Below are 55,654 nucleotides of genomic sequence, written 5' to 3'. Positions count from 1 at the left end.
CCGAGCCGCCGGCCCCGGTCCCGGTGCTGCCGCGCGGCGTCGTCGTCCTGCTCGGGACGGGCGCCGCGGTCCTCACGGCCGCCGGCCTGCGCACCTTCTCGGGGATCGTCGGGCCCGCGTTCCTCGCCCTGGTCCTGACCATCGCGGTCAGTCCGCTGCGCCGCCTGCTGATCCGGCGCGGCGCCCGCAAGTGGGTGGCTGGGCTGGTCGCGCTCATCGTGGTGAACGTCGTGCTGCTCGGGCTCGCGGCGGCGATGTTCCTGGCGGTCGCGAAGCTGGCGACCCTGTTGCCGACGTACAAGGACGACTTCGCCGGGATCGTCGACGACGTCCGCGGCTGGCTGGCCGATCGGGGGATCGGGACCGACGAGATCCAGTCGGCGCTGCAGAAGATCGACTTCGGGCAGTTGCTCGGCGTCCTGCAGGGCTGGCTGACCGGGCTGCTCGGGGTGATCTCCAATCTCGCTTTCGTGGTGGTGCTGCTGTTCTTCATGAGTCTGGACGCGACCCACTTCGCCGACCGGCTGGTCGAGGCCGCACGGATCCGGCCCGACGTCTCCGGCGCCCTGCTCGGCTTCGCCCGCGGTACGACGCGCTACCTCGTCGTCTCGAGCGTCTTCGGGCTGATCGTCGCCGTGATCGACGTCGGCGTGCTCTACATCCTCGACATCCCCCTGCCGTGGCTGTGGGGGCTGCTCGCCTTCATCACCAACTACATCCCGAACGTCGGGTTCTTCATCGGGGTCATCCCGCCGGCGCTGCTGGGCCTGCTCGAAGGCGGCTGGGAGACCCTGCTCTGGGTGATCGTGTCGTACAGCGTGATCAACTTCATCATCCAGTCGATCATCCAGCCGAAGGTCGTCGGCGACTCGGTCGGGATGTCCACCACGCTGACGTTCCTGTCGCTCGTCTTCTGGGCCTGGATCCTCGGGCCGCTCGGCGCCGTCCTCGCCATCCCGCTGTCGTTGCTGGTCAAGGCGTTGCTGCTGGACGCCGACCCATCGACGCGCTGGATGAGCGGCCTGATCTCCGGTGCCGAAGTCAAGGAACTGCCCACCGTACCCGCTCCGGAGCCGGAGCCGGAGCCGGTCCAACCGGAGGAGGCCGGCGCGCCGGCTAGTTGACCAGCTCCCCGAAGGCCTCGATCGAGCGGAGTACGTCGTGCTGCGGCATGCCCGGCGGCTGGATGCGCAGAATGATGCCGTCGGCACCCATCTCCTCGTAGTGCGTCAGCCGCTCGGCGCACTCGGCCTTCGACCCGATCACGCTGCGGTCGGCGATCTCGTCCCAGCCCTGGGTGTAGCGGCTCGCGTCGGCCGACGTACGTTTCCAGCCGGTGTAGGCGTCGTACAGGTCGCGCAGCGGCTCCTCCAGGGCTTGCCGCGCGTCCTGCGACGTCGGCGCGCAGAAACCCTCCCGGCACAGGATCACCTCGGCGCCGAGAGTGCCTTCGCCGCGCGGGTAGGAGTGGTACTCGGCGATCTTGGCCGGGAGGTCGGAGTCCAGCTCGTTGAACGACGTGGTCCAGCCGTCGCACATCCGTGCGGTCCGCTCGAGCATCGCGGAGACGCGGCCGCCGTTCCACAGCTTCGGGCGCGGATTCTGCACCGGTCGCGGCGACAGGAACGCCTCGCGGATGCTGGTGAACTTGCCGTCGTACGTGACCTCGTCCTCGGTCCACAACCGGGTCAGGATCTCCAGGCCCTCCTCGAACCGCGCGACCCGCTCGGCCTGCGTCACGCCGTAGAGCGCGAACTCCTCCGGCCGGTATCCGAGCACGAAGCCCGCGATCAGCCGGCCACCGGACAGTACGTCGATGTGCGCGAGCGTCTCGGCCAGTACGACGGGGTCGTACAGCGGGGCCACGATCCCGGCGGTGGCCAGGCCGATCCGCTCGGTGTGGGCCGCCAGCCAGGTCAGCGACGTGAGGATCTCGTGGTACCCGGGCCGGTGCAGATGCCGCTCGCCGAGCACGATCCACTCGAAGCCGGCCTGCTCGGCCAGCCGCGCCTGCTCGACCGCGTCGGCCAGCCGCGGGCGCTCGTCCGGGGTGCCGTAGAGGTTCAGATAGAGACCCAGCCGCATCGGGGGTGCCACCTTCCGTTGACAGAGAGCGCTCGCGGTATTTACGGTCTTGACCGTAAATGCTTTCCGATCAGATTGCGACCCTAGGAGCCGGAATTGAGTGTTGCATCGCATCCGGTCGGGTTGCCGGCCGGGACCGGGGCAGGTCCGATCAGCGCGATCAAGACCCGCGTGGTCAGTGCGCGGTACCGCCGGCCGTTCCAGATCAGCAGCGGGATCAGCACCGAGCTGGTCAGCCTGGTGGTCGAGATCCACACCGCCGACGGCGCGGTCGGCATCGGCGAGACCTCACCGATGACGGCGTACACCGGCGAGACGCTGGCCGGAGTCACCGCAGCCATCGAAGAGCACCTGGCGCCGGCCCTGATCGGCCGTGATCCGCTCGACCGAGCCGGCGCACACGTACTGATGGACACCGTGCTCCGCGGTCAGCAGGTAGCCAAGTCCGGGCTCGACATCGCGCTCTATGACCTGGCCGGTCGACTGAGCGGCTGGCCTGTGCACGCGATCCTCGGTGGCAGTGTCAGAGAGCGCGTGCAGACGACGTGGGTGGTCGGGCTCGGCACCCTCGACGAGATGGCTTTTGAGGCCGCGGAGTACGCCGGTAAAGGTTTCAGGCATCTGAAGGTCAAAGGTGGCCAGGACCCCGCCAAGGACCTCGAGCTGATCCGTGCGGTCCGTGCGGCGATCCCTGCCGACGCAGAGCTCTGCCTGGACGCCAACGAGGGGTACGACGCGACCACAGCGCTGCCCTATCTCGCCAAGATGACCGAAGCCGGTCTGACCCTGCTGGAGCAGCCACTGCCGCGCTGGGACCTGGCCGGGCTGGTGCGGCTGCGTGAGCGGCTCGACGTCCGGGTGATGGTCGACGAGAGCATGCACTCACTGCATGATGCTCTCGAGATCGCTCGCCGTGGGGCAGCCGACGTACTGAACATCAAGATCCTCAAGGTCGGCGGCCTGCATCGCGCCCTCCAGATCGCCAACGTGGCCGAGGCGGCCGGGCTGGCGGTGAAGATAGGCTCGATGCCGGAGTTGGGGGTGGCAACCCTGGCCGCGGTCCACCTGGCGGCCGCCGTACCGGGCGCCACCGTCGCGGCCGACCTGGTCGGGCCGCTGATGGTCGACGAGGACCCGTTGGCTCCGAGTGTGTTCGCCGACTGCGACGGCTGGATCGACGTACCCAAGCGCCCAGGCCTCGGCCACGACGTCTGAGAGGTCACTCATGCACCCGCTCGTCGAGCAACTCCGGGGCACACTGCTCCCCGCGGTCGTCACTCCGATGGACTCCGAGGGTGTCGTCGCGTACGACGCTCTGACCGCGTACGCCGGCGCTCTGACGGCAGAGTCCGTCGGTGGGGTCGCAGTGTGGGCCCACACCGGGCGCGGGCTCTACCTGTCCGCGGCTGACCGGTCCAAGGTGCTGGAGACGTGGCGGCAGGCCACGGACGTGCCCATCGTCGCGGGAGTCGGCGTACCGCGGTCCTCGTCGGCGCAGAGCCTGCAGGAGGCCGCTGACGCGACGGTAGCGATGGCTCTGGAGGCGGCTGCGGGTGGAGCGGACGCGGTGATGGTCTATCCGCTGGCTGCGCTCGGGGAGTTGCCGGACGGGCATGCGCAGGCGGTGGCGTTGCACGAGCGGGTGGCGGCGGAGAGCGGGCTGCCACTCGTGGGTTTCTATCTCCATGGCGAGGCTGGTGGGTATCCGTACCCGCCTGCGCTGATCCGCGACCTGCTTTCACTTCCGGCCGTGCTCGGGGTGAAGACTGCGACGCTCGATCGGGCTATCGGGTGCCAGGACGCCATCTGGGCCGGGCGTGGGACCGGGAAGCTGCTGATCACCGGTGAGGACCGGATGTACGGGCCTTCGTTCATGTGGGGCGCGGACACGGCCCTGGTCGGGATCGCCGCGGCGCAGGTCTCGCTGTCTGCCGCTGTACTCGACGCTTGGACGTCCGGGGATCACAGTGGCTTCCTGACCGCCTCAGAACGGCTGGACCAGTTCGCCGCCGCCACCTTCTACGCCCCGATCGAGGGCTACGTGCAGCGCATGCTCTGGGCAGCCGAGTGGGAAGGCCTGCTCCCTGCCGAGGCCGCGTACGACCCCTACGGACCGACGCTGCCTTCTGGTGAGCGCGACCTCGTCATCCGCTGCCTCGAGGATCTCGCCCGTTAGGGTGGCTCGCTCCCTCCGACGCTCCACCCACACTGGCGACCGCCTTCGAGTGGCGGTAATTGTGGTCTTGACCGAAACTAAGAGAAGCCGCCTTGCACGTCAAGTGCCCGGGGCCGGCTGCGCTATTCTGCGAGTTGAGGGCCAGACCAGAAGTCGTCGAAGGAGTGCCGTGCAGATCAGCTCAGCCCCGGGCGCGGTGGCCTGATGACGCTCACTGTCGGCGTCGTCGGTCCGGAGGACCTGGTGCTGCGCGTGATCGCGGTCGGTCCGCCGAGCGGCGCGACCCTGCTCCCGCTGCCCTACCGGCACGAGACCGAGGCTGTCGACCTCGTCGAGCAGGCGCACGAGAAGGTCGACGCGCTGCTGTTCACCGGGGTCGTGCCGTACACGATCGCCACCGAGGCCGGCGTGATCGACCGGCCCGCGATGTACGTGTCGTACGACGGCGCCACGCTGCTCCGCGCACTCGTCGAACTGCTCCGGCTCGGGCACAACGTCACCCAGTTCTCGATCGACACACTGCGGCGTAGTGAGGTGCTGGAGACGCTGATCGAGGCCAAGCTCCCGACCGACCAGATCCACGTGCTGCCGTACCGGCCGGGGCTGACCTCCGACGACATCGTCGCGTTCCACCGGACCGCGCGCGACAAGCACGACACCAAGGTCGCGATCAGCTGCCTCGGCTCGGCGTTCCATTTGTTGGAGAACGAGATGCCGTCGGTGCGGCTCGCGCCCTCCCGTTACTCGATCCGGTCGACGTTGCAGGCCTTGGTCTTGACGACGACCGGGCAGCACGTCGGTGACGCGCAGGTAGCGCTCGGCGTGATCGCACTGCCCGAGCCGGACGACGCCCTCGCCGGTGATCTGATCACGCTCGGCGGCAGCCTGGCCGCGCTGCCGGACGGGCGGCACCTGGTCGTCACCACCCGCGGCCTGCTCGAGCAGGCGACCGAACAGTTCGCCCGGATGCCCTTGCTCGACCACCTCGCCGCCCGGCACAGCACGGCGTACGTCGGTTTCGGCGTCGGACGTACGGCGGCCGAGGCGGAAGCACTCGCCCGCCGCGCAGTCAGCCGGGCCGAGTCGATCGGCGCGGTCGCCGGCGTCGTGTCGATGTCCGACGACGTCGAGATCGTCATCGAGCCCTCGGGCGACCAGCCCGCCACCCGCCGCGGCCCCGAAAGCCTCCCCCTCCTGGCCCGCCGCGTCGGCCTCAACACCCAGACCCTCGCCCGCATGCGCGAACTCACCGCCACCCTCCCCGACGGCCTCACCACCCAAGACGTCGCCGACCACCTGGCCGTCCAGCTCCGCACCGCCCGCCGAGTCCTCAAACGCCTCGAACGAGCCGGCCTGGCTGCCCCCACCGGCACCCAACAACACGGCCGCACCGGGCGTCCCCCGACCGTGTATCTGATCCGCCTGTAGTACACCCCCGCGTGCTACGCAACCGCGGTCTCGCGGGCGCGGTCAGCGCCGGCCCTTCGCGTGGGGTCGTGGCGCGTGGGTGGTTAGTGGGGTGTGGGTTGGATGATGGTGACGCCGGCTGGGGTGCCGTTGGACAAAGCGGCTAGGGCGGCGGGGGTTTCTTCCAGGGTGATCGTGCGGGTGATCAGGTCGGCTGGTTTTAGGTTGCCTGAAGCAACTAGCGACAGCATTTCCGGGTAGGCGTGGGCGGGCATGCCGTGGCTGCCCAGCCATTGGAGTTCCTGGCCGATCAACCGGCCGACGTCGAGCTGTACGCCGGAGGGGAGGAGGCCGACCTGGAGATGGCGGCCTCGAGGACGCAAGGCCAGCAGAGCTTGTTGGACGATGGCGTTGGAGCCCAACGCATCCATGGTCACGTGGGCACCACCGAGGGCGTGGATCTCGTCGACAACCGTCGGTGACGCCTGGATGGTGTGAGAAGCGCCGTACTCGCGGGCGAGCTTCAGGGCGTCGGGGTTCGTGTCGACGGCGATCACCTCGGCGCCGAGAGCTGCGGCGATCATCACCGCGGAGAGGCCTACGCCGCCGCAGCCGAAGATGGTGACGCGTTCGCCCGGAGCCACGCGGCCGACCTGATGGATGGCGCGGAAGGACGTGGCGAAGCGGCAGCCCAGGCCCGCGGCGGTGGCGAAGTCCAGGTCGTCCGGGAGGCGGACCAGGTTGACCTCGGCGTAGGGAACAGCGACGTACTCCGCGAACGAGCCCCAGTAGTTGAAGCCGGGTTGGAGCTGGTTCGGGCAGACCTGGTGGTTGCCCTCCTGACACTGCTCGCACTGACCACAGGCGCAGATGAACGGCGTCGTCACCCGATCGCCGACCTGCCAGCCAGAGACCCCAGCCCCGACGGCGGCGACGGTCCCGGCCAGCTCATGGCCCGGGACATGCGGCAGCACGATGTCGGAGTCATGGCCCATCCACCCGTGCCAGTCACTGCGGCACAGCCCGGTCGCCTCCACCTTCAGGACAACAGAACCAGCCGCCGGCGCAGGCCGCGGAACCTCTTGTACGACGGGCAGAGCGCCGTACTCCTCGATCACAACAGCGCGCACCAGAGCATCGTAGTCAGCCGACGCAGAACTCGTTGCCTTCGGGATCGAGCATCACGATGTGGCCGAGTTCGGGGCCGTAGAAGTCCTCGCGGACCTCAACAGCCCCCAGCGCCACCAACTCCGCGGCTTTCGTGCGCATGCGGTCCGCGGAGGCGGCGTCGCGGGCGCCGGGACCGGCCACGCGGATGTCGATGTGCAGACGGTTCTTCGCGGTCTTGGGCTCGGGCACGCGGAGGAAGCCGATCGCCGGGCCGACATCGTCGGGATCGATGATCCCCGCGCCGTCCGGATCGTCGAATCCGGGCTCGATCACGTATCCGAGGGCCGCGGCCCAGAATCGGGCCAGCTTCTGCGGATCGGCGGCATCCCCGCCGATGGTCCATTTCGTCGCCATGCAGGCGACGGTAGCGGTGGTTCCGGACGAAAGACGCCCGGAACCACCGGCAGGATCAGCCGCCCGCGACCGCGGGGATGATCGAGACCTGGCCGCCGTCCTTGATCGCGGTCTGCAGGCCGTCGGCGAACCGTACGTCGTCATCGTCGACGTACACGTTCACGAACCGGCGCAGCTCGCCGGACTCGTCCAGCACCCGGCCCTTGATGCCGGGGTAGGAGCCGTCGAGCGACTCCAGCACCTCGCTCAGTGTCCCGCCCTCGGCCGAGACCTCGGACACGCCCTGGGTGTAGGGCCGCAGGATGGTGGGGACCCGTACGCTCACGCTCACTGCAGGCCTGCCTTCACGAAGGCGTCGTACGACGCGGGAATGGTCACCTTGGGGCCGACCCGGTCGGCCACGGCGTCGAGCGTCTTCAGCCCGTCGCCGGAGTTGATGATCACCGTCTCGGCCTCGGGGTCGAGCTGCCCGGTCGCGATCAGCTTCCTCAGCGTCGCGACGGTCACCCCGCCCGCGGTCTCGGCGAAGACGCCCTCGGTCCGGGCGAGCAACTGGATCCCCTCGACGACTTCCTCGTCGCTGACGTCCTCGATCGCACCGCCGGTACGCCGGGCGACGTCGAGCACATACGGTCCGTCGGCCGGGTTGCCGATCGCCAGGGACTTCGCGATGGTGTCCGGCTTGACCGGCTTGACCACGTCGTGGCCGTCCCGGAAGGCCTGCGCCACGGGCGAGCAGCCGGTGGCCTGAGCGCCGTACACCTTGTAGTCGGTGGCGTCGACCAGGCCGAGCTTGCCGAGCTCGGTGAAGCCCTTGTCGATCTTGGTCAGCTGCGAGCCGGAGGCGACCGGGATCACCACCTGCTGCGGGATGCGCCAGCCGAGCTGCTCGGCGATCTCGAAGGCCAGCGTCTTGGAGCCTTCGGAGTAGTACGGGCGGACGTTGACGTTGACGAACGCCCAGCCCTCCTCCTCGCCGGCGATCTCGGAGGCCAGCTTGTTCACGTCGTCGTAGTTGCCGTCGACGGCCACCAGAGTCCCGCCGTACACGGCGGTGGTGATGATCTTGGGTCGCTCCAGGTCCTTGGGGATGAAGACGACCGAGCGGATGCCGGCCCGGGCGGCGGCCGCGGCGACGGCGTTGGCCAGGTTGCCGGTCGAGGGGCAGGCGAAGACCTTCATGCCCAGCTCGCGGGTGGCGCTCAGGGCGGACGCGACCACGCGGTCCTTGAAGGAGTGGGTCGGGTTGCCCGAGTCGTCCTTCACCCAGAGCTTGCGCAGGCCCAGTTCACGGGCCAGGTTCTTGGCGTCGATGAGCCGGGTGTAGCCGGGCTCGGTGTTCGGGAAGCTCGCGACGTCCACCGGGACGGGCAGCAGTGGCTGATAGCGCCAGATGTTCTTGGGACCGGCCTCGATCTGCTCCCGCGTGATGGTCGGGTAGTCGTACCCGACCTCGAGCGGACCGAAGCACTCCATACAGGCGTAGAACGGACCGAGCGGCGACTTCGCCCCACAGGCGCGACAGCTCAGGTGCGTACCGTTGCCGAAGGCACCTTCACGGATCGTGTGGGTGGCGGCGGTCAGGCTCATGAGTGAGGTTCCCCTCTCATCTTCCCCGGGACCGGATCTCGGCGCGGGACGGATTTGGCACCGGTCCGCCGCAAGGAACCCGGGAGCGGGACCTCAACGGGGAGGGTTGCCGGGACTTCAACGGGCCGTTTCCCTCAGTCCCTCTGGATGAGCTCCCCCGAGACTACCCAATCGGGTCCATATTGTGTCTTCCGTTCCCACCATCCGAGACGCGAGGTCTCAGCCCTGCCGGCACCGGACTGAAGGAGTTCGCCGCCGGAATCCACGCCGCCGCCGCGATCCGGCACGGAGTCGAACCGCCCGCCGCCGCGCTCAGGCAGCCCGATCTCGGCGTACGTCGAGCATTCGCATCATCGGAGTCGCCGCGATCCCGTGGACGACGACGCTCAGGACGACGGTGAAGCCGACCGTCGCCCACAGCCAGGGCAGGTCGGTGCCGAAGTCGGCACCGGCGTACGCGAGGTAGAACACCGACCCGACGCCGCGGACGCCGAACGCGGCCGTCACCCACCGCTCCGAGCGGCGCATCGGCGTACCGGCCAGCGCGGCCCAGGCGATCAGCGGACGGATCACCAGCACGAGCAGGAGCCCGATTCCGATGCCGGTCAGCGTCAACGGCTTCAGCAACCCGGCCGTGATCGCCACTCCGAGCAGCAGCAGGATCCCCCAGGTGAGGATGTGCTCGAGCTGCTCGACGAAACCGTGCAGCTCCTCGTGGAAGTCGTGGCTGCGCTCGGCAGCCCGCAGCGCCAGGGCCGCAACGAAGACCGCGACGAAGCCGTAGCCGTGCAGCACCTGGGCCAGGCCGTAGACGCCCAGTGTCATCGCGAGCGCCAGTACCGGTTCGCGGGAATCCGCCAGCCGGAAGGCGCGGGACGGCGCGGAGAAGGCCATCTTGCCGAGCAGCCAGCCCGCCCCGGCACCGACCGCGACGCCGATCAGCGTCCGGCCGATCAGGTCCCAGGCGAGCCACTCGAGGGCCCAGCCCCCGACTGCGCCCTTGGTTGCGGCGAAGATGGCGGCGTAGACGAAAGGGAACGCCAGGCCGTCGTTCAGCCCGGCCTCCGAGGTGAGCGCGAAGCGGACCTCGTCGTCCTCCTCCGGCTCGGCGCCTTCGCCGGTGGTCGGGCCTTGCACCTGGACGTCGGAGGCGAGCACCGGGTCGGTCGGTACGAGGATGGCTCCCAGCAGGAGCGCGGTCGCGGGAGCCAGGCCGAGCCCCCAGCCGACGCCGGCTACCGCGGCGATGCAGGCGGGCATGGCGACGAACAGGAGACGCCAGGTCACGCTCCAGCGCCGCCAGCCGATCGGACGGTCGATCGCGAGCCCGACGCCCATCAACGCGACGAGGATGGTCAGCTCGGCCAGGTGCTCGGTGAGCTTGGGTTCGGCGAGCGGGGTGAGGTGCTGCCGGTTGACGGCGAGACCGAGGAGCAGGCCGGCGCCGAGGAAGCCGATCGGCGCGGAGACGGCGTACCGGCGCAAGAGGCGGGGCAGGACGGCGCCGAGCAGCAATGCCAGGCCGGCCACCAGGTACAGCCCGTCGCCGTCGATCGTCATCGTGGTGGCCCGGTGCCCAGCGCTACCTCAAGCGATGCGTTGCGCCCGGGGTGTGCGTGGGCAGGGACTTGCGCGGGCCGTAGCGGGGGTGGGTGATGCCGGTCAGCTCCAGCAGCCGCTGCACCCGGAACCGGTGACCGCGATACGGCTCGATCAGCTCGGCGCAGCCGTCGTCGTCCAACTCCTCGCCGATGAGGGCGTACGACACGTTGCGCGACACGTGGTAGTCCGCGAACGAGAACGCATCCGCGTCACCGTGAGCCCGCTGGCGGACCTCCGCGGCCGTCCACACCCCGACGCCGGGCAGCGATCGCAACCGGCGTTCGATCTCTGCCGAGTCGGTCAGCTCCAGCGTCCGCTCCAGTGCCTTGGCCCGGGTCGCGGCCGTCACGACCACCCGCGACCGGCGGTTCTCCACGCCGGCCCGCAACCACTGCCAGGACGGGATCAGTCGCCACTCCTCCGGCGCCGGCGGCACCATCATCACCCGTCCGTCCGGACCGTTCGGGCCCGGCGCGGGTTCGCCGTACTCACGAAGTAGCAGCCGCCAGCCCCGGAACGCCTCCTTGCCCGTGACGACCTGCTCGATCCCCGCAGCTGCCATCGCCTCGAACACCGCGCGCGTCCGAGGCACCCGCAGATGCGGGAACCGGCGCGCCGCGTCCACCAACGCCGCGTGCTCCGGCAACGGCTCGAACCCGTCCCAGCTGTCCGCCTCCCCCAGCAACTCCGGCACCCCGTCCAGCGCCCACGACGCTCCCGGTCCCCAGGCCTCGGCCTCCACCTCCCCGGCGTACGGCGTCAGTCGCAGAAGCACCGGCCCGTCAGGCGTCCGCGTAGCCCGCCACACCGTCCGCCGCCCCGGGTCGAACACATACGCCGGATCCCCCGGCCCCTTCCGCAACCCTCCGATCACCGAATGCGGATCCACCACCCGCCCAACCCGCCAAACCCGCACCCGCGAACTCACCCCCCAAGTCTTACTCACCCCACGGACAACTACCGGATCGGTGTCGGCGCCGCGGCCAGCCGCTCTCGCATCCACGGGTATGGATCGATCAGCGGCTCGCGAGTGGAAAGTGCGCCCTGTACGAGTTCGGCAAGGCGATCACCCATCACGTAGTGCCGCCCCTTCGTCTCACCGACCGCCCGGAGCAACTCCAGTTCGGTGAGCCTCGCTAGGTCGCGGGTGGCCGTCCGTTCCTCGATCCCGGCCCGGCGTACGTAGGTCGAGCGGCGCATGCGGAAGCCGAGGGACGCGTCGAACAGTTCGTCAGCGACGCGCTCCGCCAGCCCGTACTCCGCGATCAGCTCGTCGAAAGCCAGCCACAGCTTGCCCGCTTCGCGATACCGCCTCCGCACCGTCTGGGCCTGGATATGGTGCGCGCGCAGGTTGAACTTGACCCAGAGCGCGGCTGATCGCCGCGGATGCCACCCGCCGGCGCCGGTCGCCGCCAGCACCCGGTAGTAGTCCTCGGTGTTGCTGCCCAGCCACTCCTCGATGCTCGAGAAGGCCGGCTCTCCGATGCCACTCCGGGACAGGACCAGTGTCTGCAGCGCTCTCGCCATCCGGCCGTTCCCATCGCGGAACGGGTGGATCATGACCAGGTTGAGGTGAGCCATCGCCGCATGCACCAAGGGGTCCGCCGCGCCGTCGGCGGCCAGGCCGTCCATCAGCTCGGCGACGAGGCCCGGCACATCCTCCGCCGACGGACCTTCGTACACGTTCTCCCCGGTTGCCTCGTCATGCACGTGGACGACACCCTGCCGGTAGCTGCCGGGGCTCTTCGCCAGGTCGTGACTGAGCATCATGAAATGCATGCCCCGGACAGCCGACGCATCCAGCCCGAAGTCCGCATCCTTCGCCATTGCGAGGACATAGCCGAGCGCCTGCCGGTATCCACGGATCTCGGCGAACGTGCGCTCATCGGCGCTCAGCGCCTCTTCGTCGTCCAGCGCGGCTACGGCGTCGTCGAGCTTGACGTCGTACCCCTCGATGCTGTTCGACCCCTGGATCGCGCGCGCCAACATGCTCCGCCGCAGGCCGCCGGCCCACCGCCGGGGAACCCGCAGTACGTCGGTGAGCTCGGACCGGAACGCGTGAATCTGCTCGAGGACCTGCCGATCCTCGAGATCCAGTTCCGGCGTGCTGAAGATCGTCATTGGCCCCAATGTCCTGATGTCTCAATTCTTAGGACATCGTACGCCATGTCCTGATGTTTGCGACATCGAGACAAAGAGTCGCCACGGGCCGATACTGAGCCGCATGAGTGGGTGGCAGTGGGTGAAGGTGGTGGGGAACTTCCTGAATCTGTCGACCTTGGCGGGGCTGGGGGTCGGGGTGATCGGGCGGGCTCGGTTCAGTCGCGGGCCGCGGGGGTTGTTCTTTGCGAACGGGTACAAGCTGGGGTTCCCGGTGGCTGGGGCGTTCACGATCGGGAACGTCGTACTCAGCAAGCACGAGCGTTCGTACTTCGAGGACGAGGCGCTGGTGCGGCACGAGGAGCGGCACTCGTGGCAGTACTTCTGCCTGATCGGGTTGTTCATGCTCCCGCTGTACGTCGTCGGCGTGATCATCTCGTTCCTGCTCACCGGCGATCCGGCGTCGCGGAACCCGTTCGAGCGGCTGGCCGGACTCAAGGACGGCGGCTACGTCGAGCGGCCGATCCAGCCGATCGGCAAGACCGTGACGCAGGCGTTCAGCGTGCTGCGATCGCGTCCGAAAGGGCAGTGAGCACGGTCACCACGCCAGCGGGGTCGTCGACGACGATATCGGCCGCCTGAATCAGTTCGGTCGCGTTGGACGACCGCGTGGCCAGCAGTACGGCGCGGAGTCCGGTCTTGCGATGTTGTTCCACCGCCCGGAACGCAGCCAGGTCACCCAGGTCATCACCGGCGTAAAGGATCGACCTGGCGCCCGTGGACTCGAGCAGCCGGCGCAGCGCGACGCCCTTGTCGATCCCGGGCGGCCGGAGCTCGAGCACCAGGTTGCCCGGCTCCAGGCGCAGTTCGGTCGACTCGGCCAGCTCGGTCAGCGGCGTACGCAGTCTCTCCAACGCACCGACCGGATCCGGCAGTCGGCGCGTGTGCACCGCCAGCGAGCTCTCTTTGTCCTCCACGAAGGCATCCGGTACGCCGGCCGCGCGCAGGATCTCCGGCAATCGCGAGCGAGCCTCGGCGACACCGGACGGCACCGGGTCGCTGGACACGTTCCCGGTCGCGGCGTCCCACTGCTCCAGCCCGTAGTGCCCGAGTACGACGAGACTGCCCAGACCGGGATGACCGGTCACACCGGTGAGCTCCGTGGCCACGAGTGCCGGACGGCCGGTGACGATCGCCACCTGCTTCACCGAGCGGGCCAGCCGCGCCAGTGCGTCGAGGGCGCCCTCGGCCGGGCGAGCACGGGCCGGGTCCTCGACCAGCGGCGACAGTACGCCGTCGAAGTCGGACGCGACCACCGCCGTGGCCGGGTCGGCGACGATCGCTTCCCAGCCTTCGCGCCCGGCGTCGGTCTGGATGACCGGGGTGCTCATCCTGCGTAGTCCGAGGTCAGGATCACGGTGAGGCGATCCTTCTTCATGTTGTCCAGCGCACCCTTGGTCCGGCTCACCCCGAGATCGCGGGCGAGCTGGTTGGCGGCGTCGAGCATGCCCGGCGGGTAGTAGACGGTGCTTTCGGCGATCTTGCCGTGCCAGTTGTCGGGGGAACCCGCCACGGTCCAGCCTGCCTGCCGCGCCCGGCCCGCGACCGAGTCGGCCAGGCCCTTGCGCGCGGTGTTGTTGTAGACCTCGACCGCGGGCCGCTCAGCCGCCGGGATCGTCGTCGACTGGCTCGACGGCGGTTGCGTCGGCGCAGAGGTCGGCTCAGAGCTGGGCTCGGTGGTCGGCTCGGTCGTCGGCGTGGACGACGGGGCCTCGGTAGGCGTAGTGGCCGGTTCGGTCGGCTTCGAGGACGGCTTGGGGATGCTGGCAGCGATCGTCGACGGCCCCGAGGACGGCTTCGCGCTCGGCTTCGGGGTGGTCGCGCCCGACGTCTCGTCGGCCTCGCTGTCGTGACCGCGAGTACCGAACAGCACCAGCAGGCCGGCCACGATCGCGACGACGGCGGCCACAGCGACGAGCGACGACAAGACTTGGCCTTGGTCGCCCTTCGGGCGGGACATGGTCAGACCTCGATACCCAAGCGGCGTGCGGAGCGGGCGCGCTGGCGGGCCGCGCGCAGCCGGCGCAGCCGCTTGACCAGCAGCGGGTCGTGAGCAAGCGCCTCGGGCCGGTCGATCAGCGCGTTCAGCACCTGGTAGTACCGGGTGGCCGACATCTGGAACTGGTCCCGGATCGCCTGCTCCTTGGCACCGGCGTACTTCCACCAGTGCCGCTCGAACGCGAGGATCGCCCCATCGCGCTCAGTGAGTCCGGCAACGGCCGGCGGCGCAGCTTCGGCGGGGCCGGGAGAGCTGGCGTTCGCGCTGTCCATCTGCTGGTGACTCCTGTGCGGTCGGTGATCGTCCGTCCGCGCCCCACTGTACGGCTGAACAACAACCATGTCATTCACCGGTCAGGCGACACGGAGCGTGTCGCCGGCGGACGGCCGGACCGGGGCAACTCTGGCAGGATCGACGCGTGAGCTCAACTCTTTCCAGCATGGCGCTGGTGGAAGAGCTGCAGGCCAAGAGTCGTGAGGTGGACCCGCTGGTCAACGCCATCTGCACGCCCAACCCCGCCGCTCTCACTCAGGCCGCCCACCTCGACACGGAGCGCGACGAAGGACGGGTCCGTGGCCCGCTGCACGGCGTACCGGTCCTGGTCAAGGACAACATCGACACCGCCGACCTGCCGACCACCGCCGGCTCGCTGGCGCTGGCCGACCAGCCACCGCCACCGAACGACGCCCCACTGGTACGGCGACTCCGCGAGGCGGGCTGCATCGTCCTGGGCAAGACCAACCTGAGCGAGTGGGCCAACTTCCGCGGCTCGGCGTCCTCCTCCGGCTGGAGCGCGTACGGCGGACTCACCCGGAACCCGTACGCGCTGAACCGCTCCGCCGGCGGCTCCTCGAGCGGATCCGGCGCGGCGGTCGCCGCAGGGCTGGCCGACTACGCCATAGGTACCGAGACGAACGGTTCAATCGTTTGCCCGGCCGCACTGAACGGCATCGTCGGTCTGAAGCCGACTGTGGGTCTCATCCCGCAGCAGGGCATCGTCCCGATCTCACACTCCCAGGACACCGCCGGACCGATGACCAGGACCGTCGCCCAGGCGGCAGCCCTGCTCACAGTCCTCACCGGGAACAAGACCGACTACTCCGAGTACTGCCGCGGCACGGACCTCAGCAACGTGCGGATCGGCGTACCGCGCGGCCCGCTCTGGGGCTACTCGACCGGCCTCGACGAGGTCACTGAGCACGCGCTGGAGACGCTCAGCCGGTGTGGAGCCACGCTGGTCGACCATCTGTCGTTGCCGACCCCCGGTGGCGACGAGGACCAACTGCAGGTGCTGGCCCACGAGCTCAAGGTTGACCTGGCGGCGTACCTGGCCACTCGCGTGCCCGGCGGCCCGCGGACGCTGGATGATCTGATCGCTTTCAACCGAGCGCATGCGGACGTCGAGCTGCAGTGGTTCGGCCAGGAACTGTTCGAGCGGGCCGCGGCCACAGAGGGGCTGAGCTCCCCGATCTACGTCGCCTCCCGCCTCACCGCACTGCGAGCCGGCCGGGACGGCATCGACAATCTGCTCCGGGACAACCAGCTCGACGCCCTGGTCTGCCCGTCGTACTCACCGGCCTGGACCATCGACCTGGTCAACGGTGACCACGTACTGGGCAGTTCGTCCTCACATGCGGCGCTGGCCGGGTATCCATTGCTCTCCGTGCCGTCCGGACTGGTCGCAGGACTGCCTGTCGGGATCACGTTCAGTGGCACTGCTCGGAGTGACTCCACGCTCATTCGCTTGGCTCACGCCTTCGAAACAGCGAGAATCGCTGCAGACGGACCGTTCCCGACCCCGGAGTTAACCCAGTGGGTGTAGATCGCGTCAGGTGGGGCATCGTTGCTACGGGCAACATCTCTACGTCGTTCACGAGGGATCTGAAGCTGCTCGGCGACGACGCCGTGGTGACAGCTGTGTCGTCGCGGTCCCAGGACGGTGCGGACCGGTTCGCCGCCGAGTTCGGCATCGAGAACGCGTACGACGACTACCGCCGGCTGATCGACTCCGGCACGGTCGACGTGATCTACATCGGTACACCGCACCCACAGCACTACGCGATCGCGCGGACCGCACTCCAGGCCGGTATCGCCGTACTCTGCGAGAAGCCGGTCACCCTGACCGCCAAGCAGGCCCGGGATCTGATCGCCGTCGCCACCGAGCACCAGACGCTGTTCGCCGAGGCGATGTGGATGCGGACCAACCCGGTCATCCGAGCGTTCTTCAAGGAGCTCGACAGCGGTGTGATCGGCGAGCCGCAGCAGGTCGTCGCGGACTTCGCCTTCCACAAGCCATCGTTGCCCGCCCGCCTGCTCGACCCGGCGCTCGGCGGCGGTTCGCTGATGGACGGCGGCATCTACCCGATGACCTTCGCCTACCTGGCGCTGGGCCGCCCGGCCGAGCTGAAGGCCGTCGGATCGCTCACCGACGACGGCATCGACCTGAACGTCGCCATGGCCTGGCGCTACGACTCCGGCGCGGTCGCCGCGCTCACCTGCGGTCTCAAGTCGCAGAACCCCTGGGTCGCGTCCGTGAGCGGCCCGGAGGGCAGTCTGCAACTGCCACACCGCTTCCACCATCCTGAGTACTACGTGCGCAGTACGGCGGCCGGCAGCGAGCGGATCGACGTACCGACGCATGGCCTTGGGTACCACTATGAGGCGGGGGACGTGATGCGTGCGCTGCGCAACGGACTGATCGAGGTCCCGTCGCTGCCGCATGTCGCGACGATCGAGGTTCTCGAACTGCTCGACGAAACCCGTAGCCAGATCGGGGTGCGCTACCCCGGTGACGACGAAGACCTGGGTGGATGACAGCAGATGCCTGACGGACGGAGTTCCTTCGTAGTGGTGGCCAACCGGCTGCCGGTCGACCGGATCGAGATGCCCGACGGCAGTACGGCGTGGCGCCGGAGTCCCGGCGGTCTGGTCACCGCCCTCGCACCGGTGATGCAGCGCCACCACGGTGCGTGGATCGGCTGGACCGGGAGCGCGGACGAGAAGGTGGATCCGTTCGACAACGACGGTATGCATCTGGTCCCGGTGATGCTGTCGGCCGAAGACGTCCAGCTGTACTACGAGGGCTTCTCGAACGCGACCCTGTGGCCGCTGTACCACGACGTGATCGTGGCACCGGAGTTCCACCGCGAGTGGTGGGAGTCGTACGTGGCGGTGAACCGGCGGTTCGCGGAGGCTGCCGCGGATGCCGCCGCCGATGGCGCCGACGTCTGGGTGCACGACTACCAGCTGCAACTGGTCCCGGCGATGCTGCGCCGGCTGCGGCCCGACGTACGGATCGGGTTCTTCCTGCACATCCCGTTCCCGCCGACCGAGCTGTTCGCGCAGATGCCGTGGCGGCGGCAGATCCTGGACGGCCTGATGGGTGCGGACCTGGTCGGCTTCCAGCGCCCGGGCGCGGCGTCGAACTTCGCCCGCCTGGCCCGCAACCGGATGGGCCTGCGGACCCGCGGCGACCGCATCCACCTGCCCGACGACCGGATCGTCCGGGCCAAGGCGTTCCCGATCTCCATCGACGTCGGCGAGCTGGAGGACCTGGCCCGAAAGCCGGAGACCCTCGCCCGGGCCGCCGAGATGCGCGAGGAGGTCGGCAATCCGCAGCACATCCTGCTCGGCGTGGACCGGCTCGACTACACCAAGGGGATCCGGCAACGACTGCGCGCGTTCGGTGAGCTGTTGGACGAGGGCCGGGTGTCGGTCGACGACGCCGTCTTCATCCAGGTGGCCACGCCGTCGCGCGAACGCGTCGAGCAGTACCGCGTGCTCCGGGACGAGATCGAGCTGCTGGTCGGCCGGATCAACGGCGAGCACGGCCGGATCGGTACCCCGGCGATCAACTACCTGCACACGTCGTACTCACGGACCGAGATGGCCGCGCTGTTCCGGGCCGCGGACGTCGCGGTGGTGACGCCGTTGCGCGACGGCATGAACCTGGTCGCCAAGGAGTACGTCGCCACCCGGTACGACGACACCGGAGCCCTGGTGCTGAGTGAGTTCGCCGGCGCCGCGGACGAGTTCCGCCAGGCGTTCCTGGTGAACCCGCACGACATCAACGGGATGAAGGACACCATCGTCGACGCGATGAACACCGACGACCGTCAGCTCGGCCGCCGGATGAAGGCGATGCGCAAGCACCTGGCCGCGCACGACGTGAACGTCTGGGCGGCGTCGTTCCTGAAAGCCCTGCATGACGAAGACTGACGGACGGGTCTTGGCCTTGGATCTAGGCACGTCATCAGCTCGTGCCCTGGTCCTGTCGGCTGAAGACGCGTCACCACTTGCGGGAGCTTTGGCGCGTCACAAGATCTCCCCGGCCTACGGCTCCGACGGTTCGGCGACGCTCGATCTGCACGCGTACGTCGAAGGGCTGCTGGGCTGCCTGGACGAGCTCCAGCAGAACGGCCACCTGAGCGACATCGGTGCGATCGTGCTGTCGTCGCAATGGCACTCGATCGTTGCCCTCAACAACAAAAGTGCTGCGCTCACGCCGGTGATCACCTGGGCGGACACCCGCTCGGTCCACCTCGATCTCGGGTCGTCGTTCGACGAGCACGCGTTCCACGCCCGGACCGGCTCCTGGCTGCACCGGCTGTACTGGCCCCGGCGGATCCCGTGGCTCCTGTCGGAAGGCTCCCCTTCAGCGTTTGCCGGACTGCCCGACCTGGTGCTCGAGCGACTGACTGGCGAGCGTGTCACCTCGGTGTCGATCGCCTCCGGGACCGGCACGCTCGACCTGGCCGGCGGTTCGTACGACGACGAGGCGCTGGAGATCGCCGGGGTGAAGGCCGACCAGCTCCCGCCGATCGTCCCAACCGGGTGGACCGCGACGTTGTCCGCCGAGTACGAACGCCGGTGGCCCGGGCTGGTCGACGTACCCGTGCATCCGCCGACCGGTGACGGCGCCGCGTCGAACGTCGGGTCCGGCGGGTACGACGAGAGCACTGCGGCGGTGACGGTCGGGACGTCGGCCGCCGTACGGGTCGTGCATCCGATCGATGACGCGCCGGAGCTGCCATGGGAACTGTGGCGCTACCGGGTCGACGACCAGCGAGCGGTGACCGGGATGGCGTTCTCGGCGGCCGGAAACCTGCACGCGTGGCTGACCGGCGTACTGCAGTTGGAGTCCGACGAGCCGACCGGGGTTGAGATCGGGGCGTCCCGAGCGATCGCGATCCCCTTCATGGCCGGGACCAGGCCGCCGGCGACCGTACCGAGTGGATCCGGCGTGTACTTCGGCTTGTCCTTCGACGACGACGCCGCTGACCTGCTGGCCGCCTCGCTGCAAGGCGCGTCGCTGGAGATCGACCGGGGACTGCGCATGCTCGATTCGCTGTTCGGGCGGCAGCTGGACGTAGTACTGGGCGGTGGCGGTATCGATGCCTCCGAGTGGTGGCGCCGCAGCCTGACCGCGACCTTCGCTCGGCCCACGACGGTCTGCGCGGAGGCCGAGGTTGGCGCTCGCGGTGCCGCGGCCGTGGCCCTCAACTTGTCCCCGGCCCCAGGCGGCGAGCACCTCACACCGGTGGACGACGAGGTGGAGCGGGTCGCCGCTTTGCGGACGCGGTACGAGGCTCTGCGCGAGCTCGCGGTCCAAGCTTCCGCCGTCTGATACCGCGTTCGCGGTACGCCGGGGATACGGCCGGAGGACGACGCGGATTCCGCCGGGGAACACGTACTGTGAAGGAATGGGCGCGTTCCTGCGGTACTGCCGCGACCTCAAGTGGCATCCGTTGGCGGTGGACCTCGCCCTCGCGCTGGTCGTCCTGGCGATCAACCTCTTCGTGCCGGGAGGCCGGCACGTGGGCGAACGGATCGAGCTGAACCAAACGATCGTGGCACTTGCCGTCGTCGGTGCCGTCGCGCTCACCTTCCGGCGCAGCGCGCCACTGGTGGTGCTCGGAGTCACCACCGGCGTCGCGATCGCCTATGCGATCGCCGAACAGGGCAAGAGCCCGATCGTCCTGTTCATGGCCTGCGCGATCTACACGGTCGTGGTGCGCAACGACCGGCGGACCAGTTCGAGCGCGGTCTGCGTCACGGCGGCCGCGACCCTGATCTCCTCGGCCGTCTTCATCGGCGGAAACCTTCTCGACAACCTCGGAATGACCTTCATGGTCCTCTTCGCGGCGGCCGTCGGCGGAGCGGTCCGGTACCGGCGGGAGTATCTGGCGGAGCTGGAGGAGCGGGCCGTCCGCGCGGAGCGGTCCCGCGACGAGGAGGCACAGCGCCGGGTGATGGAGGAGCGGCTGCGGATCGCCCACGAGCTGCACGACGTGATCGCGCACCACATCGCGCTGATGAATGTGCAGGCGGGCGTCGCGGCGCACGTCCTGCGTACTCAACCGGACGAGGCCGAACGAGCGCTGGCCCTGGTCCGCTCCGGCGGCCGTACGGTTCTCCGGGAGCTCACCGTCCTGCTCGGGGTACTACGCCGTCAAGGCACCGCCTTACCGACCGCACCCGCGCCGTCGCTGCTCGAGCTGGACTCGATGATCGAGTCGTTCGTCGCTGCCGGAGTGAAGGTCGACTGGGAGCCTCCGGACTCGATCGGTCCGCTCCCCGACGTCATCGAGCTGACTGCCTACCGAGTGATCCAGGAGTCCCTCACCAACGTCCTGAAGCATGCCCCCGGCAGCACAGTCCGCGTGCGTCTGGCCCGCCATGCAGAGTCCCTGGCCGTCGACGTCACGAACACCTCCCCCAGCACGCCTGCACCTCGCCTCCCCGGCGGTCCCGGCCTCGGTCCGGAGAGCACTCCGTCGACGACCGGACACGGGCTGCTGGGGATGCGGGAGCGGGTCACGGCGGTGGGTGGGGAGTTGACGACCGGACCGGAGGCGGGTGGGGGCTTCGGGGTGCATGCTGTTCTTCCTCTCGAGACGGGAGTCGTAGGTGACGATCCGGGTGCTGCTGGCCGACGACCAGACGCTGATCCGCAGCGGGTTCCGGGTGCTGGTGAGCTCAGCACCCGATTTGGAGGTCGTTGCTGAGGCGTCGAACGGCCGGGAAGCCGTCGAGCTGGCCCGGACCGAGCGCGCCGACGTGATCCTGATGGACATCCGGATGCCGGAGCTGGACGGGCTCGCGGCGACCCGCATCATCACCGCGGACGAAGCGCTGGCCGGCGTGAAGGTGCTGGTGCTGACCACCTTCGAAGTCGACGAGTACGTCTTCGAAGCGATCCGCGCCGGAGCCAGCGGCTTCCTCGGCAAGTCGGTCGAGCCGGCCGAACTCATCGACGCGATCCGGGTCGTCGCCCGCGGCGACGCACTGCTCTCCCCGAAGGCGGTCCGCGGCCTGATGAACCGCTTCCTCGCCGAACCACAGGTCGGCCAGGACCTCGGCCCGTCCGCACTCGACGTCCTCACCGACCGGGAACGCGAGATCGTCGGCCTGGTCGCCCTCGGGCTGACCAACGACGAGATCGCCGTACGCCTGGTGCTGTCGCCGTCGACCGCGAAGACGCATGTCAACCGGGCGATGATGAAACTCGAGTGCCGCGACCGCGCCCAGCTGGTCGTGCTCGCCTACCAGACCGGTCTGGTCCGTCCGGGAACCACCCTGCCGCCGGCCGAGGTACCGCAGACGCAGTAGGACCTACGGCATCCGCAGTACGCCGAGAAGCCCACTCCTGGCAGACGCGGATGACAGGGCCCGGCCGGAACGATCGGCAGCATGGCTACCTACCTGTACCGGCTCGGCCGGTTCGCGTTCCGCCGACGCCGACTCGTCGTACTCGTGTGGCTGGGGCTCCTGGCCGCCGGCATCGCCGGTGCGGCCACTCTGTCCGGCCCGACCGCCAACGGCTTCTCGATCCCGGGCACCGAGTCGCAGCGCGCGGTCGACCTGCTCCAGGACCGCTTCCCGCAGGCCGATGCCGACAGCGCCACCGCCCGCATCGTCTTCCAGGCACCCGACGGCCAGAAGCTCACCGACGTGGCCAACACCGCACAGGTACAGCAAACCCTGGGCCGGATCACCGACGCTCCGCAGGTGGCGAGGGTCCTCGATCCCTTCACCGCCAAGGCGATCTCCGCCGACGGCCGCACCGGCTACGCCCAGGTGACGTACGACGTACCTTCACCGGAGGTCACGCCGCAGGCACAGGAGGCCGTGGCGACCGCGGTCGAGCCCGCTCGCGCGGCCGGCCTCACCGTCGAGTACGGCGGGGACGCCATGCAGCCGCAGGACGAACAGAGCCTGACCGAGGTGATCGGCCTCGGAGTGGCCGCGGTGGTCCTGCTGATCACCTTCGGCTCACTCATCGCCGCCGGCCTACCGTTGCTCTCGGCAATCATCGGGGTCGGCATCGGGGTGACCGCCATCTCCGCCGCGACCGGGTTCATCGACATCGGTTCGGGAACGCCGATCCTGGCGTTGATGATCGGGCTCGCGGTGTCGATCGACTACGCGTTGTTCATCATGTCCCGGTACCGGCACGAGCTGAGTAGCGGGCTGGAGCCCGAGGAGGCGGCCGGCCGCGCGGTCGGCACGGCCGGGTCGGCGGTGGTCTTCGCCGGGATGACCGTGGTGATCGCGCTGGCCGGGATGTTCGTCGTGAACATCCCGTTCCTCACCCAGATGGGCCTGGCCGCCGCGTTCACTGTCGTCCTCGCGGTCGCGATCGCCCTCACGCTGCTGCCCGCACTGCTCGGGGTGGCGGGCCGCCGGGTCCTGGGTGGGCGGATCCCCGGGCTGCGGTCCGGCGATCCCGAGGCGACCGGCAAGCTCTCCGCGGGTCGCCGGTGGGCCGGGTTCGTCACCCGCCGGCCGGTGGCCGTGCTGCTCGTGACGGTGATCGGTCTCGGCGCGCTGGCGGTCCCGGCGGCCGACCTCGAGCTCGGATTGCCCGACGACAGCACCGCCGCGCCGGACTCGACCCAGCGGAAGGCGTACGAACTGCTGTCCGACGGGTTCGGTGCCGGGTTCAACGGTCCGCTGATGGTGGTCGTCGACGCCGGTGCGTCGCCCGACCCGAAGGCGGCGGCCGCTGCCACGGCGACCGCCGTACGCGGGCTGCCGGACGTGACGATGGTGACGCCGCCGACGTTCAATCCGGCCGGCAACACCGCGCTGCTGACGGTGATCCCGGCCAGTGGCCCGAGTACGACACAGACGAACGACCTGGTCCAGGCGATCCGGGCCTTGCCGGAGAACGGTGGCGCGGAGGTGTCCGTCACCGGCGCGACCGCGGTCAACATCGACTTCTCTGACAAGCTCGGCGGTGCGCTCATCCCCTATCTGTCGCTGGTGGTCGGGCTCGCGTTCCTGCTGCTGATGCTGGTGTTCCGGTCGCTGCTGGTGCCGCTGAAGGCAACCCTCGGCTTCTTGCTCACGGTCGCGGCGACGTTCGGCGCGGTGGTCGCGGTGTTCCAGTGGGGCTGGCTGGCCGGGCTGTTCGGCATCGAAGGGCAGACCGGGCCGGTGATCAGCATGCTTCCGATCTTCCTCATCGGTGTCGTCTTCGGCCTCGCAATGGACTACCAGATCTTCCTGGTCACGCGGATGCGGGAGGAACACGTCCACGGCGCCGAGCCGCGCACCGCGGTCGTCGACGGCTTCGCCCACAGCGCCCGCGTCGTCACCGCCGCCGCGGTCATCATGACCGCCGTCTTCTCCGGCTTCATCCTGTCCAGCCAGACCCTGATCCGCGAAATCGGCTTCGGCCTGGCTCTGGCGGTAGCCATCGACGCCTTCCTGGTCCGCATGACCATCGTCCCCGCCGTCATGGCCCTCCTCGGCCGCTCCGCCTGGTACCTCCCCCACTGGCTGAACCGCCTCCTCCCCAACGTCGACGTCGAAGGCGAAACCCTCCGCCGCCACCTCCCGGCCGAGCGGGAGCGTGAACTGGTGGGGTGACGGTGGCCACTGACAGGGGTGAGGTTCGGCTGGATCATGGGGCCGCATGTGGCGCGAACTGATGAAGTCGAAGGTGCACCGGGCGACGGTGACGCAGGCGGATCTGGACTATGTCGGATCGTGCACGCTGGACGCCGAGTTGATGGACGCGGCCGATCTGCTGCCCGGCGAGAAGGTGGACATCGTCGACATCACCAACGGGAACCGGCTGTCGACGTACCTGATCGAAGGGCCGCGTGGGTCCGGCGTGGTCGGGATCAACGGGGCCGCGGCGCACCTGATCCATCCCGGCGATCTGGTCATCCTGATCGCGTACGGGATGTTCGACACCGCGGAGGCGAAGGTCTTCGAGCCGAGCGTAGTCTTCGTGGACGAGCACAATGCGATCACCCGCATCGGCTCGGACCCCGCCGAGGCGCTGCCCGACACCGGCACCCTCCGCGGCGATCAACTGCACACCCCGCGCTGAACCGCAGTGCCCGCGCCGAGATGAGGACTGGTCGACGATGACCGACACGACCGAGACCACCGCCGCCGAGAGTTCCACCCTTGAGAACGGCACCCTTGAGACCGCCGGCGCCGCTGAGAACGCCGCGCCGAAGACGGCCTCGCACGACAACGAGCCGAACCCGAAGCTGCGCGCGTTCATGAACTCGGGCTGGGCCGACTCCGAGCGCCAGGACGTGACGCTGAGCGAAGTCGGCGTGTGGGCGGCGAAGCGGCGCGATGCGCTGTCGCAGGCGTTCCCGGGCGAGCGACTCGTGATCCCGGCCGGCACCTACAAGGTCCGCTCGAACGACACCGACTACGTCTTCCGCCCGCACACCGACTACGCCTGGCTGGCCGGCGACCAGACCTCCGACGCCGTCCTGGTGCTGGAGCCGAACGGCACCAGCGGCCACGACTCTGTCCTGTACTTCCGCCCGCGCGCCGACCGCAGCGAGGGCGAGGAGTTCTGGCGCGACCGGATGTACGGCGAACTGTGGGCCGGCCGGCGCCCGTCGCTGACCGAGACGGCCAAGGAGTTCGGCCTCGAGACCCGGCACGTCGACCGGCTCGCGGACGCGCTCAAGGGCGACGTACCCACCCGCGTACGGCGCGACGAGGACGAGTCGATCGCGTCGCTGCTGACCGGCGTGAAGACGGATGACCTTCGCGACAACGAGCTCGCCACGACGCTGTCCGAGCTGCGGCTGGTGAAGGACCCGTACGAGCTCGAGCAGCTCCGGGACGCGGTCGCGATCACGCACCGCGGCTTCTCCGACGTGCTCGCCGAGATGGACAAGGTCCGGCAGTACGGCGAACGCTGGATCGAGGGCACGTTCTGGCGCCGGGCGCGGGCCGAGGGCAACGATGTCGGGTACAGCTCGATCGCCGCGGCCGGTCCGCACGCGACCACGCTGCACTGGATCGAGAACGACGGCCCGGTCGTCGACGGCACGCTGATGCTGCTCGACATGGGCGTGGAGAACCGCCGGCTCTACACCGCGGACATCACCCGCACGCTGCCGGTGAACGGCGAGTTCACCCCGCGCCAGCGCGACCTGTACCAACTGGTGCTGGACGCGCAGAACGCGGGCATCGCTGCGGTCAAGCCGGGTGCCGCGTTCCGGGCGGCGCACGAGGCGGCGATGGAGGTGATCGTGCGCGGGCTCGACGCGATGGACCTGCTCCCGGTCTCGGCCGACGAGGCACTCGACCCCGAGAGCCGCCTCTACCAGCGCTACACCCTGCACGGCGTCAGCCACATGCTCGGCCTCGACGTCCACGACTGTGCCTCGGCCCGCGACGAGACCTACCGCAAGGGTCCCCTGCAGACCGGCTACGTCCTCACCGTCGAGCCCGGCCTCTACTTCCAGGCCGACGACCTCACCGTCCCCGAAGACCTCCGCGGCATCGGCATCCGCATCGAAGACGACATCCTCGTCACCGAAGACGCCGCCGAAAACCTCTCCGAAGCCATGCCCCGAACCATCGAAGGCATCCAGAACTGGATGGCTTCCTAGAACGACGAGGGCCTCACCTCACTGCATCACCACCGGAGGGCCCACGTATTACCCGGCAGCTCGCCGCCGCAGGCGGCGAGCTGCCGGTGCTTTCACGGGGTTGCGACGGGGGTGTCGGGGCAGCCACCTGCCGCCCGCCCCGACGGTTGCTGATCTGTCTACTTTGTGGGCTCGAAGGTCCAGGCGCAGCCGCGGTCCAGGGAGCCGGTGAAGGCGCGGGCGGTGTGCGGGCGGAGGCGGAAGATGCCGCTCTCGACCGGCTCCGGCTCGAGCCGTCCGTACTTCGCGGTCCACGCCCGGACCACCCGGTCACCGAGCTCGGCGGAGGTCGTCTCCAGGTCCTCCACCAGCCCTTCGAGAATCACCACGTCGTCGGCGCTCTCAAGGTGCACGGCCGCCTGCGGGTTCGCGGCGAGGTTACGACCCCACCGGGTAGTCGGCAGACCGTCGAAGTACAACCCGCGGTCCACCCAGACTCCCCACACCGGCGTCACATGCGGCCGCCCATCCGGCCGCACCGTAGCCAACCAGTAGTTCTTGGCCGCGCTCAGCCGCTCCTCGACGCCCGACCACGCCACAAACCCCTCACCAGACCGAGGGAACCGATACACAGTCGGCGCCCGCAAAGGCCGCACCCTGGGCTCGTCCATAGTCACAACCCGACCCTACGAGCCACCACCGACACTCCCCGGAACCCTGCAACTCCCCGCCTGTGACGGGGAGCTGCAGGCTGTTTACCAGATCCGGACGCGGTCCTCGGGTGCCAGCCACATACCGTCGCCTTCCGCAGTCTCGTAGGTGGTGTGGAACTCGTCGATGTTCTTCACCACCGCGTTGCAGCGGAACTCCGGCGGTGAGTGCGGGTCGATCGCCAGCCGGCGCGCCGCCTCCTCCGGCCGGGTCTTGGTCGACCACGCATGCGCCCAGGACGCGAAGAACCGCTGGCTCCCCGTCAGCCCGTCGACTACGGGTGCCTCGGCACCGTCCAGGGACAGCTGGTACGCGACGTACGCGATCGACAGCCCGCCCAGGTCGCCGATGTTCTCGCCGAGCGTGAGCTTGCCGTTCACGTGCTGACCAGGTGTCTCGGCCGGCGAGAGGACGTCGTACTGCGCGACGAGTTTGTCGGTGCGCTGCTCGAAGGCGGCGCGGTCGTCGTCGGTCCACCAGTCGTTGAGGTTGCCGTCGCCGTCGTACCGCGAGCCCTGGTCGTCGAACCCGTGGCCGATCTCGTGCCCGATCACGGCCCCGATCGCGCCGTAGTTGACGGCGTCGTCGGCGTCCAGGTCGAAGAACGGCGGCTGCAGGATGCCCGCCGGGAAGACGATCTCGTTCATCCGCGGGTTGTAGTACGCGTTGACGGTCTGCGGCGTCATCTTCCACTCGGTCCGGTCCACCGGCTGCCCGAGCTTGGCCAGGTCCCGCTCGGTCTCCACCGCGACCGACCGGCGGACGTTGCCGAACAGGTCGGCCGGGTCGATCGCGAGCGCCTCGTAGGACTTCCATTGGTCCGGGTAGCCGATCTTCGGCACGAACGTGCCCAGCTTGTCCAGCGCCCGCTGCCGTGTGTCCGGGCCCATCCAGTCCAGCGCGTCGATCCGCTGCCGGTACGCCTCGACGAGGTTCTGCACCAGCTCGACCATCCGGGCCTTGGCGGTCGGCGGAAAGTGCTCGGCGACATACAGCTTGCCGAGCGCCTCGCCCAGCGCGGACTCGACCGACGCGACGCCGCGCTTCCACCGCTCGCGCAGCTCGGGCGCCCCGGTCAGCGTCTTGCCGTAGAAGGCGAAGTTCTCATCGACGAAGGCTGTGCTCAGCAGCGGCGCCGCGCGGTGCACGATCCGCCAGCTCAGCCACTCCTTCCACTGGTCGAGCCCGACCTCCTGCAGGGCCGCGGCGGCCGCGGTGAAGAAGTCCGGCTCGCGAACGACGACCTGCTCGAAGGCACTCTCCGGTACGCCGGCGCCGACCAGCCAGCCCGACCAGTCGAAGCCGGGGGTCAGCTCGTCCAGCCCGGCCCGGTCGACCTTGTTGTAGGTCAGCTGGACATCGCGGTTCTTGACCCGGTCCCAGTGCGCGCCGGCGACCTTGGTCTCCAGCTCCATGATCCGCTCGGCGGCACCGGACGGATCGGTCAGCTCGGCCAGCTCGAGCATCCGCGTGACATGCACGACGTACGCCGTACGCACCTCGGCGAAGCTGTCCTCGCGGTAGTAGGACTCGTCCGGCAGGCTCAGGCCGCCCTGGGTCAGGTAGACGATGTTCTCGTCGGACTTCTTGGCGTCGGCGTCGACCCAGTAGTGGAAGACACCCGGCACACCCTGCAGCTCGAGCTGACCGAGCACCGCGACCAGGCCGGGCAGATCCTCGATCCCCTGGACGAGGGCGAGCTGCTCGGCGATCGGCTCGGCTCCGAGCCGCTCGATCGCCTCGGAGTCCATGAAGCTGCTGTAGAGGTCGGCGATCTTGCGCGGCTCGCTGCCCTCGGGGTGCCCGGCCGCGACCGTCTTCTCGACGATCGTGCGGACGTCCTGCTCGGCCGTGTCCCAGAGTGCGTGGAAGGCGCCGTAGATGGCCTTGTCCGCCGGAATCTCGTGCTCTTCCAGCCACGGCCCGTTGGCGTACCGGTACAGGTCGTCCTGCGCCCGCACCGTCGCGGACAGACTCGAACTGTCGATCCCTGCTGTCATCCCTGACCCCTTGTTTCCCGTGTCCAGTTGCTTGTCAGCGAACATACCCGGTTGCCGCGACGGCCGTTGTGAACTTTCCACAGGCCGGTGCCGTTCTCCTGGGCAACACCACGGATCAGGAGGACCCGCCATGTCACACCTCGTCCGCCGGCTCGCCACGCTGATCAGCGTGCCCGCATTGATGCTGGGCCTGGTGAGCACCCCGGCTTCCGCCGCCCACACCACGACCAAGTTCCCCACCCGGATCGAGCTACCGAACGGGTTCCAGCCGGAGGGCATCGCGATCGCCCGCGGTACGGCGTACTTCGGCTCCCGCGCGAACGGCGACATCTACGCCGCCGACCTCAAGACCGGCGCCGGCGAGGTGATCAGCCAAGGGCCGGGCACCGGCTCGCTCGGCATGAAGGTGGACCGGTTCGGCCGGCTGTTCGTCGCCGGTGCGGCCGGTGGCAACGGACGGGTGATCGACACCCGGACCGGGGCGATCCTCAAGAGCTACACCTTCACCACCACGACTCCGACGTTCGTGAACGACGTGATCCTGAGCAAGGACGCGGCCTGGTTCACCGACTCGCAACAGCCGGTCCTCTACAAGGTCGCGTTCGGCCGGCACGGCAAGTTGGCCGCGAAGGCTCGGACGCTCCCGCTGAGCGGCGACTACCAGCACACCCCCGGTGCCACCAACGCGAACGGCATCTCGCTCACGCCCGACGGCCGCGCCCTGATCATCGTGCAGTCGTCGACCGGCTTCCTGTTCCGCGTCGACCCGCGCACCGGCGTGACCAAGCGGATCGACATCGGTAACGCGGTGATGACCAATGGCGACGGCCTGCTGCTGATCGGCCGCACCCTGTACGTCGTCCAGAACCGGTTGAACAACATCGCGGTCCTCACCTTGAACCGCTCCGGCACCACGGGCCAGGTGGTCCGAGGCATCACCAGCCCGGACTTCGACGTACCGACGACCGCCGCAGCGTTCGGGAAGCGGCTCTACTTGCCGAACGCCCGCTTCACTACGCCGCCGACACCGACCACTCCGTACTGGGTCACCGCTGTCCCACGCTGAACCGTTCCCGACCGCGGATCGCTGTCCTACGGTCAGGGTGGGGAGGAAACATGAACATCCGTAGCATCGCAGCCGTACTCGGGCTGCCGGCCCTCCTGTTGGGCCTTGTGGGGACGGCGGCCGCCGCCGTCCCCACACCGGCATCGTCCACCGTCAAGCACTCGGTCGACGACGGCCAGTGCGACCAGATCCGGTTCCTGTCGGCGACGTCGGCGAACTCGGCCAAGTCGTCGAAGCCCACCGCGTTCCCGGCCCGGATCGAGCTGCCGAACGGGTTCCAGCCCGAAGGCATCGCGATCCGAGGCAGTACGGCGTACTTCGGCTCACTGGTGGACGGCGACATCTACGCCGCCAGTCTGCGAACCGGCCGCGGCAAGGTGATCAGCCAAGGTCCTGGTACGCCGTCAGTCGGTCTGAAGGCGGACAACCGCGGCAGGCTGTGGATTGCCGGTGGGCCCACTGGGACGGGCCGGGTGGTCGACATCCGGACCGGCAAGATCCTCAAGAGCTACAGCTTGACCGGGGTCGCGCCGACGTTCGTGAACGACGTCGTGCTGAGCAAGAACGCCGCCTGGTTCACAGACACCAGCCAACCGGCCATCTACCAGGTGCCGATCGGCCGCAACGGCAAGCTCCTGACGACAACGCGGACCGTCCCGCTCACCGGTGACTATGTGCACGACCCGACCGGCTTCAACGGGAACGGCATCACGCTGACACCAGACGGCCGGGCGCTGATCATCGTCCAGTCGTCGACCGGGTTCCTGTTCAAGGTGAATCCGCGGACCGGCGTGACCAAGCGCGTCGACCTCGGTGCCACGCTGATGACCAGTGGCGACGGCATGCTGCTGATCGGGCGGACCTTGTACGTCGTCCAGAACTTCCTGAACCAGGTCGCGGTGGTGAAGCTCAACCGGACCGGCACCAAGGGCACTCTGGTCCGGACGATCACCGATCCCGGTTTCGACGTCCCCACCACGGTGGCGGCGTTCGGGCGCCGGCTCTACCTGCCCAACGCCCGGTTCAGCACTCCACCGACCGCCACGACGCCGTACTGGGTCACAGCGGTCCGGCGCTGATCGTCAGGAGATCGTGCGGAGGTCGCCTCGGGCCGCAGCCTTGAGGCGGCTTCCGCAGGACAGGCGGACGGAATAGCCGGCCGGGATGGAGAGCGGCTCGCCGGTCTGCGGATTGCGGCCGGTGCGGGGCGCGCGCAGCACGCGCTCGATGCTCAGCAGGCCGGTCAGCGAGACCTTGTCGCCCTTGTGCACGGCCTCGGTGACGACGTCGCCCAGCGCGTCGAGGACCTTCTCGGCCTGGTTCCGCGGAATGCCCGCCTTCTGCGCCACCCCGGCGACCAGCTCGTTGCGGTTCACGGCTCTCCTCAGCTTCGGTATGAACCCTTTCGTTCGGCACCTTAACCAAAATGATTGTCGTTAGCGAGAAGCGTCCGCAGTTCGGTCAAACCGGGTGCGACGGGAACTTTGCCGAGCCGGTGACCGTCATCAGAGGCCGTCCTGGTCGTGCCAGTGGTTCTGCCAGCGCGCGTCGATCGCGTCGGCGGCGCGCTGGTACCGGATGTCGGTCGACAGCCGCATCTGGTCCGACACGTTGTCCAGCGCCGCGTGGACGGTGTGCGCGGTGTGAATGACCACATCGCCGGCCGCATAGTCGGCCACCAGCCAGTTGGCGTCGTACTCCTCGGCCAGGCTGGGCAGGTCCGCAGTGATGGACGCAGCGGGCCGTTTGAGCCGTCCAGCCACCTCCTCTTCGAGCACTCGGTGGTGACTGCCCTCGAGGTAGGTCAGACCGCCTCTGCTGACCGGACAGTCGCCGAGCGGGATCCAGGCCGACAGCACCTGGTCACTTCCGCCTCTGAGGTAGAGCAGGTCGTAGTGTGCCTGAGTCGCCGTACCGATGCCGTTCTCGCCCGGTGCGGTCTGCCGGATGATCTTCCGCTTGTGCAGGAACGGCTCCCCGCCGAGGAACCACTCGAACCAGCCCTTGAGCTGTGCACAGAAGGCGGCGTACTCCTCCCCCGGCACGATCTGCTCGAACAGCACCTTCCGGTACGACGCTCGGTCGCTAGCGGCACCGGTCACGCCGAAGTAGTACTCCCGGAACGCCCACACCACGTCAGGCTTGAGCAAACCCTTCAAAAACAGGTATCCATCCCGCTCCAGCCGCTCTCGCAGTAGGCCGCGATCCTCACGCTCCCACTCGGGAACCACCTCGAGCTCGCCAAGCCGCCGATCATCGAGCACGTATCCATTGGAAGTCAGCACGTCACTCATTCCAGCGTGCTTCCGCGGCGACCGGAATGGACATCCGAGGCCGACTTCTTGGACTCTTGTTCGGTGGCGAACTGGTCGATCTACCTGACTCCTGGTGCTGCGGAGCAGCGACTTGGACTCTTCTGCCTCGGCGCCGGCGAGCAGGAGAACCCGCCCGGCCCGACACCGGAGCGAGCCCTGGGCTGCCACGCCATGGTCTGGCTCAAGGAGGGCCGCGGCCATCTGCTGCACGGACCTGACCGCCAATTGCATGAGGTACGCGCGCCGGCGATGCTCTGGCTCTATCCCGGAGTTCTGCACGGCTACCGACCCACCACCCGCTGGCGGCAGGTGTGGACACTCTTCAGCGGTCCAGCAACCACTGCGCTCACAACACTCGGCCATCTGGACGCTGACCAACCAGTCCGCCGGTACGCCGACCCACGGCCGGTGGACCGGGCTTTCACTCGGCTCTTACGCGTCAGCACTGCGCATAGCGCCGTACAGACCGTTGCTGCGTTGTATGACCTCATCGCTCGCGCCGCACCGGTGTCCGGCGATGAAGTGGCGGCACAGCTGGCAGAGCTTGCTTGTACGCCGCTCAGCGTTCAGGACTATGCCGCCGAGCTGGGACTCACCGTGAGGGAGTTGCGCGAGGCAGTGCGCCGTACGACGGGCTCGACGCCGCAGGAACTGGTCTTGACCACCAGACTCAACACTGCAAAGAGTTTGCTGGTCGAGGAGGAGCTGTCCGTCGCTGCGATCGCCCAGCAGGTCGGATACGACGATCCGGCCTACTTCACCCGCTTGTTCACCGCACGAGTAGGGGTTTCGCCGCGCGCGTTCCGGCGGTTTGGTTCGGTTTCGGGGCCGATTTCCTCCTTCTGAAGGAGGCGGGCCCGACTTTCCGACGTGTAAAACCATTCAGTGGGGTGACGTGCGTGGACGCCGGACACCGATACGGTCGTGGGTATGAGTCAACCGCAGCCCATCGACCCGCGATACGCGAACCGGCCGCCGCAGGCACGCCCGAAGAAGCGGCGGAACTGGTTCCTCCGGACCGTCGGACTGATCGTCCTGCTGTTCATCCTCATGCTGGTCGCGGTCCCCCTGTACGCGTGGAGCCGGATCGACAAGATCGACGCGATGCCGACCGGCGACCGCCCCGCCGAGACACCTGGTACGACGTACCTGATGGTCGGATCGGACGCCCGCGAGGACCTCACCCGAGCCGAGCGGGCGCGGCTGCACACCGGCGGAGACGCCGGACCGGCCAGGACCGACTCGATCATGCTGATGCACGTCCCCGACTCGGGGCCGACGGTGCTGATCAGCATTCCGCGCGACAGCGCGGTCGACATCCCCGGTGTGAAGGGCAAGCAGAAGATCAACGCGGCCTTCAACAAGGGGCCGGCGTTGCTGATCGAGACCATCGAGAACGTGACCGGACTGCGGATCGACCACTACGTCGAGGTCGGCTTCGGCGGCTTCGCCTCGGTCATCGACAGTGTCGGCGGCGTCAACATGTGCTTGCCCAAGGCAATGAAAGACAAGGACGCGCACATCGACCTGCCGGCCGGGTGCCAGGAGCTGAACGGCGTCACGGCGCTCGGGTACGTCCGGTCCCGGCACGCCGACGGTAACAACGACTTCGGCCGGGTGGAGCGGCAGCGCGCGATGGTCGGCGCGGTGGCGAAGAAGGCCAGCTCGCCGTCGACGTTCCTCAACCCGATCCGCTACTACAACGTCGCCACCAAGGGCGTCGACGCGCTCACGGTGGACAAGGACATGGGCCTGTTCGACTTCATCCGCTTCGCCCGTGGCATGCGGGCGGTCTCCGGCAGCGGCGGCGTCACCCTGACCGTGCCAGTCAGCGACGACAACTACCAGTTGGGCAGCGGCCGCGGTGTCGCGGTGAAGTGGGACACCACCAAGGCGAAGGCCCTGTTCAACGCTCTCAAGTCCGACAACACCAGCGGCCTGAAGAGCAGTTGACCACCCTGGTCCACGCGCAGGCGACGAGTTGGGAGCGTGTTCGGTGAAGCTCGAGGACTTGGCGGACTTGCGCTTCAGCTATGACGTGGTGGGATCGACCCGGTACGACGAGACGCCGGAGGGCTATCACCGACTCGAGCACCGGGCTCGCATCGGTGGGGGCAGTGAGGTGTTCGCGCGAGCCGGCGAGGCACTACTGAACTGGCGCATGCACCGCGCTGCCGGCGTACCGACGACCGCCACCGACACACCTCCGATGATCGGCACCAACACCCTCGGACGCCTGGGCGCCGGCATCCTGGTCGGCCGCCTCCGCACCCTCTCCCCACTAGGCGCTCTGGGCCTACCAGTCCCATGCCGCGTCGTCTGGACAGTCGACGAGCCGGACCGCATCGGCTTCGCCTACGGCACCCTCGAAGGCCACCCCGCCTCCGGCGAGGAGTCCTTCGTCGTCACCCGCGAGTCCGACGGCGTCTACTTCACCGTCCGCGCCTACAGCCGCCCCGCCACCTGGTACACCCACCTAGCCGGCCCCGCCACCCGCAAAGGCCAGCAATACGCCGCCCGCCGCTACGTCAACGCCCTCGAACGCCTGTCCACCCCATAGCAAAGGCCCCGCAAGCTCATACCTTTGCGGGGCCGGATCCTTTGTACCAGCGGTCTCAAGCCGCCTAGATGACCAACACGCCAACACAGCAAGGCGAACAACCAAGCCCTCAGCGTGAGCCGCGGGACGGCGACTCGTCCCATGGTTGCAGTTGCGGTTGCAGTCGGCGTCATCCAGACAGCGCACGCCCCATTCGATCGGCAGCGTCCCGCGCCAGCCGGGAGGTCACATGGGCGTACCGCTTGGTCACCGTGATTGGCGAGTGCCCGAGGATCTGCTGGACGATGCGAATGTCGACTCCCTGCTCGAGCAGGAGCGTGGCGGCGGTGTGCCCCGCGTCATGCAGCCGAGCAGGCGGAATGCCATCTGCCACGTGCAACGAACTGCGACGCTGCGAACGGCCGTTGGAACTCGTGTGGATCGTCAGGGCGGTGGTCCTCTCCTGCCAGTAGATCCATGCTGGATTTCCCCTCGCGCTGTGGCCAGACATCCTGTCGGCGATTGAGACCATCGAACGGACGCACCAAGAAGCGGTCGAGGCTGGCGGTGACTGGGCCGGCTTCATCGAGCGCACCGCCTATGCAGAGTTGGGAAAGGGGCCGAGCAAACTGACGGTGCGCGACAACGCTTATGACTTGCCGACCTGGCACGACGAAACGATGCTCAAACCAGTGCGATACAGCAGGACGAACTCCAGCCTCTGGTGGCCCAAGATTTGATGGAATAGATGCCGCGTCGACAGCGAAGAATGTCCGTGGTCCGTGGTCCGCGCCGCGCGGCCATCTGCTCCGCGATCCATAAATCGACTGTCGCACATCAACCAAGCACATTCCCCTGTGGGTCGATGACAGATGCGGCTACGGATCTCCGCCATGTGGTGCGACAGGTCTAGACGCCTGCCGAACTTATGGCCAATAGCGCCTCAATTTGCCGCTGAGAGGCGGCGCGAGGTCACCCCGTCAGATTGTGACGGGACGTTTCGCGGGCTGCGTTTCGTCAGAAGACCTAGCGGCGAGCGGCTCCTTGAAAACGCTGTCAATGACCTCTCTCATTACCTCCTTATACTTGTTGAGCAAGGTTTTCGCATTTCTGAGCTGTTTGATGTCCAAGCCGCTGTGATCCGGGCCGACGTTGTCCTCGTACAGCTTGTCAGTGTCCCGGTCGATAAGTTGAAAATAACGGACGGTGAGCAGGTCCTGTACTTGATGCCACTGATCCCGTGGTCTAGCGCTGACGAAATATCCCAACAGTTGGAACTCCAGCGCTTCACCGGAAGCCCGGCTCTTAAGGTACTGAGCGTCGAGTCTCGCACGGAGGTATCTAATAGCCTTTTCCGTGGCTTGCTCGCCTGGCAGTCTTTCCTGGTCAACCTTCGCCCGCCAGTAGTGTTGTGTTACCAAGTAAAGGGTCGCGGCGGATTCGGTCATCATCGTCACGAGTTCGTGCCTAAGGGCATCATCACGAGCCCGCAGTTCGCGACTGGTGTCGGCGTCCGCTCGATCCTCGGCCCGCTGTCGTATCGAATTCTCACGTGACTGCTGAATCAAATAAGTGATTCCCCAGACGACGAGGCCACCGATGACGACCGTCACCAACGGCCCGGTGGCCGCCACGGCGACGCGTTCCCAGAACGGGTCCGATGATGCTGCCTGCGAGACCGACGAATCCATTGGCCATACCCCCTTCGGTCCTGTTCGAATATCACTCAGGCACGGGTGGTCGTCAATGTTCCGTTTGCGCACCACAGAGGCCCAAGGTCTGACCCCGTATGACCAGCGGTCGTTCCCCCGTTCCCTGACAAGTTTCTCTACGTCTAGACGGGCCCCTCCAGGACCCGAAAGCGCGCCGCTACCGGAGGGCGGGCCGCCTGCCCTGCACTCCGCTTCGCTTCGCTCCAGGCGCGTCCCTTGGCTTGGCGCGCAGGTGCCAACAGGGTGCCGGTCGAAGACAGCCGAACTCGCCATCAACGATCGACACCCTGTCGCTGTAGTTGTTCGCCCGAAACCGCCGGCTACTCGCTGCCCCGCGGTCGGTGTGCGCTCCCGGCTGACCCGGAGCTCCCGCATCGCCCCGCTAGCAATCATGAGAGGTGCGGTCCAGCCCGGCACGCATCAAGGGCGCCTCCGGCGTCGCAAGCGATCGAACAGGCTCGACCCTTGACCCCTACCGGTCCGAACCTGAGGTCGGCAGCTATCGGGGCGATGCGGTGGGACTGGTCGAGCCTTGACACGTAATCGTCAATTGTTCCTCGCCAGTTGAGGACCTGGATGGCCTCACTCTGACCGTTCCGCGAGACCTCTAAGCTCAGCCGACCGGAACTGCTGTGACCTCGAAGTGTGCTTCGAAGGTCCCAGTCTCGTCGGTTTCGGAGACGTCTGAGGTGCAAGTGATGAGGTCAGGGCTGTTGGCGTCCTTGCCCCCCGCCCAGGTCTTGGACTCGCTGAACGGTTCGGGTGTTCCACCAGCCGGCGTGAAAGTGCCCTCGGCGGAGAACGTCACGGCGTGGTATTTGGTGTCATCGATCCAGCCGTTGCGGCCAGCGGTGACGATCAGCGTGTCCGCGCCATCGCAGACCCACTCCTCGGGGGACCTTTGCTGCGGTTGCGCAGCCGCCGGAACTGCTGTCCCAACAAGGACGATCGTCGACACGACGCCCGCGATCAGCATCTTGCGCATGACACTGCCTCCTTCCCAGAACTTGTCGTCTCTTTCTCGTCATGCCCACCGCCAGCGCCCGGCGCGGGAGCTGGCGGGGTGAGTTCCCCGGGAAGACCTAGTGACAGTGGAAGAACTCGTTGACCGTGCCGTCAGGTCGGGCGTTGAAGTGATCGACCTGGTGGGCGCTGATCGTCGACCCGTCCGAGCCGGTGCCACGGAGGTTGAACGTGAACGTGCCGTTCACGGTCGCCCCGTTGGCGTTGAAGCCACCCCAAACCGTGAACTTACCGGTGTAGCTCGGCAGACTCGGGTCCTCGAGCGGCACCGCGACAAAGGTGCCGGTCTGGGTGAAGGTGTCGTGCTCGCGGCCGTCAGGGAAGATGGTCGAGTGCTCGATCAGGTTGCTGGTGGTGGTGATGGTGTAGGGGGGTCCCCCCTCCTCGCAGGTAGGAACCACGTCGACGAAGGTCTCGACGAGGTTCTTCTGGGTAGTGGTCTCGGTGACCGGTGGCGCGCCGAACGCAGGCGCTCCAGTGAACAACAAGCCCGCGATCAGCAGGCCAACCGTCAATAGCAGGCGACGAAGCATTCCATGCCCCCCTCTTGCGTGATGGAGCTCTGTGCGCCGGGCGATTGTGACGTTACTCGCGCCGGACCGAGGGAACCAGAGTTGATCCGGGGCGGCGCTGGCGACCCCTGACGAGCTGACCGTCGCCCATGGGTTGAATTAATCAGCGCGTGGTCGTAGGTGCACCGGTAGTTGCAGTTCACCCCGATCCGCGCACATTCCGAGGGATACAACAACCAGGTGACGAGCGCGGTGCGGACCGTGACGAACCTCGTTGGACAGAGACTGTCGAACTTAACCTCGCGGCCGAAATGCATACGGCGACGCAGAGAACTGCCCGGAGCAGCCTGTATGCAGCCCGTGATCCTGTTCCATGGCCACTGCGATCAAATAACGCAGGGGAACGGACCGGCCACGATGCGCGCACCCCCGCACGAGCATCGAACAAATACGCTGCCCCTGAGGCGCCGTGATCTTGCCCATCGACACCAGCGGGCGTAAATTCACGGACGAATTCGGGGCAACGGGGACTATGCCCGGGCACTGGGGGCAAGGCGGCCTGGGGACGTCATTTGATTGCGCCAGGCGCGGAGCGCCGCTGGGGAACTCCCGACCGGCTACGCAGACTCATGGATCTCCCTGGGGGAGCCTATGGTCCCGCTTGCCCGTTGTCGGGCTCGCGGACCACCGACCGCGCGCCGTTGCTTCGCCGTGCCTGACAGCACAATCAGCATAACGAAATCCCGGCACAGGGATTTCAGTAAACATTTGTATTTTCGGCGCAATACAGGGGGTCACCATGCGCCGCATTGCGTTACTTCTCATCACACTGTTGTTTGTTTCGGCGCTCTCCGCTCCAATGGCGACGGCCGCGAGCCCGCACTTCAAGAAGAACGGCGAGCCCACCTGCACCATCTCCGGCACAGGTGGAACCGCGACTGTCAACTGCGCCGCCACGCTCGCCGGCCTCGGCAACGAGGACGTCAGGGTCATCCAGACGGTGAGTGGAGAAGCGGTCTACCAGTGCCAGAACAATGGCGGAAACACCGCGCCTGGCCAGAACAGGGTGCTGGTAGGACCGGTGGTCACTCCGGTCATCTTCCCGGCCTCGGCGATCAAGAACGGCAACCTGACAGTCAGTGTCACTTCGACCTTGACGGCACCCGCAACGGTCACAGGGGCTGAGGCTGGTTGTCCGAACCCGAACTGGACCGGCGTCAACCCAGTCCTGACGGTCACGTCGATCAGCTTCGTCATCGAGCAACCGGTGGGGACACCGATCTTCAGCTGCTCGGCCAGTGACCCGCTCAGCAGCCCGGTCCGGTTGACCTGCTAGTCGGTCTGGTCCGCATTCATCCCAGAGGACAATGGGGCGCGCCTCTCGGCGCGTCCCATTGCTTGCGTTGGAAAGCGCGCAACCGTCCTGACCACCCGATTTCAGGCAAGCCAAAATCCCACCAGAGAGGACGTGCCTCATCTCGTCGCCGCCACAAGACCACCACCACAGCAGCCCCCCGAGCTGCAACCAGGAGGAAGTGGTTGCATGACTGGTCGCAGTTCGCCCACGTCCGAAGCCGTTCGAGCAGGTCGCGCACTAGGGCTCAACGCTCAAGCGGGTGGGCGAACCCCAATGAACTAAGGAAGTTCAAGCTCATACTTTGCGGGGCCGGGTCCTTTTACCCCGCGTGACAAAACGCGGGTCTGACCGACACGCGAACAGCAGGGGACAACCCGGGGTGCATGGTGGGCCGTTGGGCTGGGATGCTTTGGTGGGTGAGCCCTAAGACGTTGACGGATCTGGTGGCCCGGGACTGGGCGGAAGCGTTGGCACCGGTCGAGGACACGGTGGCGAAGATGGGGGAGTTCCTGCGCGGGGAGATTGCGGCCGGGCGGCCGTATCTGCCGGCTGGGGAGAACGTGCTGCGCGCGTTCAAGAGTCCGCTCGAACAGGTGAAGGTGCTGATCGTCGGCCAGGATCCGTACCCGACGCCGGGTCATCCGGTCGGGCTCAGCTTCTCGGTGGCGCCTGATGTGCGGCCGATTCCGCGGAGCCTGGCCAACATCTATCGCGAACTGATGGCGGACGTCGGCGTACCGGCTCCGTCGAACGGCGACCTGACGCCTTGGGCCGAGCAGGGTGTGCTGATGCTCAACAGAGTGCTGACCGTCCAGCCGGGCAAGTCGGGCGCGCACCGCGGCAAGGGCTGGGAGACGGTCACCGAGCAGGCCATCCACGCGCTGGTGAACCGCGGCGGCCCGCTGGTCGCGATCCTCTGGGGCCGCGACGCCCAGACCCTCAAGCCGATGCTCGGCAGTACGCCGTACGTCGAAAGCGCGCACCCGAGCCCGATGTCCGCCGACCGCGGCTTCTTCGGCTCCCGCCCGTTCAGCCGCGTCAACGCCCTCTTGGTCGAACAAGGCGCCACCCCGATCGACTGGCGCCTGCCCTAGCTGAGCGACATACCGGTGGCGACCTGAGTCGCCTGAAGAGACACGCCGTCGGTAGGGCACTGTGGGCTGGCACAGGTACCGGTTGGCTTGAACAAGTTATTGCTTGTCTCAGCACCCCAGAAGGTGCCCGACCCCCCGAGAGCCGTCGGTCCGCGCACCACGCCCCGGGTACCGAAGGACGCAGCTCCCACGCTGAGGCGCATGGCACTCCAGGACTGCCTGCCGCGCGGTAATCGTTCTCCCAAAACCAGAACTTGTTCGAATGATCCATTGCAGGATCGTTCAACAATCTCTTATGGTGGCCGGACAATCGCGTCCGTCCCCGGGAGGAACCATGTGGGTTCTGCTCGCCATCGCGGTGGTCGTCGTCGGGTTCGCGCTCAGGCTGAACTCGATGCTGGTCGTCACCGCGGCCGGCATCGTCGCCGGCCTGATCGGCGGCCTGTCACCGATCAAGATCCTGAACGCCTTCGGCGACGGTTTCGCCGGCAGCCGTTCCGTCACCGTCTTCATCGTCACCCTGCCCGTGATCGGGCTGATCGAGCGCTACGGCCTGCAGCACCAGGCCCGCAAGCTGATCGGCAAGCTGAAAGTCATGACCACCGGCCGCTTGCTGGCGGTCTACCTGCTGATCCGGCAGGGCACCGCCGCCCTCGGCCTGACCAGCATCGGCGGTCCCGCGCAGGCGGTCCGGCCGCTGATCCACCCGATGGCCGCCGGCGCCGCGGAGCGCCGCTACGGCAAGCTCCCGGACAAACTCCAGGAGAAGATCAAGGGCTTCGCCGCCAGCGCCGACACGGTCGGGCTGTTCTTCGGCGAGGACATCTTCGTTGCGATCGGCTCGATCCTGCTGATCACCGGCTTCGTGGATACGACGTACGGCCTGCACCTGGAGGCGATCGACATCGCGCTCTGGGCGATCCCGACCGGTATCTGCGCGCTGCTCATCCACGGCACCCGGCTCCTGCTGCTGGACCGCCAGATCGACAAGCTGGCCAATGAAGCCAAGGCCGACGCCGAGGAGGTGGCGCGGTGATCAAGGTCGAGTGGTTCTACTGGCTCTGCGGCATCTTCTTCGTCCTGATCGCCCTGCAGGTGGTCAACGACCGCACCAACCCGAAGCGCCTCGGCAGCGCGGCGTTCTGGGGCATCCTCGGTCTGTCCTTCGGCTACGGCACGTTCGTGGTGAACAAGCAAGCTCCGTCCTGGCTGCTCGGCATCGCGGTGATCGGCCTCGCCGTCCTGGCCGGCTCCGGCTTCCCCGGTCGCGGCCACGAGCGGACCACCACCCCGGCCGAGCGAGCCCGCTTCGCCGACCGCTTCGGCAACAAGCTTTTCCTGCCTGCGTTGGTGATCCCGGTCGTCGCGGCCATCTTCGGCGCATGGCTGGCCAAGGTGAAGCTGGGCGACGGCAAGCTCCTGCTCCAGTCCGGCTCCGCGACCATCATCGGCCTCGGCGTCGCCTCGCTGCTGGCGCTCGCGGTCGGCATGGCGCTGCTCCGGCCGAGGTCGCCGGCAGTCCCGCTGCACGAGGGCCGGCGGTTGCTCGAGCACATCGGCTGGGCTGCGATCCTGCCGCAGATGCTGGCGACGCTCGGTCTGCTGTTCAACGCGTCGGGCGTCGGCAAGGCGGTCGGCCGGATCACCGATCACCTGGTGCCGAAGGGCTCGCTGATCGCGGCGGTCGCGCTGTACTGCATCGGCATGGCGGTCTTCACGATCATCATGGGCAACGCGTTCGCCGCGTTCCCGGTGATGACGGCAGCGGTCGGCTGGCCGCTGCTCGTGCAGCAGTTCGACGGTACGCCGGCTGTCGTGTTCGCGATCGGCATGCTGGCCGGTTTCTGCGGCACCCTCTGTACGCCGATGGCCGCCAACTTCAACCTGGTCCCGGCAGCACTCCTGGAAATGAAAGATCAGTACGGACCGATCAAGGCACAGGTCCCGACTGCCGTCCCACTGCTGGCCTGCAACATCGTCCTGATGTACGTGTTCGCCTTCTAGAAGGAGTTCCATGAAGTACGCCGCTGACTGGGCCGCCATCGCCTGCGAGGTGCTCGAAACCCCGTACCCCTACGGATCCGCTCACGCATCGAGCAGCCCGGACGACGTCGACGTGACCCCGGATCGCCTGCACCCGGCCTTCCACGGGTCCTACGACTGGCACTCCAGCGCGCATATGCAGTGGTCCCTGGTCCGGTTGCTCACGCTGGCACCGGACCAGGTCGGCCGTCGCCCGATCGAAGTCCTGGACAGGCGACTCACGACCGAGGCGATTGCGACGGAGGCGGCGTACCTGCGTGACCATCCGTCGTACGAACGCCCGTACGGTTGGGCCTGGGCGGCGATGCTGGTCGCCGCCGCCCACAAGTTGCCTGAGGCAAAGAACTGGGCGGCCGCACTGACCCCGCTCGGTGACGTGATCGCCGACCTCGTCCTCGGCTGGCTGCCGCGCCAGGCCTACCCGGTCCGGCACGGCGTCCACCTCAACACCGCCTTCGCCCTGGCTCTTTTGCACGAGGCGTACGACGACCTTCAGCGGCCGGACGTGGTCGACGCGATCCGCGGCCGCGCGCTCGAGTGGTTCGGCGGCGACACGGCGTACGACACGCGGTTCGAACCGTCCGGCACCGACTTCCTGTCGCCGGCGCTGACCGAGGCGGAGCTGATGCGCCGCGTGCTTCCGGCCGACGAGTTCGCCACCTGGCTGACCGCGTTCCTCCCCGGTCTCGGGGGCGACGCGCACCAGCACCTGCTGGAGCTGCCCGTCACCGACGACTCCGGCGACGGTCAGCTGGCGCACCTGTCCGGTCTGGCGCTGTCACGAGCCTGGCAGCTCCGTAGGATCGCCCCAGCCCTGCCCGAGGTCGCCGACAAGCTCAGAGCAGGCGCTGACCGTCAGATCGAGGCAGTCCTGCCGACGGTGACCGGCGGAGACTTCATGTCGACGCACTGGCTGGTGTCGTTCGCCCTTCTGGCCGATCAGGCGTAGACACTCCGGTCCAGCTCCGCCACAGCTGGGCGTACCGGCCGCCTTCCAACCCTAACCCAACCTGACTGATTGACACCCCGGTCAGCCCGCCGTACGGTCTCGCGTTAATAGGAAACTTTCCTAACAGTCCTTGCGACCAGCGAGTTGACTGCACGGATGCGGCGGAGGGAGGCAGGGTTAGCTCATGGCAACAACACCCGGAACGCCGCGCCTGCTCCGCGCGATGAACGACCGCGCCGCCCTCGACCTGCTGCTCAGCCAGGGTCCGCTGTCCCGCACCACTCTCGGGAACCTGACCGGCCTGTCGAAACCGACCGCATCGCAGCTGCTCGCGCGGCTCGAGGCAGCCGGCCTGGTCCGGGCCAGCGGCACCAGCGCCGGCCGCCCGGGCCCGAACGCGCAGCTGTACGAGATCAACGGCGGGATCGCGTACGTCGCCGGCCTCGACGTCACGCCGGCCCGGATCCGCGCGGCCGTCGCGGACCTCACCGGCAACGTCCTCGGCACCTACGAGCTGCCCACCCCGGGTCGCAGCGCCAAGGGCACCGTGGATCGCGTGCTCAAGGCACTCGACGGCGCGGTCGGCGAAGCGGGCCTGAACCGGGAGCGGCTGCGTCGCGTCTCGATCGGCACCCCGGGTGGCTTCGACCCGACGACCGGCCGCCTGCGGTACGCGACCCACCTGCCCGGCTGGCATTCGCCCCATCTGCTCGACGAGCTGTCCGCGGCGATCGCCGTACCGCTCGAGGTGGAGAACGACGTCAACCTGGCTGCCGTCGCCGAACAGCAGGTCGGCCACGCCCGGGACACCGACAACTTCGTGCTGCTGTGGGGCGAGGAGGGCATCGGCGCGGCGGTCGTGATCAACGGCCGGCTGCACCGCGGCGCGACCGGCGGTGCCGGCGAGGTCGCGTTCCTGCCCCTGCCCGGTACGCCGCTGGTCCGCAACGTCAGCCGGAACAACGCCGGCGGATTCCAGGAGCTCGCCGGCGGCGAACCCGTGCTCCAACTGGCTCGTGAGCACGGCCTGAAGGCCCGGACCCCGGAGGCCGCGCTCGCGATCGCGCTGGAGACCGAGGGCGCCGGCGACGCCGTACTCGCCGAGTTCGCGCACCGGCTGGCCGTCGGTCTGGCCGCGATCGTCGCGGTCGTCGACCCCGAGCTGATCGTGCTGGCCGGCGGGGTGATCACGGCCGGTGGCGAGCGCCTGCGCGGCCTGGTCCAGGACGAGCTCGCCGATCTCGCCGTACCCCGGCCGCGGTTGCTGATGACGGCACTCGGCACCGACCCCGTGCTCGCCGGAGCACTCCAGTCCGCCCTGAGCACCACCCGCGACGAAGTGTTCGACACAGCAGGTCCACCAATCCCCTAGGAGTCAAAGGGTGAAACTCACAGTCGTTGGTGGCGGATCCACCTACACGCCCGAACTCGTCGACGGCTTTGCCCGGCTGAGCGACACGCTCCCGGTGTCAGAGCTGGTCCTCGTCGATCCAGCGGCCGACCGGCTCGAGCTGGTCGGCGGTCTGGCGAGTCGGATCTTCGCAAAACAAGGTCATCCCGGCCGGGTGATCACCACGTCCGATGTCGACGCTGGGATCGACGGTGCGGACGCCGTACTGCTGCAGCTGCGGGTCGGTGGGCAGGCCGCCCGCAACGAGGACGAGACGTGGCCGCTGGAGTGCGGATGCGTCGGTCAGGAGACGACGGGGGCCGGTGGTCTGGCGAAGGCGCTCCGGACGGTTCCCGTCGTACTGGACATCGCCGAGCGGGTACGGCGTACCAACCCGGACGCATGGATCATCGACTTCACCAATCCGGTCGGGATCGTGACACGGGCTCTGCTGTCGCACGGCCACAAGGCGGTCGGGTTGTGCAACGTGGCCATCGGGTTCCAGAGGCAGTTCGCCCGGCTGCTCGGGGTCACGCCGGAGGAAGTGTCGCTGGACCACGTCGGACTCAATCACTTGACCTGGGAGCGCGCTGTTCGCGTCAACGGCGAGGACATGCTGCCGAAGCTGCTGTCCGAGCACCTGGACGAGCTGTCCGACGAGCTGTTCCTGCCGCCCGACGTGGTGCGGCAGTTGGGCGTCGTACCGTCGTACTACCTGCGCTACTACTACGCGCACGACCAGGTCGTGCAAGAGCTGCTGACCAAGCCGTCACGTGCGGCTGAGGTGGCTGCGCTCGAGAAGCAGTTGCTGGACATGTACGCCGACCCGTTGCTTGACGAGAAGCCCGCACTGCTGGAGCAACGCGGCGGGGCGTACTACTCCGAGGCCGCCGTGGCACTCGCGTCGTCGCTGCTGAACAACACCGGCGATGTGCAGGTGGTGAACACCCTCAACAACGGCACGTTCCCCTTCCTGCCCGACGATGCTGTCATTGAGGTGCCGGCGACGGTCGGCGCCGAGGGTGCGACACCCGAGCCGGTGACCGCCCTAGAGCCCTTGTACGCCGGTCTGGTCGCACATGTGACGGCGTACGAGAACCTGGCGCTGGAGGCTGCGGTGAAGGGTGGATCGGAGCGGGTGTTCGAGGCACTGCTGGCGCATCCGCTGGTCGGGCAGATCTCCATCGCGCGGGAGCTGACGGACAAGCTGCTGGCGCACAACCGTGCCTATCTGCCATGGGCGTGATCGTCCCCGGAGGCGTGCTCGCCTTCGACGCGGGGAACAGCAAGACGGACGTGGCCCTGGTGGCTGCGGACGGAAGGGTCCTTGGCAGAGCGCGCGGTGGCGGGTTCGAGCCGCAGAAGGTCGGACCCGATGCGGCGGTGGCTGAGTTGGAGCCGCTGGTCCGCGCCGCGGCGGTGGAAGCCGGCTTGCGGCTGGGTGAGGTGCCGTTGGCGCAGCAGATCTCGGCGTGCCTGGCGAACGCGGACCTGCCGATCGAGGAGGAGTGGCTGACCGCAGCCTTCGAGGCCCGGGGCTGGGCGGAGTCGGTATACGTCACCAACGACACTTTCGCCTTGCTGCGTTCGGGTGTGGACGAGCCGCGCGGTGTTGCGGTGGTGTGCGGTGCGGGGATCAACTGCTCCGGTCTGCTGCCAGACGGGCGGACGGCTCGGTTCCCGGCGCTGGGCAAGCTGACCGGCGATTGGGGTGGTGGGGCGCAGTTGGCCGAGGAAGCGTTCTACTCCGCGTCCCGGGCCGACGATGGTCGTGGCCCCGCAACCGCGCTGCTCACCGCGCTTCCGGCGTACTTCGGTTTGCCGTCGCTGACTGCGGTGATCGAGGCGTTCCACTTCGGCTCGTTGGCGGTCGAGCGTCAACTGGAGGCGGTGCCTGTGCTGTTCCAGGTCGCGGCGGCTGGGGATGTCGTTGCCCTTGGCATCATTCAGCTGCAGGCGGAGGAGATCGTCGCGATGGCGGTGAGTGCGCTGCGGCGGCTCGAGCTGCTGGGTGAGCCGGTGACCGTGGTGCTCGGTGGCGGCGTACTCACGGGTGGGCACTCGGTGCTGATCGATCGCGTCGTACGGTTGCTGGCGGAGGTGGCGCCGAAGGCGGTGCCGCGGGTGGTCGACGTACCGCCTGTTGTCGGTGCGGCGCTGTTGGGGCTGGATCGCACAGCGGCCGAGGCAGGGGCTCAGGCCCGGCTGCGGGCCGCGTTCGCTCCCTGACCTGCTGCGTGAGATCTCTTGAAAGGGGGTCTGTAGGGGTGTAATCATGATTACATGAGTACAAACGCAGAGCAGGAGAAGGTGCGCGGGTGGCTGACCGGCCGGCTGCCGGGTGAGTGGTTCGAGGGCGAGCCGGAGCTGGCCATCGACCGGGACGAGATCCTGATCGTCGGCCGGATCCCCGCGCCGGAGCAGGCCGACGACGTGAGCGCCGCCGAGCGGTCGGCGGCCGAGGACGGCCGGATCAAGCAGTTCCGCGAGGACACCCGGGAGCGCCGGATCGAGATCGCCCGCGAGCTCGAGCACGCCACCCGCCGGAAGGTCGCCTGGGGCATCCGGTGCGGCGAGACCAGGACGATCTTCACGTCGCTGTCCGCGCCCGTGATGACCCGCCTCCGCCAGCCCGAACGCCAGGTCCTCGATACCCTCGTCGACGCCGGCGTTGCCCGCTCCCGCAGCGACGCCCTCGGCTGGTGCGTCAAGCTGGTAGCCCAACACAGCGAAACCTGGCTGACCGACCTCCGCGAAGCCATGACAAAGGTAGAAGACGTCCGCCGCACCGGCCCCGACACCCAAGCCTGACCCACGTCACACCTGCTCTCGCCGCGGTGATCAAGCAGACCCGCGCCGACGGCTACGCGATCACCATCGGCGAACGTGAACAAGGCGCCTCCGGTCTCTCGGTTCCCGTCTTCAAAGCCAACGGCGAGCTGGCCGGCTGCCTCACCATCAGCGGCCCCACCATCCGCATGCCCCTGGACCGCTGCCTCGACTGGCTGGACCTGCTGGTCGAGTCCGCCGAACAAGCCACCCGCCTCCTAGGCGGCCGCTTCCCCACCACCGCCACCACCCTCTAAACGGGCGGCATCCGCGAGGATGCCGCCCGTCAGATTGTTGGTTGTCACTGCCCTTGCCAGTTGCCGTTTTCCGGGGTGATGCCGTTGGACCAGTGGTGTCCAGTATGACCCTTACCCTTGGTTGCGCGCGGCAAACAATCCTCTCAGGCGTGTGCCACAACGAAAACTGTTTGCATAAGGCAATGACCGTTGCGGTACGACGGTCGTTACCCCGGCTGCTGAACCGCTTCAGCCAGTTGAGATGCTGTGGTCATGACCGATGTCGTGATCCGCCGTGTCACCGCCGCCGATGTCGCCGGGATCGTCCAGATGATCGCCGACGACCAGCTCGGCGCGACGCGTGAGTCGGTCGACGACCTGACGCCGTACCTGAAGGCCTTCGAGCTCATCGACACCGACCCGAACCAGGTCCTCGTCGTTGCGGAACGCGACGACGAGGTGATCGGCACGCTCCAGCTCACGATCATCCCCGGCCTGTCCCGCCGCGGCTCGTCGCGCGGCCTGATCGAAGCCGTCCGCGTCGCCGCCCCGGCCCGCGGCTCCGGTCTCGGTACGACGCTCATCCAGTGGGCGATCGACGAGTCCCGTACTCGCGGCTGCACCCTGGTCCAACTCACGTCGGACAAGACCCGCAGCGACGCCCACCGCTTCTACGACCGCCTGGGTTTCACCAACTCCCACGAGGGTTTCAAGCTCAAGCTCAGCTGACCCGCTTGGCCGGCGCGGCGAAGGTGTTGCAGGAGGCTGGGTCGATCGAGGCGAAGGCGCGGTTCGTCCAGTAGGCGTGGTTCGCGCCGGAGCCGTGATCGCGGAAGGTGGTTTGGTTGTAGTCGTCACCGTCATGCCGGACGATGTCCTGCCAGATGGCGAGGCGGCGGCCGGTGAGCTGGAAGGTGCGATTGTTGGCGCCCAGGAACGCGGCACCCAGACAGCTCGCCTGCAGTTCCATCCGCCGTTCGTCCTCCAGCAGGCCGGTTGTCGTCTGAGAGCGGTAGTACCAAGTGAGGATGCCGACAGACTGCTGGACGTGGTGACCGTACTCATGCGACAGCGTCAGCTGGAAGTCGATCAGCCCTCGGACCGGGTTGTCCGGATCGAGATAGGGCTCCCACTCGAAGCAGATCTTCCCGGTCTGCCCGCTCTGGTGGTAGAAGGCGATGGCCTCCTTGGGTGGGTCCGCACACTCGGGAGTGGCTGACAGGTTGCGCAGGCTGTAGGCAAAGACCTCAGGCGCCACGAAGTACGCGTCGGAGCGCTCGACCACTGGCGCCCAGGCTTTGTCCATGCAAGTGACGAGCACCCGGGCGTACCGAAGCATCCCCGCCTTGGACGTCAGATCCGGCCGCGGCAGTACGCACCGCACCGCCGGCACCTTCCCCGCCGTGTAGAGCTTGCTCGTCAGTACGCCGAGGGAGGGATCGATCCAGACCGGCTCGGGAGGCTTCGCGACGGGCGTGGTCGGCACGGCTGACGGCGTAGGCGTCGGCTCAGGTGTTGGCGTGGGGAAGATCGTTATCGGCGAAGTATCCGCCACCGTGGGCTGTTCGCAGGCTCCGGTGAGTGATGCAGCCAGTACGGCGACGACCGCGAGACCCGCGCTCTTCGCCGTACTCGACATCAGCTCACCTTTGCGGCCGGGGCGCTGAAGGTGTTGCAGGAAGCCGGGCTGGTGGATTTGAAGGCGGGACCGGCCCAGACCCACTGGCTCTTACGCGAACCGTGGTCACGGATCTTCTTCGGGTTGTACTCGTCGCCGCTGTGCTGGGTCTCCCACTCCCACACGTGCAGCTTCTCGCCACTCAGGCCGAGCGCCTTCTTGTTCGCGCCGAGGAAGACCGCGCCGAAGCAGGTCGCCTGCAGTTCGCGCCGGCGGGCCCACTCCAGCTTCATCGACTTGGACTTCGTCCAGCCTTCGCGGGAGAAGGAGGCGGTGATCATCTCCGTCATCTGCTGCACGTGGTGGCCGTACTCGTGGGCCAGCGTGTCGAGCATCCAGACCCGGGCTCCCAGGGGGTCGTCCTTGAAGTTCTCCAGATCGTTCTTCCAGCTGATGTTGATGCTTTCGTCGTCGCTGCAGTAGTACGCCGTGTCCGCCTCACCGGTGCAGTCGTCCTCGGTGGTCGCCTGGCTGCTCTGCAGAACCACCTTCGGGGGCCGGAAGTCGTACCCGGCCTTGGTCACCACCGGCTGCCACGCCTTGTTCAGGCAGGGCAGGAGAGCCTTGTAGTAGTTGAGGATCGCGGACTGCGAGTTCGGCTTGATGGCCGGCTCTTTGCAGTTGACCGCGGGCAGCTTGCCGACGGCGTAGATCTTGTTCTTCTGCAGGCGGACCATGTCGGGAATCGACGGGACCGTGACGGTGTACGTAGGGTCTGGTGGGATCGGGAGGGGGGCTTCGGACTTCTTGATCGAGGGGCGGGCCAGGGGGTTGTCGACCTGGCTGCCGTAGGAGTCGATCATTTTGAAGCCGGCGACGGTGGCCCCGGTGAGCAGGATCAGGATCAGGGCGGAGAGGCCGGCGATGACGGCCTTCGAGTAGTGGCGTGGTGGTTTGACCGGCGGCGGTTCGGCGGAGAACTGCGCGCCGGCGCGGGACGGGTTCGAGTGCCAGCCGACGCGGGATCCGCCATGACGACGGGTTCTGGTCAGCGGTGTCAGCGGGGCACCGGTGAGCGGCGCCACGGGAGGTCCGCTGTACTCGCTGACCGCGTTGGGGTCGACAGGGAGCGGACGGGCTTTGCGCCGCAGACTCTCGTCGCGCGTCGCGAGGTCACGGGCCTTGCCGAGGCCGAGGGGCTGCTGACGGTTCGCGGTGAGCGGGCGCGCCGCAGTCAGGTCGCTGTCGGTCAGGACATCGCCGGAGCCGCCGGGCAGGAAGTGTCCAGGCCGAGGATTGGCGCTCCCCGCCGTACCCGCTCCGGCGGTGGGTGAGGAACCGGTGTCGGCGTCGTCCTCAGGCATCGGTCGTCCTCATCGTCGTCTCCGTCAGCTGACCTTGGCGGGTGCTGCCACGAAAGTGTTGCAGGTGGCGGGATCGCTGCCGGCGAAGCCCTGGTTCATCCACAGGGTCAGGCTCTTGGCGGAGCCGTGGTCGCGGACCTTGTCCTTGGAGTGCTCGTCGCCGCCGTGCTGGATCAGCCAGGTCCACTGGTGCAGCAGCTCACCGCGCAACGGGAAGGTCGCCTTGGCCGCGCCGAAGAAGACGGCGGAGAAGCAGTTCGCCTGCAGCGCGGCTCGGCGGTCCTGCTCCAACTGCCCGGCCGTGTTCGCCGCGGTGTCGCGCAGGTTGTCGGAGGACTCGAAGATCCCGGCCAGGTTCTGCACGTGGGCGCCGTACACGAAGCCGAGCGACATGGCCATCTCGACGCGGGACGCCGCCTTGTGCTTCGGGTACTCGTCCATCAGATCCTGCCACGGCATGGTGACGCTGCCGCCCTGCTCGTCCTGGCAGTACTGCGCGACCGTCTTCTGGACGCCGCACGCCGTCTCCTGGCCCTCGTCGAAGACGATCAGCCGCGGCGACCGGAACTCGAACCCGGCCTTCTCGACGATCGGCTTCCACGCCTTGTCCATACAGGCGATCAGGGCCTGGTAGTAGGAGCGGACGTTCTCCTTCGAGGTCGGCCGGAACGCGGGTTCCTGGCACTTGACTACGGGCAGCTTGCCGGCCGTGTAGAGCGGGTTCTTCGCGACCACGTCGGCATCCGTCGTCGCCTTGGCACCCGGTGCGGTGGTCGTGGGCTCGCCGGGTGACCGGACCGACGGCGATCCCATCGGGTTGGCGACGAAGTCGTCGTACGACGAGAGCACCTTGGCGGCGAACGCAACCCCGCCGCCGACGATCACGAGCGCCCCGACGACGCTCGCAGCGACCAGGGCCTTGGACCGCTTCTTCGGGACGAACGGGATCGGGTCCGGGTGGAAGACGGCCCGGTACGCCGCTGCCGCCGGGTCATCGGGTGGCGGCGGACCCAGGCGCGACCCGGCCAGGCCAGGACGCTTCGGGTCGATCCGGGTGCCCTTCAGTTGCGGCGGCGTAGGCGGCGCCTCGCCTCCGAGCCGCGGCGTCGGAGCGGTCAGCGGCGTGGAGCCGCCGTCACCCAGCCGCGGCGTTGCCGCGGTCCCGTCCGCGCCCACCCGCGGCGCCGCGATCCCCGGCTGAGACTCGTCCCCTCTGGCACCCTGCTCACCTTCGCCGCCCGGCAGAAAGTGACCAGGCTTCGGCGCCGGCTTGTCCGCCATGAATTCCCCGCTTCTCCCCAGTACCGGATTCACCGGTCCACCCACTGACAATCGGGATGCCCCGGTCCCGAACCAACGGGATGCTAAGCCCTGACCCACCCTTGCGGAAACCGCTTTGCAGCTATTGACATCGTTTCGCTACCCGTTCCCGTCGGGAAGTTACTTCGAGTAAGGAGTCACATGAACGTCCTGGAATCCTTCGCCCTCAAGGGCAAACGGGCCCTGATCACCGGAGGAAACCGCGGTCTCGGCCGTGCGTTCGCCCTCGCTCTGGCCGAGGCCGGCGCGGACGTCGCGATCACCGCCCGCGACGCCGACCGGAACGCGACGGTCGTCGGTGAGATCGAGGCCCGCGGCCGGCGCGGATTTGCGGTGCAGGCCGATATCACCGATCCGGACGACGTACGCCGCCTCGTCGCCGACGTGACCGGGGAGTTCGGCGGGATCGACATCCTGGTGAACAACGCCGGGATCGCGATCCACCGGCCGTCGCTCGACGTACCGCCGGAGGAATGGCAGCAGGTGCTGGACCTCAACCTGACCGCGCTGTGGAACTGCAGTACGGCGGTGGCTCGCGGGATGATCGACGCGGGCGGCGGCGTGATCGTGAACGTCGGCAGCATGTCCGCGCAGATCGTCAACCGGCCGCAGTGGCAGGCGTCGTACAACGCGTCCAAGGCCGCCGTCCACCACCTGACCCGCAGCCTCGCCGCCGAGTGGGCGCCGTACGGGATCCGCGTGAACGCCCTGGCCCCCGGCTATGTGAAGACCGACATGTCCCCGGTCGACCAGCCCGAGTTCCAGCAACACTGGATCCTCGACGCCCCCCAACAGCGCTACGCCACCCCCGAAGAAATCGCCCCCTCCGTCATCTACCTAGCCAGCCCCGCCTCCTCCTTCATGACCGGCGCCGTCCTCCTCATCGACGGCGGCTACTCGGTCTACTAACCGCGGGCGAAAATGCCAGGCACGTCTGGTTTCTGCGCGGCTAGGGTGAGGCAATGGTCGAGTTGAAGCGGGACGCGTATCCGCGGTCGAATGGGTATGACGCCGAGTGGGTGCTGGCCGGCGATATGGGGCCGCATCCGTTGTGGCTGTTAGAGGATCTCGCCCGGGATCTCGACCTACGGCCGGGGATGCGCGTGCTCGACCTCGGGTCCGGGAAGGGTGCGACGTCGGTCTTCCTCGCGAAGGAGTACGGCGTCCAGGTGTGGGCCGCGGATCTGTGGATCGACCCGACCGACGCGGCCACCGCCATCGCGTCGCAGGGTGTGGACGGGATCGTGACGGTGAAGGCGGAGGCGCACACGTTGCCGTTCGCGCTGGGGTTCTTCGACGCGATCGTGTGCATCGACGCCTACGAGTACTTCGGGACCGCGGACAACTACCTCGCCTACATCACCAGCTTCCTCAAGCCTGGTGGGCAGCTCGGCGTCGCCACCCCCGCGCTGCGGCAGGAGATCCGCGACCTCGGCTACATCCCCGACCACATCAAGAAGATGGTCGGCTGGGAGGCGCTCGCCTGGCACACCGCGGACTGGTGGCGGTTCCAGTGGGAGATCACCGAGCTCGTCGAGGTCACCGCGGCGCGACTGCAGGAGTCCGGCTGGGCGGACTGGCTTGCCTGGTCGCAGGCCCTCTCGGAGCACCGGGGTGAACGCGACGGCGCCCTCGACATGCTCGAGGCCGACCAGGGCGAGTTCCTCACCTTCGCCATGCTCGCGGCGCGCAAACCCTAGACCGCCTGTCGCCCGACGGCCCTGGTTGAGGGATGCTGGGGGCATGAGCTGGGCTGTGTACGCGATGCGAGGACCAGGAGGCGTACGCCGCCTCGACGACATTCCGGACGGATACGAACCACCATCGGTCGGTACGACGGCCGACGTGGTGGCCGTGGTCCGCGAACTGGTACCGGACGTGGACGCGAGCAAGCCGTCCTGGCTGGCGCTGCGAAGTCCGGAGTACGACGTCGAGATGACCATCGGCAAGGGCGTCGAGGTCCGCGACATCACGTTCTACCTGAACGACGGCCCGCGCTCGATCCCGATCGTGATGGAGATCAGCAGCCGCCTCGGCGTCACGCCGTACGACACCGAGTCCGGCGACTTCCTCACCGAGGAGTCCCGGCCGCCGGTCCCGCCGCCGATGACCGACGACGAGATCAAGATGAACAAGCCGAAGTGGTGGAAGTTCGGCCGCAAGTAACTCCGGCACGCTGTTGTCGAGGTACTGACGCGTGCGTTACGACCGAGTCGGTCGTCACGGCCATGCGTCAGGTGCTGGCCGAGACCGACGAGGTCTTCGGGGCAGCCGAGACTCCGGCGGAAGCGGTCGACGCGATGGTCGCCTCGGTCGTACGACGGCACCGACCCGATGTCCCTGCTGTTCGTCGAGGCCTACCTGGCCGCCACTCGGGACGAGCAACTGCGTGAGCAGCTCGCGGCGTTGGTGGCCGACTTCCGGGGCCGGTTGGAGGACCTTCTGCGGCTCCGCGAAGTGCCCGAGCCGGCCGACTGCCGACGTACTCGCGGCCACCGTCGACGGACTGCTCCTGCACCGGGGCCTCGGCTCGCGCGGCACGGGCACAGCGACCGTCCTGCGCAGGCTCGTCACCTGAGGAGGAACACGCGAGCAGTCATCTGCGCCGCCGGAATCACCACCATGACTAATCAGCCTGACGGGGTGCGGGTTGGGCTGGCGGATGGATCGACGCTGAACGCGAATCTGCTGATAGGTGCCGATGGCATCCATTCCGCCGTACGCCACATGGTCTTCGGGTCCTCGTCTGTGGGATGGGCGGAAAGCAGAAGGTCGGCGGCTCGGCCGCCCGATGGTTCCCGGTGAGCATCAAGCAGGACGCGGCCCACCCGAGGCTGAGGCAAGCCCCCAGGAAATGACTCGGCGCCAAGGGCGAGGGAAGCCGATTGACGGCCGGCTGAGGACCGCTCAGAGGCCGATCACACCTCCAGGTCGTCGGCGAGTACCGCGGCCTGCCCGCATGACCTCAGCCACAAGCTGAGGTCGACCGGCACTTGGCGCATCATCGACTGACGCGGTTCCCTTGTGGACAAGGGATTTGAAGGCTCATCACTCTGCGCATACAATAGAACACATGTCCTGCATCTCTGCTTGAGTGCAGTAGGGTTTGAGGGTGTCGGCGAGTCAACGCCCGGTCGGCGGGGTGGATTACCCGCGGACCTACCAAGAGTTC

General features: G+C 68.0%; 56 protein-coding genes and 1 riboswitch (1 of these 57 cut by a window edge). Of the genes, 34 read left to right on the top strand and 22 right to left on the bottom strand.

Annotated elements, in window-relative coordinates:
• Positions 1-1,124 carry the 3' portion of an AI-2E family transporter gene (locus AB0E63_RS07845; RefSeq protein ID WP_360362977.1) on the top strand. It extends 106 nt beyond the left edge of the window, so 1,124 of the gene's 1,230 nt are visible here — the last part of the coding sequence; its start codon lies off the left edge, out of view; its stop codon occupies positions 1,122-1,124.
• Here AB0E63_RS07845 and AB0E63_RS07840 read toward each other — a convergent pair.
• Positions 1,117-2,085: an LLM class flavin-dependent oxidoreductase gene (locus AB0E63_RS07840; protein WP_360362976.1), complete on the bottom strand. Its 969-nt coding sequence runs from the start codon at positions 2,083-2,085 to the stop codon at positions 1,117-1,119. The two genes, AB0E63_RS07845 and AB0E63_RS07840, sit on opposite strands and share 8 nt — an antisense overlap.
• A 96-nt stretch (positions 2,086-2,181) precedes the next feature.
• Between AB0E63_RS07840 and AB0E63_RS07835 the strand changes: the two genes are divergently transcribed.
• The 3 genes from AB0E63_RS07835 (at position 2,182) to AB0E63_RS07825 (ending at position 5,689) form a co-directional block, all read left to right on the top strand.
• Complete coding sequence (locus tag AB0E63_RS07835) at positions 2,182-3,300, top strand: dipeptide epimerase (protein ID WP_360362974.1); 1,119 nt, start codon at positions 2,182-2,184, stop codon at positions 3,298-3,300.
• 10 nt (positions 3,301-3,310) lie between these two features.
• Positions 3,311-4,261: a dihydrodipicolinate synthase family protein gene (locus AB0E63_RS07830; protein ID WP_360362972.1), complete on the top strand. Its 951-nt coding sequence runs from the start codon at positions 3,311-3,313 to the stop codon at positions 4,259-4,261.
• A gap of 204 nt (positions 4,262-4,465) precedes the next feature.
• Positions 4,466-5,689 (top strand): hypothetical protein, encoded by a 1,224-nt coding sequence (locus tag AB0E63_RS07825; protein ID WP_360362970.1) that lies wholly within the window; start codon positions 4,466-4,468, stop codon positions 5,687-5,689.
• A gap of 83 nt (positions 5,690-5,772) precedes the next feature.
• On the opposite strand, the gene AB0E63_RS07820 is transcribed toward AB0E63_RS07825, so the two are convergent.
• The 7 genes from AB0E63_RS07820 to AB0E63_RS07790 all read right to left on the bottom strand — a co-directional run bounded on the left by AB0E63_RS07820 (position 5,773) and on the right by AB0E63_RS07790 (position 12,505).
• Positions 5,773-6,798 (bottom strand): zinc-dependent alcohol dehydrogenase family protein, encoded by a 1,026-nt coding sequence (locus AB0E63_RS07820; RefSeq protein ID WP_360362968.1) that lies wholly within the window; start codon positions 6,796-6,798, stop codon positions 5,773-5,775.
• A 13-nt stretch (positions 6,799-6,811) separates the two neighbouring features.
• A complete protein-coding gene (locus AB0E63_RS07815; RefSeq protein ID WP_360362967.1) occupies positions 6,812-7,192 on the bottom strand; it encodes a VOC family protein in 381 nt (126 codons plus the stop codon).
• Between the two features lie 55 nt (positions 7,193-7,247).
• Complete coding sequence (locus AB0E63_RS07810; protein WP_360362965.1) at positions 7,248-7,523, bottom strand: MoaD/ThiS family protein; 276 nt, start codon at positions 7,521-7,523, stop codon at positions 7,248-7,250.
• The gene (gene thrC, locus AB0E63_RS07805) at positions 7,520-8,782 is read right to left on the bottom strand and encodes a threonine synthase (protein WP_360362963.1); all 1,263 of its coding nucleotides are present in this window, start codon (positions 8,780-8,782) and stop codon (positions 7,520-7,522) included. Before thrC ends, AB0E63_RS07810 begins: the two co-directional genes overlap by 4 nt.
• 13 nt (positions 8,783-8,795) lie before the next feature.
• Positions 8,796-8,936, bottom strand: a riboswitch (SAM riboswitch).
• Between the two features lie 158 nt (positions 8,937-9,094).
• Positions 9,095-10,342, bottom strand: coding sequence for a cation:proton antiporter (locus tag AB0E63_RS07800; protein ID WP_360362961.1), 1,248 nt, complete (start codon positions 10,340-10,342; stop codon positions 9,095-9,097).
• 22 nt (positions 10,343-10,364) lie between these two features.
• Entirely contained in the window at positions 10,365-11,312 is a 948-nt protein-coding gene (locus AB0E63_RS07795) for a DNA-3-methyladenine glycosylase 2 family protein (protein ID WP_360362959.1), read from the bottom strand.
• Positions 11,313-11,341: 29 nt separating this feature from the next.
• Positions 11,342-12,505 carry a Fic family protein gene (locus AB0E63_RS07790; RefSeq protein WP_360362957.1) on the bottom strand — a complete coding sequence of 388 codons (1,164 nt, stop codon included), beginning with the start codon at positions 12,503-12,505 and terminating at the stop codon, positions 11,342-11,344.
• Positions 12,506-12,608: 103 nt separating this feature from the next.
• Here AB0E63_RS07790 and AB0E63_RS07785 point away from each other — a divergent pair, with 103 nt between their 5' ends.
• A complete protein-coding gene (locus AB0E63_RS07785; RefSeq protein ID WP_360362955.1) occupies positions 12,609-13,076 on the top strand; it encodes a hypothetical protein in 468 nt (155 codons plus the stop codon).
• Here the strand turns inward: AB0E63_RS07785 and otsB are convergent.
• The 3 genes from otsB to AB0E63_RS07770 are packed head-to-tail and all read right to left on the bottom strand — an operon-like array spanning position 13,042 to position 14,815.
• Positions 13,042-13,875: a trehalose-phosphatase gene (otsB, locus tag AB0E63_RS07780; protein WP_360362953.1), complete on the bottom strand. Its 834-nt coding sequence runs from the start codon at positions 13,873-13,875 to the stop codon at positions 13,042-13,044. The two genes, AB0E63_RS07785 and otsB, sit on opposite strands and share 35 nt — an antisense overlap.
• Positions 13,872-14,504, bottom strand: a complete 633-nt coding sequence (locus tag AB0E63_RS07775) for a LytR C-terminal domain-containing protein (protein ID WP_360362951.1) — start codon at positions 14,502-14,504, stop codon at positions 13,872-13,874. The genes otsB and AB0E63_RS07775 overlap by 4 nt, the downstream gene beginning before the upstream one ends.
• A gap of 2 nt (positions 14,505-14,506) precedes the next feature.
• Positions 14,507-14,815, bottom strand: a complete 309-nt coding sequence (locus AB0E63_RS07770) for a DUF3263 domain-containing protein (protein WP_360362949.1) — start codon at positions 14,813-14,815, stop codon at positions 14,507-14,509.
• 146 nt (positions 14,816-14,961) lie between these two features.
• On the opposite strand from AB0E63_RS07770, the gene AB0E63_RS07765 reads away from it, so the two are divergent.
• From AB0E63_RS07765 to AB0E63_RS07725, 9 genes are all read left to right on the top strand, one after another.
• The gene (locus AB0E63_RS07765) at positions 14,962-16,365 is read left to right on the top strand and encodes an amidase (RefSeq protein ID WP_360362947.1); all 1,404 of its coding nucleotides are present in this window, start codon (positions 14,962-14,964) and stop codon (positions 16,363-16,365) included.
• Positions 16,356-17,357, top strand: a complete 1,002-nt coding sequence (locus AB0E63_RS07760) for a Gfo/Idh/MocA family oxidoreductase (protein ID WP_360362945.1) — start codon at positions 16,356-16,358, stop codon at positions 17,355-17,357. Before AB0E63_RS07765 ends, AB0E63_RS07760 begins: the two co-directional genes overlap by 10 nt.
• A gap of 6 nt (positions 17,358-17,363) precedes the next feature.
• Positions 17,364-18,761 (top strand): trehalose-6-phosphate synthase, encoded by a 1,398-nt coding sequence (locus tag AB0E63_RS07755; protein WP_360362944.1) that lies wholly within the window; start codon positions 17,364-17,366, stop codon positions 18,759-18,761.
• The gene (locus AB0E63_RS07750) at positions 18,748-20,169 is read left to right on the top strand and encodes an FGGY family carbohydrate kinase (protein ID WP_360362942.1); all 1,422 of its coding nucleotides are present in this window, start codon (positions 18,748-18,750) and stop codon (positions 20,167-20,169) included. Before AB0E63_RS07755 ends, AB0E63_RS07750 begins: the two co-directional genes overlap by 14 nt.
• A 76-nt stretch (positions 20,170-20,245) precedes the next feature.
• On the top strand, positions 20,246-21,550 hold the full coding sequence (locus AB0E63_RS07745; protein WP_360362940.1) for a sensor histidine kinase: 1,305 nt from the start codon (positions 20,246-20,248) through the stop codon (positions 21,548-21,550).
• Positions 21,453-22,154: a response regulator transcription factor gene (locus tag AB0E63_RS07740; protein WP_360362938.1), complete on the top strand. Its 702-nt coding sequence runs from the start codon at positions 21,453-21,455 to the stop codon at positions 22,152-22,154. The genes AB0E63_RS07745 and AB0E63_RS07740 overlap by 98 nt, the downstream gene beginning before the upstream one ends.
• An 81-nt stretch (positions 22,155-22,235) precedes the next feature.
• A complete protein-coding gene (locus AB0E63_RS07735) occupies positions 22,236-24,419 on the top strand; it encodes an MMPL family transporter (RefSeq protein WP_360362936.1) in 2,184 nt (727 codons plus the stop codon).
• A gap of 46 nt (positions 24,420-24,465) precedes the next feature.
• Positions 24,466-24,888 (top strand): aspartate 1-decarboxylase, encoded by a 423-nt coding sequence (panD, locus tag AB0E63_RS07730; RefSeq protein ID WP_360362934.1) that lies wholly within the window; start codon positions 24,466-24,468, stop codon positions 24,886-24,888.
• 37 nt (positions 24,889-24,925) lie between these two features.
• The gene (locus tag AB0E63_RS07725) at positions 24,926-26,425 is read left to right on the top strand and encodes an aminopeptidase P family protein (RefSeq protein WP_360362932.1); all 1,500 of its coding nucleotides are present in this window, start codon (positions 24,926-24,928) and stop codon (positions 26,423-26,425) included.
• Positions 26,426-26,583: 158 nt separating this feature from the next.
• On the opposite strand, the gene AB0E63_RS07720 is transcribed toward AB0E63_RS07725, so the two are convergent.
• Positions 26,584-27,003: a pyridoxamine 5'-phosphate oxidase family protein gene (locus AB0E63_RS07720; RefSeq protein WP_360362930.1), complete on the bottom strand. Its 420-nt coding sequence runs from the start codon at positions 27,001-27,003 to the stop codon at positions 26,584-26,586.
• 156 nt (positions 27,004-27,159) lie between these two features.
• Complete coding sequence (locus tag AB0E63_RS07715) at positions 27,160-29,115, bottom strand: M13-type metalloendopeptidase (RefSeq protein WP_360362929.1); 1,956 nt, start codon at positions 29,113-29,115, stop codon at positions 27,160-27,162.
• A 130-nt stretch (positions 29,116-29,245) separates the two neighbouring features.
• Between AB0E63_RS07715 and AB0E63_RS07710 the strand changes: the two genes are divergently transcribed.
• Together AB0E63_RS07710 and AB0E63_RS07705 are read left to right on the top strand one after the other, a co-directional pair.
• Complete coding sequence (locus tag AB0E63_RS07710) at positions 29,246-30,181, top strand: superoxide dismutase (RefSeq protein WP_360362928.1); 936 nt, start codon at positions 29,246-29,248, stop codon at positions 30,179-30,181.
• Positions 30,182-30,231: 50 nt separating this feature from the next.
• Positions 30,232-31,260: a superoxide dismutase gene (locus tag AB0E63_RS07705; RefSeq protein ID WP_360362926.1), complete on the top strand. Its 1,029-nt coding sequence runs from the start codon at positions 30,232-30,234 to the stop codon at positions 31,258-31,260.
• 3 nt (positions 31,261-31,263) lie between these two features.
• On the opposite strand, the gene AB0E63_RS07700 is transcribed toward AB0E63_RS07705, so the two are convergent.
• Both AB0E63_RS07700 and AB0E63_RS07695 read right to left on the bottom strand, forming a co-directional pair.
• A complete protein-coding gene (locus AB0E63_RS07700; protein ID WP_360362924.1) occupies positions 31,264-31,557 on the bottom strand; it encodes an HU family DNA-binding protein in 294 nt (97 codons plus the stop codon).
• Between the two features lie 129 nt (positions 31,558-31,686).
• On the bottom strand, positions 31,687-32,475 hold the full coding sequence (locus AB0E63_RS07695; RefSeq protein WP_360362922.1) for a phytanoyl-CoA dioxygenase family protein: 789 nt from the start codon (positions 32,473-32,475) through the stop codon (positions 31,687-31,689).
• A gap of 63 nt (positions 32,476-32,538) precedes the next feature.
• On the opposite strand from AB0E63_RS07695, the gene AB0E63_RS07690 reads away from it, so the two are divergent.
• From AB0E63_RS07690 to AB0E63_RS07680, 3 genes are all read left to right on the top strand, one after another.
• Positions 32,539-33,342, top strand: a complete 804-nt coding sequence (locus AB0E63_RS07690) for a helix-turn-helix transcriptional regulator (RefSeq protein ID WP_360362920.1) — start codon at positions 32,539-32,541, stop codon at positions 33,340-33,342.
• An 84-nt stretch (positions 33,343-33,426) separates the two neighbouring features.
• Complete coding sequence (locus tag AB0E63_RS07685) at positions 33,427-34,449, top strand: LCP family protein (protein WP_360362918.1); 1,023 nt, start codon at positions 33,427-33,429, stop codon at positions 34,447-34,449.
• A gap of 43 nt (positions 34,450-34,492) precedes the next feature.
• Complete coding sequence (locus tag AB0E63_RS07680) at positions 34,493-35,056, top strand: DUF1990 domain-containing protein (RefSeq protein ID WP_360362917.1); 564 nt, start codon at positions 34,493-34,495, stop codon at positions 35,054-35,056.
• A gap of 169 nt (positions 35,057-35,225) precedes the next feature.
• Here the strand turns inward: AB0E63_RS07680 and AB0E63_RS07675 are convergent, their stop codons facing one another.
• From AB0E63_RS07675 to AB0E63_RS07660, 4 genes are all read right to left on the bottom strand, one after another.
• On the bottom strand, positions 35,226-35,546 hold the full coding sequence (locus AB0E63_RS07675; protein ID WP_360363269.1) for a tyrosine-type recombinase/integrase: 321 nt from the start codon (positions 35,544-35,546) through the stop codon (positions 35,226-35,228).
• Positions 35,547-36,015: 469 nt separating this feature from the next.
• Positions 36,016-36,726, bottom strand: a complete 711-nt coding sequence (locus AB0E63_RS07670; protein ID WP_360362915.1) for a hypothetical protein — start codon at positions 36,724-36,726, stop codon at positions 36,016-36,018.
• Positions 36,727-37,360: 634 nt separating this feature from the next.
• Complete coding sequence (locus AB0E63_RS07665) at positions 37,361-37,732, bottom strand: hypothetical protein (RefSeq protein WP_360362913.1); 372 nt, start codon at positions 37,730-37,732, stop codon at positions 37,361-37,363.
• A 97-nt stretch (positions 37,733-37,829) separates the two neighbouring features.
• Entirely contained in the window at positions 37,830-38,303 is a 474-nt protein-coding gene (locus AB0E63_RS07660; RefSeq protein ID WP_360362912.1) for a hypothetical protein, read from the bottom strand.
• A gap of 838 nt (positions 38,304-39,141) precedes the next feature.
• On the opposite strand from AB0E63_RS07660, the gene AB0E63_RS07655 reads away from it, so the two are divergent.
• The 11 genes from AB0E63_RS07655 (at position 39,142) to AB0E63_RS07605 (ending at position 48,909) form a co-directional block, all read left to right on the top strand.
• A complete protein-coding gene (locus AB0E63_RS07655; RefSeq protein ID WP_360362910.1) occupies positions 39,142-39,618 on the top strand; it encodes a hypothetical protein in 477 nt (158 codons plus the stop codon).
• 437 nt (positions 39,619-40,055) lie between these two features.
• Positions 40,056-40,733 (top strand): uracil-DNA glycosylase, encoded by a 678-nt coding sequence (locus AB0E63_RS07650; RefSeq protein ID WP_360362908.1) that lies wholly within the window; start codon positions 40,056-40,058, stop codon positions 40,731-40,733.
• A 334-nt stretch (positions 40,734-41,067) separates the two neighbouring features.
• Positions 41,068-41,769, top strand: a complete 702-nt coding sequence (locus tag AB0E63_RS07645) for a DUF969 domain-containing protein (RefSeq protein ID WP_360362906.1) — start codon at positions 41,068-41,070, stop codon at positions 41,767-41,769.
• Positions 41,766-42,737, top strand: a complete 972-nt coding sequence (locus AB0E63_RS07640; protein WP_360362904.1) for a DUF979 domain-containing protein — start codon at positions 41,766-41,768, stop codon at positions 42,735-42,737. The genes AB0E63_RS07645 and AB0E63_RS07640 overlap by 4 nt, the downstream gene beginning before the upstream one ends.
• A 10-nt stretch (positions 42,738-42,747) precedes the next feature.
• Entirely contained in the window at positions 42,748-43,725 is a 978-nt protein-coding gene (locus tag AB0E63_RS07635) for a DUF2891 domain-containing protein (protein ID WP_360362902.1), read from the top strand.
• Positions 43,726-43,909: 184 nt separating this feature from the next.
• Entirely contained in the window at positions 43,910-45,097 is a 1,188-nt protein-coding gene (locus AB0E63_RS07630; protein WP_360362900.1) for an ROK family transcriptional regulator, read from the top strand.
• A gap of 10 nt (positions 45,098-45,107) precedes the next feature.
• Positions 45,108-46,361: a 6-phospho-beta-glucosidase gene (locus tag AB0E63_RS07625; protein ID WP_360362898.1), complete on the top strand. Its 1,254-nt coding sequence runs from the start codon at positions 45,108-45,110 to the stop codon at positions 46,359-46,361.
• Positions 46,352-47,344 carry a BadF/BadG/BcrA/BcrD ATPase family protein gene (locus tag AB0E63_RS07620; protein WP_360362896.1) on the top strand — a complete coding sequence of 331 codons (993 nt, stop codon included), beginning with the start codon at positions 46,352-46,354 and terminating at the stop codon, positions 47,342-47,344. The genes AB0E63_RS07625 and AB0E63_RS07620 overlap by 10 nt, the downstream gene beginning before the upstream one ends.
• 54 nt (positions 47,345-47,398) lie before the next feature.
• Positions 47,399-47,926, top strand: a complete 528-nt coding sequence (locus AB0E63_RS07615) for a hypothetical protein (RefSeq protein WP_360362894.1) — start codon at positions 47,399-47,401, stop codon at positions 47,924-47,926.
• Positions 47,818-48,201: an IclR family transcriptional regulator C-terminal domain-containing protein gene (locus tag AB0E63_RS07610; protein ID WP_360362892.1), complete on the top strand. Its 384-nt coding sequence runs from the start codon at positions 47,818-47,820 to the stop codon at positions 48,199-48,201. The genes AB0E63_RS07615 and AB0E63_RS07610 overlap by 109 nt, the downstream gene beginning before the upstream one ends.
• A gap of 252 nt (positions 48,202-48,453) precedes the next feature.
• Positions 48,454-48,909, top strand: coding sequence for a GNAT family N-acetyltransferase (locus AB0E63_RS07605; protein WP_360362890.1), 456 nt, complete (start codon positions 48,454-48,456; stop codon positions 48,907-48,909).
• Here AB0E63_RS07605 and AB0E63_RS07600 read toward each other — a convergent pair.
• From AB0E63_RS07600 to AB0E63_RS07590, 3 genes are read right to left on the bottom strand one after another with little or no spacing between them, the layout of a single operon-like run.
• Positions 48,902-49,819: a neutral zinc metallopeptidase gene (locus AB0E63_RS07600; protein WP_360362889.1), complete on the bottom strand. Its 918-nt coding sequence runs from the start codon at positions 49,817-49,819 to the stop codon at positions 48,902-48,904. The two genes, AB0E63_RS07605 and AB0E63_RS07600, sit on opposite strands and share 8 nt — an antisense overlap.
• Positions 49,819-51,162, bottom strand: a complete 1,344-nt coding sequence (locus AB0E63_RS07595) for a neutral zinc metallopeptidase (protein ID WP_360362887.1) — start codon at positions 51,160-51,162, stop codon at positions 49,819-49,821. The genes AB0E63_RS07600 and AB0E63_RS07595 overlap by 1 nt, the downstream gene beginning before the upstream one ends.
• A 24-nt stretch (positions 51,163-51,186) precedes the next feature.
• Positions 51,187-52,443, bottom strand: coding sequence for a neutral zinc metallopeptidase (locus AB0E63_RS07590; protein WP_360362885.1), 1,257 nt, complete (start codon positions 52,441-52,443; stop codon positions 51,187-51,189).
• 180 nt (positions 52,444-52,623) lie between these two features.
• Here AB0E63_RS07590 and AB0E63_RS07585 point away from each other — a divergent pair, with 180 nt between their 5' ends.
• The 4 genes from AB0E63_RS07585 to AB0E63_RS07570 all read left to right on the top strand — a co-directional run bounded on the left by AB0E63_RS07585 (position 52,624) and on the right by AB0E63_RS07570 (position 55,060).
• A complete protein-coding gene (locus AB0E63_RS07585; RefSeq protein WP_360362883.1) occupies positions 52,624-53,391 on the top strand; it encodes a glucose 1-dehydrogenase in 768 nt (255 codons plus the stop codon).
• A 53-nt stretch (positions 53,392-53,444) separates the two neighbouring features.
• Positions 53,445-54,182 carry a methyltransferase domain-containing protein gene (locus AB0E63_RS07580; RefSeq protein WP_360362881.1) on the top strand — a complete coding sequence of 246 codons (738 nt, stop codon included), beginning with the start codon at positions 53,445-53,447 and terminating at the stop codon, positions 54,180-54,182.
• A gap of 43 nt (positions 54,183-54,225) precedes the next feature.
• On the top strand, positions 54,226-54,648 hold the full coding sequence (locus AB0E63_RS07575) for a hypothetical protein (protein ID WP_360362880.1): 423 nt from the start codon (positions 54,226-54,228) through the stop codon (positions 54,646-54,648).
• Between the two features lie 223 nt (positions 54,649-54,871).
• Complete coding sequence (locus tag AB0E63_RS07570; protein WP_360362878.1) at positions 54,872-55,060, top strand: hypothetical protein; 189 nt, start codon at positions 54,872-54,874, stop codon at positions 55,058-55,060.
• Positions 55,061-55,654 lie beyond the last annotated feature (594 nt).

This window comes from Kribbella sp. NPDC026596 (genome assembly GCF_040638415.1).
Classification (GTDB): domain Bacteria; phylum Actinomycetota; class Actinomycetes; order Propionibacteriales; family Kribbellaceae; genus Kribbella.
This window is presented reverse-complemented; position numbering and strand designations above follow the sequence as displayed.

Excerpts from the sequence above, each read along its gene's own strand:
- AB0E63_RS07840 (WP_360362976.1), bottom strand. The coding sequence starts at position 2,085 with ATGCGGCTGGGTCTCTATCTGAACCTCTACGGCACCCCGGACGAGCGC.
- AB0E63_RS07830 (WP_360362972.1), top strand. The coding sequence starts at position 3,311 with ATGCACCCGCTCGTCGAGCAACTCCGGGGCACACTGCTCCCCGCGGTC.
- AB0E63_RS07825 (WP_360362970.1), top strand. The coding sequence starts at position 4,466 with ATGACGCTCACTGTCGGCGTCGTCGGTCCGGAGGACCTGGTGCTGCGC.
- AB0E63_RS07815 (WP_360362967.1), bottom strand. The coding sequence starts at position 7,192 with ATGGCGACGAAATGGACCATCGGCGGGGATGCCGCCGATCCGCAGAAG.
- thrC (WP_360362963.1), bottom strand. The coding sequence starts at position 8,782 with ATGAGCCTGACCGCCGCCACCCACACGATCCGTGAAGGTGCCTTCGGC.
- AB0E63_RS07800 (WP_360362961.1), bottom strand. The coding sequence starts at position 10,342 with ATGACGATCGACGGCGACGGGCTGTACCTGGTGGCCGGCCTGGCATTG.
- AB0E63_RS07790 (WP_360362957.1), bottom strand. The coding sequence starts at position 12,505 with ATGACGATCTTCAGCACGCCGGAACTGGATCTCGAGGATCGGCAGGTC.
- AB0E63_RS07785 (WP_360362955.1), top strand. The coding sequence starts at position 12,609 with ATGAGTGGGTGGCAGTGGGTGAAGGTGGTGGGGAACTTCCTGAATCTG.
- otsB (WP_360362953.1), bottom strand. The coding sequence starts at position 13,875 with ATGAGCACCCCGGTCATCCAGACCGACGCCGGGCGCGAAGGCTGGGAA.
- AB0E63_RS07775 (WP_360362951.1), bottom strand. The coding sequence starts at position 14,504 with ATGTCCCGCCCGAAGGGCGACCAAGGCCAAGTCTTGTCGTCGCTCGTC.
- AB0E63_RS07770 (WP_360362949.1), bottom strand. The coding sequence starts at position 14,815 with ATGGACAGCGCGAACGCCAGCTCTCCCGGCCCCGCCGAAGCTGCGCCG.
- AB0E63_RS07755 (WP_360362944.1), top strand. The coding sequence starts at position 17,364 with ATGCCTGACGGACGGAGTTCCTTCGTAGTGGTGGCCAACCGGCTGCCG.
- AB0E63_RS07750 (WP_360362942.1), top strand. The coding sequence starts at position 18,748 with ATGACGAAGACTGACGGACGGGTCTTGGCCTTGGATCTAGGCACGTCA.
- AB0E63_RS07745 (WP_360362940.1), top strand. The coding sequence starts at position 20,246 with ATGGGCGCGTTCCTGCGGTACTGCCGCGACCTCAAGTGGCATCCGTTG.
- AB0E63_RS07735 (WP_360362936.1), top strand. The coding sequence starts at position 22,236 with ATGGCTACCTACCTGTACCGGCTCGGCCGGTTCGCGTTCCGCCGACGC.
- panD (WP_360362934.1), top strand. The coding sequence starts at position 24,466 with ATGTGGCGCGAACTGATGAAGTCGAAGGTGCACCGGGCGACGGTGACG.
- AB0E63_RS07725 (WP_360362932.1), top strand. The coding sequence starts at position 24,926 with ATGACCGACACGACCGAGACCACCGCCGCCGAGAGTTCCACCCTTGAG.
- AB0E63_RS07715 (WP_360362929.1), bottom strand. The coding sequence starts at position 29,115 with ATGACAGCAGGGATCGACAGTTCGAGTCTGTCCGCGACGGTGCGGGCG.
- AB0E63_RS07710 (WP_360362928.1), top strand. The coding sequence starts at position 29,246 with ATGTCACACCTCGTCCGCCGGCTCGCCACGCTGATCAGCGTGCCCGCA.
- AB0E63_RS07705 (WP_360362926.1), top strand. The coding sequence starts at position 30,232 with ATGAACATCCGTAGCATCGCAGCCGTACTCGGGCTGCCGGCCCTCCTG.
- AB0E63_RS07695 (WP_360362922.1), bottom strand. The coding sequence starts at position 32,475 with ATGAGTGACGTGCTGACTTCCAATGGATACGTGCTCGATGATCGGCGG.
- AB0E63_RS07685 (WP_360362918.1), top strand. The coding sequence starts at position 33,427 with ATGAGTCAACCGCAGCCCATCGACCCGCGATACGCGAACCGGCCGCCG.
- AB0E63_RS07675 (WP_360363269.1), bottom strand. The coding sequence starts at position 35,546 with ATGTCTGGCCACAGCGCGAGGGGAAATCCAGCATGGATCTACTGGCAG.
- AB0E63_RS07670 (WP_360362915.1), bottom strand. The coding sequence starts at position 36,726 with ATGGATTCGTCGGTCTCGCAGGCAGCATCATCGGACCCGTTCTGGGAA.
- AB0E63_RS07665 (WP_360362913.1), bottom strand. The coding sequence starts at position 37,732 with ATGCGCAAGATGCTGATCGCGGGCGTCGTGTCGACGATCGTCCTTGTT.
- AB0E63_RS07660 (WP_360362912.1), bottom strand. The coding sequence starts at position 38,303 with ATGCTTCGTCGCCTGCTATTGACGGTTGGCCTGCTGATCGCGGGCTTG.
- AB0E63_RS07655 (WP_360362910.1), top strand. The coding sequence starts at position 39,142 with ATGGCGACGGCCGCGAGCCCGCACTTCAAGAAGAACGGCGAGCCCACC.
- AB0E63_RS07645 (WP_360362906.1), top strand. The coding sequence starts at position 41,068 with ATGTGGGTTCTGCTCGCCATCGCGGTGGTCGTCGTCGGGTTCGCGCTC.
- AB0E63_RS07635 (WP_360362902.1), top strand. The coding sequence starts at position 42,748 with ATGAAGTACGCCGCTGACTGGGCCGCCATCGCCTGCGAGGTGCTCGAA.
- AB0E63_RS07630 (WP_360362900.1), top strand. The coding sequence starts at position 43,910 with ATGGCAACAACACCCGGAACGCCGCGCCTGCTCCGCGCGATGAACGAC.
- AB0E63_RS07620 (WP_360362896.1), top strand. The coding sequence starts at position 46,352 with ATGGGCGTGATCGTCCCCGGAGGCGTGCTCGCCTTCGACGCGGGGAAC.
- AB0E63_RS07615 (WP_360362894.1), top strand. The coding sequence starts at position 47,399 with ATGAGTACAAACGCAGAGCAGGAGAAGGTGCGCGGGTGGCTGACCGGC.
- AB0E63_RS07605 (WP_360362890.1), top strand. The coding sequence starts at position 48,454 with ATGACCGATGTCGTGATCCGCCGTGTCACCGCCGCCGATGTCGCCGGG.
- AB0E63_RS07600 (WP_360362889.1), bottom strand. The coding sequence starts at position 49,819 with ATGTCGAGTACGGCGAAGAGCGCGGGTCTCGCGGTCGTCGCCGTACTG.
- AB0E63_RS07595 (WP_360362887.1), bottom strand. The coding sequence starts at position 51,162 with ATGCCTGAGGACGACGCCGACACCGGTTCCTCACCCACCGCCGGAGCG.
- AB0E63_RS07590 (WP_360362885.1), bottom strand. The coding sequence starts at position 52,443 with ATGGCGGACAAGCCGGCGCCGAAGCCTGGTCACTTTCTGCCGGGCGGC.
- AB0E63_RS07585 (WP_360362883.1), top strand. The coding sequence starts at position 52,624 with ATGAACGTCCTGGAATCCTTCGCCCTCAAGGGCAAACGGGCCCTGATC.
- AB0E63_RS07580 (WP_360362881.1), top strand. The coding sequence starts at position 53,445 with ATGGTCGAGTTGAAGCGGGACGCGTATCCGCGGTCGAATGGGTATGAC.
- AB0E63_RS07575 (WP_360362880.1), top strand. The coding sequence starts at position 54,226 with ATGAGCTGGGCTGTGTACGCGATGCGAGGACCAGGAGGCGTACGCCGC.